The 57,671-nt window shown below is 45.7% G+C and carries 49 protein-coding genes (1 of these 49 only partly in view); 32 read left to right on the top strand and 17 right to left on the bottom strand.

The genetic code is table 11. The features are described 5' to 3' along the window. The 3 genes from C4S39_RS05280 to C4S39_RS05270 form a co-directional block, all read right to left on the bottom strand. A protein-coding gene (locus C4S39_RS05280; protein WP_103966000.1) for a beta strand repeat-containing protein crosses the window boundary here: on the bottom strand, window positions 1–4,661 show its 5' portion. It extends 1,366 nt beyond the left edge of the window; only the first 4,661 of its 6,027 coding nucleotides appear in the window; its start codon is at window positions 4,659–4,661; its stop codon lies beyond the left edge, outside the window. A 133-nt stretch (window positions 4,662–4,794) separates the two neighbouring features. After that, a complete protein-coding gene (locus C4S39_RS05275; RefSeq protein WP_103965999.1) occupies window positions 4,795–5,772 on the bottom strand; it encodes a tetratricopeptide repeat protein in 978 nt (325 codons plus the stop codon). A gap of 41 nt (window positions 5,773–5,813) precedes the next feature. After that, window positions 5,814–6,539 (bottom strand): phage tail protein, encoded by a 726-nt coding sequence (locus C4S39_RS05270; protein WP_103965998.1) that lies wholly within the window; start codon window positions 6,537–6,539, stop codon window positions 5,814–5,816. A 249-nt stretch (window positions 6,540–6,788) separates the two neighbouring features. Between C4S39_RS05270 and C4S39_RS05265 the strand changes: the two genes are divergently transcribed. From C4S39_RS05265 to rho, 9 genes are all read left to right on the top strand, one after another. Continuing rightward, window positions 6,789–8,018 (top strand): YcjF family protein, encoded by a 1,230-nt coding sequence (locus tag C4S39_RS05265; protein WP_103965997.1) that lies wholly within the window; start codon window positions 6,789–6,791, stop codon window positions 8,016–8,018. Then, entirely contained in the window at window positions 8,015–9,571 is a 1,557-nt protein-coding gene (locus tag C4S39_RS05260; protein WP_103965996.1) for a GTPase family protein, read from the top strand. The genes C4S39_RS05265 and C4S39_RS05260 overlap by 4 nt, the downstream gene beginning before the upstream one ends. Before the next feature lie 215 nt (window positions 9,572–9,786). Next, window positions 9,787–11,097 carry a hypothetical protein gene (locus tag C4S39_RS05255; protein ID WP_103965995.1) on the top strand — a complete coding sequence of 437 codons (1,311 nt, stop codon included), beginning with the start codon at window positions 9,787–9,789 and terminating at the stop codon, window positions 11,095–11,097. Between the two features lie 339 nt (window positions 11,098–11,436). After that, entirely contained in the window at window positions 11,437–12,216 is a 780-nt protein-coding gene (locus tag C4S39_RS05250) for a DUF3750 domain-containing protein (RefSeq protein WP_258039297.1), read from the top strand. A gap of 116 nt (window positions 12,217–12,332) precedes the next feature. After that, the gene (locus C4S39_RS05245) at window positions 12,333–13,346 is read left to right on the top strand and encodes a Fe(3+) ABC transporter substrate-binding protein (protein ID WP_181023757.1); all 1,014 of its coding nucleotides are present in this window, start codon (window positions 12,333–12,335) and stop codon (window positions 13,344–13,346) included. Window positions 13,347–13,446: 100 nt separating this feature from the next. Next, complete coding sequence (locus C4S39_RS05240; protein WP_103965994.1) at window positions 13,447–15,048, top strand: ABC transporter permease; 1,602 nt, start codon at window positions 13,447–13,449, stop codon at window positions 15,046–15,048. A 3-nt stretch (window positions 15,049–15,051) separates the two neighbouring features. Further along, a complete protein-coding gene (locus tag C4S39_RS05235) occupies window positions 15,052–16,101 on the top strand; it encodes an ABC transporter ATP-binding protein (protein WP_103965993.1) in 1,050 nt (349 codons plus the stop codon). 238 nt (window positions 16,102–16,339) lie between these two features. Next, window positions 16,340–16,666 (top strand): thioredoxin TrxA, encoded by a 327-nt coding sequence (gene trxA, locus C4S39_RS05230; protein WP_103965992.1) that lies wholly within the window; start codon window positions 16,340–16,342, stop codon window positions 16,664–16,666. A 145-nt stretch (window positions 16,667–16,811) separates the two neighbouring features. Next, window positions 16,812–18,071: a transcription termination factor Rho gene (gene rho, locus C4S39_RS05225; RefSeq protein WP_103965991.1), complete on the top strand. Its 1,260-nt coding sequence runs from the start codon at window positions 16,812–16,814 to the stop codon at window positions 18,069–18,071. Window positions 18,072–18,285: 214 nt separating this feature from the next. Here rho and C4S39_RS05220 read toward each other — a convergent pair whose 3' ends face one another. From C4S39_RS05220 to C4S39_RS05210, 3 genes are all read right to left on the bottom strand, one after another. After that, complete coding sequence (locus C4S39_RS05220) at window positions 18,286–18,594, bottom strand: (2Fe-2S) ferredoxin domain-containing protein (protein ID WP_103965990.1); 309 nt, start codon at window positions 18,592–18,594, stop codon at window positions 18,286–18,288. A gap of 156 nt (window positions 18,595–18,750) precedes the next feature. Next, window positions 18,751–20,265 carry a ubiquinone biosynthesis regulatory protein kinase UbiB gene (ubiB, locus tag C4S39_RS05215; RefSeq protein WP_103965989.1) on the bottom strand — a complete coding sequence of 505 codons (1,515 nt, stop codon included), beginning with the start codon at window positions 20,263–20,265 and terminating at the stop codon, window positions 18,751–18,753. 126 nt (window positions 20,266–20,391) lie between these two features. Then, a complete protein-coding gene (locus tag C4S39_RS05210; protein WP_103965988.1) occupies window positions 20,392–20,991 on the bottom strand; it encodes a ubiquinone biosynthesis accessory factor UbiJ in 600 nt (199 codons plus the stop codon). Between the two features lie 359 nt (window positions 20,992–21,350). On the opposite strand from C4S39_RS05210, the gene C4S39_RS05205 reads away from it, so the two are divergent. Together C4S39_RS05205 and ppa are read left to right on the top strand one after the other, a co-directional pair. Beyond that, entirely contained in the window at window positions 21,351–21,749 is a 399-nt protein-coding gene (locus tag C4S39_RS05205) for a lysophosphatidic acid receptor (RefSeq protein WP_103965987.1), read from the top strand. A gap of 200 nt (window positions 21,750–21,949) precedes the next feature. Further along, window positions 21,950–22,483 (top strand): inorganic diphosphatase, encoded by a 534-nt coding sequence (ppa, locus tag C4S39_RS05200; protein ID WP_013647590.1) that lies wholly within the window; start codon window positions 21,950–21,952, stop codon window positions 22,481–22,483. 144 nt (window positions 22,484–22,627) lie between these two features. On the opposite strand, the gene C4S39_RS05195 is transcribed toward ppa, so the two are convergent. Both C4S39_RS05195 and C4S39_RS05190 read right to left on the bottom strand, forming a co-directional pair. Beyond that, the gene (locus tag C4S39_RS05195; RefSeq protein ID WP_103965986.1) at window positions 22,628–23,425 is read right to left on the bottom strand and encodes a sulfite exporter TauE/SafE family protein; all 798 of its coding nucleotides are present in this window, start codon (window positions 23,423–23,425) and stop codon (window positions 22,628–22,630) included. A 31-nt stretch (window positions 23,426–23,456) separates the two neighbouring features. Beyond that, complete coding sequence (locus tag C4S39_RS05190; protein WP_103965985.1) at window positions 23,457–23,912, bottom strand: EVE domain-containing protein; 456 nt, start codon at window positions 23,910–23,912, stop codon at window positions 23,457–23,459. 103 nt (window positions 23,913–24,015) lie between these two features. Between C4S39_RS05190 and C4S39_RS05185 the strand changes: the two genes are divergently transcribed. The 10 genes from C4S39_RS05185 to C4S39_RS05140 all read left to right on the top strand — a co-directional run bounded on the left by C4S39_RS05185 (window position 24,016) and on the right by C4S39_RS05140 (window position 34,048). Further along, complete coding sequence (locus tag C4S39_RS05185) at window positions 24,016–24,669, top strand: thiol-disulfide isomerase (RefSeq protein WP_103965984.1); 654 nt, start codon at window positions 24,016–24,018, stop codon at window positions 24,667–24,669. Window positions 24,670–24,993: 324 nt separating this feature from the next. Continuing rightward, a complete protein-coding gene (locus C4S39_RS05180; RefSeq protein WP_103965983.1) occupies window positions 24,994–25,794 on the top strand; it encodes a GGDEF domain-containing protein in 801 nt (266 codons plus the stop codon). A 150-nt stretch (window positions 25,795–25,944) separates the two neighbouring features. Further along, window positions 25,945–27,183 carry an EAL and HDOD domain-containing protein gene (locus tag C4S39_RS05175; protein WP_103965982.1) on the top strand — a complete coding sequence of 413 codons (1,239 nt, stop codon included), beginning with the start codon at window positions 25,945–25,947 and terminating at the stop codon, window positions 27,181–27,183. A gap of 173 nt (window positions 27,184–27,356) precedes the next feature. Continuing rightward, complete coding sequence (locus C4S39_RS05170) at window positions 27,357–27,941, top strand: hypothetical protein (protein ID WP_103965981.1); 585 nt, start codon at window positions 27,357–27,359, stop codon at window positions 27,939–27,941. A 62-nt stretch (window positions 27,942–28,003) separates the two neighbouring features. Beyond that, the gene (locus tag C4S39_RS05165; RefSeq protein WP_103965980.1) at window positions 28,004–28,369 is read left to right on the top strand and encodes a response regulator; all 366 of its coding nucleotides are present in this window, start codon (window positions 28,004–28,006) and stop codon (window positions 28,367–28,369) included. 138 nt (window positions 28,370–28,507) lie between these two features. Then, window positions 28,508–30,694 carry a chemotaxis protein CheA gene (gene cheA, locus C4S39_RS05160; protein WP_103965979.1) on the top strand — a complete coding sequence of 729 codons (2,187 nt, stop codon included), beginning with the start codon at window positions 28,508–28,510 and terminating at the stop codon, window positions 30,692–30,694. A gap of 197 nt (window positions 30,695–30,891) precedes the next feature. Further along, a complete protein-coding gene (locus tag C4S39_RS05155) occupies window positions 30,892–31,758 on the top strand; it encodes a CheR family methyltransferase (RefSeq protein WP_103965978.1) in 867 nt (288 codons plus the stop codon). 4 nt (window positions 31,759–31,762) lie between these two features. Then, the gene (gene cheD / locus C4S39_RS05150) at window positions 31,763–32,374 is read left to right on the top strand and encodes a chemoreceptor glutamine deamidase CheD (RefSeq protein ID WP_103966057.1); all 612 of its coding nucleotides are present in this window, start codon (window positions 31,763–31,765) and stop codon (window positions 32,372–32,374) included. A gap of 36 nt (window positions 32,375–32,410) precedes the next feature. After that, window positions 32,411–33,490, top strand: coding sequence for a protein-glutamate methylesterase/protein-glutamine glutaminase (locus tag C4S39_RS05145; RefSeq protein WP_103965977.1), 1,080 nt, complete (start codon window positions 32,411–32,413; stop codon window positions 33,488–33,490). A 63-nt stretch (window positions 33,491–33,553) separates the two neighbouring features. Next, complete coding sequence (locus C4S39_RS05140; protein WP_103965976.1) at window positions 33,554–34,048, top strand: C40 family peptidase; 495 nt, start codon at window positions 33,554–33,556, stop codon at window positions 34,046–34,048. A gap of 130 nt (window positions 34,049–34,178) precedes the next feature. On the opposite strand, the gene C4S39_RS05135 is transcribed toward C4S39_RS05140, so the two are convergent. Beyond that, window positions 34,179–34,754: a sugar O-acetyltransferase gene (locus C4S39_RS05135; protein ID WP_103965975.1), complete on the bottom strand. Its 576-nt coding sequence runs from the start codon at window positions 34,752–34,754 to the stop codon at window positions 34,179–34,181. 863 nt (window positions 34,755–35,617) lie between these two features. Between C4S39_RS05135 and C4S39_RS05125 the strand changes: the two genes are divergently transcribed. Genes C4S39_RS05125 through mnhG form a run of 6 tightly spaced genes read left to right on the top strand, consistent with a single transcriptional unit; the run spans window position 35,618 to window position 41,711 of the window. Continuing rightward, window positions 35,618–38,533 carry a monovalent cation/H+ antiporter subunit A gene (locus C4S39_RS05125; RefSeq protein ID WP_103965973.1) on the top strand — a complete coding sequence of 972 codons (2,916 nt, stop codon included), beginning with the start codon at window positions 35,618–35,620 and terminating at the stop codon, window positions 38,531–38,533. Further along, window positions 38,533–38,877 (top strand): Na+/H+ antiporter subunit C, encoded by a 345-nt coding sequence (locus C4S39_RS05120; protein WP_103965972.1) that lies wholly within the window; start codon window positions 38,533–38,535, stop codon window positions 38,875–38,877. The genes C4S39_RS05125 and C4S39_RS05120 overlap by 1 nt, the downstream gene beginning before the upstream one ends. Beyond that, a complete protein-coding gene (locus C4S39_RS05115; protein ID WP_103965971.1) occupies window positions 38,874–40,511 on the top strand; it encodes a monovalent cation/H+ antiporter subunit D in 1,638 nt (545 codons plus the stop codon). Before C4S39_RS05120 ends, C4S39_RS05115 begins: the two co-directional genes overlap by 4 nt. Before the next feature lie 14 nt (window positions 40,512–40,525). Further along, the gene (locus tag C4S39_RS05110; RefSeq protein ID WP_103965970.1) at window positions 40,526–41,011 is read left to right on the top strand and encodes a Na+/H+ antiporter subunit E; all 486 of its coding nucleotides are present in this window, start codon (window positions 40,526–40,528) and stop codon (window positions 41,009–41,011) included. Next, the gene (locus tag C4S39_RS05105) at window positions 41,008–41,289 is read left to right on the top strand and encodes a K+/H+ antiporter subunit F (RefSeq protein ID WP_103965969.1); all 282 of its coding nucleotides are present in this window, start codon (window positions 41,008–41,010) and stop codon (window positions 41,287–41,289) included. Before C4S39_RS05110 ends, C4S39_RS05105 begins: the two co-directional genes overlap by 4 nt. Continuing rightward, the gene (mnhG, locus tag C4S39_RS05100; protein WP_103965968.1) at window positions 41,286–41,711 is read left to right on the top strand and encodes a monovalent cation/H(+) antiporter subunit G; all 426 of its coding nucleotides are present in this window, start codon (window positions 41,286–41,288) and stop codon (window positions 41,709–41,711) included. Before C4S39_RS05105 ends, mnhG begins: the two co-directional genes overlap by 4 nt. A 391-nt stretch (window positions 41,712–42,102) precedes the next feature. Here the strand turns inward: mnhG and C4S39_RS05095 are convergent, their stop codons facing one another. After that, window positions 42,103–43,065 (bottom strand): universal stress protein, encoded by a 963-nt coding sequence (locus tag C4S39_RS05095; RefSeq protein ID WP_103965967.1) that lies wholly within the window; start codon window positions 43,063–43,065, stop codon window positions 42,103–42,105. A 991-nt stretch (window positions 43,066–44,056) separates the two neighbouring features. On the opposite strand from C4S39_RS05095, the gene dksA reads away from it, so the two are divergent. Continuing rightward, window positions 44,057–44,482, top strand: coding sequence for an RNA polymerase-binding protein DksA (dksA, locus tag C4S39_RS05090; RefSeq protein ID WP_103966056.1), 426 nt, complete (start codon window positions 44,057–44,059; stop codon window positions 44,480–44,482). A 95-nt stretch (window positions 44,483–44,577) separates the two neighbouring features. On the opposite strand, the gene pnp is transcribed toward dksA, so the two are convergent. The 4 genes from pnp to ygfZ form a co-directional block, all read right to left on the bottom strand. Further along, on the bottom strand, window positions 44,578–46,707 hold the full coding sequence (gene pnp, locus C4S39_RS05085) for a polyribonucleotide nucleotidyltransferase (RefSeq protein ID WP_103965966.1): 2,130 nt from the start codon (window positions 46,705–46,707) through the stop codon (window positions 44,578–44,580). Between the two features lie 136 nt (window positions 46,708–46,843). After that, window positions 46,844–47,113, bottom strand: a complete 270-nt coding sequence (rpsO, locus tag C4S39_RS05080; RefSeq protein WP_103965965.1) for a 30S ribosomal protein S15 — start codon at window positions 47,111–47,113, stop codon at window positions 46,844–46,846. A 352-nt stretch (window positions 47,114–47,465) separates the two neighbouring features. After that, window positions 47,466–48,929 (bottom strand): dynamin family protein, encoded by a 1,464-nt coding sequence (locus tag C4S39_RS05075; protein WP_103965964.1) that lies wholly within the window; start codon window positions 48,927–48,929, stop codon window positions 47,466–47,468. 555 nt (window positions 48,930–49,484) lie between these two features. Beyond that, the gene (gene ygfZ / locus C4S39_RS05070; protein ID WP_103965963.1) at window positions 49,485–50,513 is read right to left on the bottom strand and encodes a CAF17-like 4Fe-4S cluster assembly/insertion protein YgfZ; all 1,029 of its coding nucleotides are present in this window, start codon (window positions 50,511–50,513) and stop codon (window positions 49,485–49,487) included. 73 nt (window positions 50,514–50,586) lie between these two features. Here ygfZ and C4S39_RS05065 point away from each other — a divergent pair, with 73 nt between their 5' ends. Next, window positions 50,587–51,069 carry a protein YgfX gene (locus tag C4S39_RS05065; RefSeq protein ID WP_258039296.1) on the top strand — a complete coding sequence of 161 codons (483 nt, stop codon included), beginning with the start codon at window positions 50,587–50,589 and terminating at the stop codon, window positions 51,067–51,069. A 292-nt stretch (window positions 51,070–51,361) separates the two neighbouring features. Next, window positions 51,362–51,781 carry a hypothetical protein gene (locus C4S39_RS05060; RefSeq protein WP_258039301.1) on the top strand — a complete coding sequence of 140 codons (420 nt, stop codon included), beginning with the start codon at window positions 51,362–51,364 and terminating at the stop codon, window positions 51,779–51,781. Window positions 51,782–51,991: 210 nt separating this feature from the next. On the opposite strand, the gene C4S39_RS05055 is transcribed toward C4S39_RS05060, so the two are convergent. Both C4S39_RS05055 and C4S39_RS05050 read right to left on the bottom strand, forming a co-directional pair. After that, window positions 51,992–52,354 (bottom strand): exosortase system-associated protein, TIGR04073 family, encoded by a 363-nt coding sequence (locus C4S39_RS05055; protein WP_103965960.1) that lies wholly within the window; start codon window positions 52,352–52,354, stop codon window positions 51,992–51,994. A 64-nt stretch (window positions 52,355–52,418) separates the two neighbouring features. Continuing rightward, window positions 52,419–52,943, bottom strand: coding sequence for a hypothetical protein (locus C4S39_RS05050; protein WP_103965959.1), 525 nt, complete (start codon window positions 52,941–52,943; stop codon window positions 52,419–52,421). Window positions 52,944–53,745: 802 nt separating this feature from the next. Here C4S39_RS05050 and C4S39_RS05045 point away from each other — a divergent pair. After that, window positions 53,746–54,615, top strand: a complete 870-nt coding sequence (locus tag C4S39_RS05045) for a phosphoribulokinase (protein ID WP_103965958.1) — start codon at window positions 53,746–53,748, stop codon at window positions 54,613–54,615. A gap of 148 nt (window positions 54,616–54,763) precedes the next feature. Further along, complete coding sequence (locus tag C4S39_RS05040) at window positions 54,764–56,977, top strand: UvrD-helicase domain-containing protein (RefSeq protein WP_103965957.1); 2,214 nt, start codon at window positions 54,764–54,766, stop codon at window positions 56,975–56,977. A gap of 100 nt (window positions 56,978–57,077) precedes the next feature. On the opposite strand, the gene C4S39_RS05035 is transcribed toward C4S39_RS05040, so the two are convergent. After that, window positions 57,078–57,671: WD40/YVTN/BNR-like repeat-containing protein (locus C4S39_RS05035; protein WP_374953013.1), on the bottom strand; the 594-nt coding region annotated here is incomplete at its 5' end.

The following is a 57,671-nucleotide window of genomic DNA, read 5'->3' as shown; positions in this document are numbered from 1 at the left end:
TTGCTGTTAATCGTGGGGGTTACGGCGCGAATACTAAGCGTGGCTCCAGAATTGAGCGTGGACAGGAAATTTTCAACCGGATTAACGATCCTTTCATCCGCGCTATCGATTCCGGTTTGTTGTGCAACGCGCTGGATCAGATCGCTTCGGGTATCAGTCAGATTCATTTCCTGAGGCAAACCCTGGGCATTCATTCCGACGCCGATGGGTAAGCTGATAGTCAGCAGGGTATTACCCGATGCTCCGGTAATCAGCGGAATATCCGCATGATCACGCAGCAGCGAAGATGGATCATCCTTCCGTGTTTCTGTGATGAGCAATAGGGTGGTTATTACAGTGCCATCCGGTTGCGTTGTGGTTGCAATTTCGACGCCATCGACCGTCGTGGTCGTTGAGTTGCCACTGCCGCCACCGCCGGAAGATGAAGTCACGACCGTTACGGTAATGCCATTACCCGCGAGATCTGCCACATTGGCGGCAGCATCGGCACCCGCCGCCCAATCCTCCGCGGCAGCCAGATTGTAGGTTGTCGCGTCGGTAGATGACGTACCCGTTTTATTCAAAAGAAGATTAGCTGCGGCTTTGTCGGTTGCGCTTAAAGTGAGGGTGAATGTTTCACCGGAAGTGATTTCAACATCGGTGGAATCAGTTAGTGTGTAGGTAGCGCCACCTTCACCGGTGAAAGTAAATCTGGAAGCATCGATATCGTTGGCTGCGCCACTGGCTTTGAAGAAGCCGCTGCCGGTGACCGCCAATATACCGCTGCCGGTATCGTAAGCGGCTGACGTAATCGCCGGTGCGGCCACGTTGGATACGGTAATGCCATTACCTGTCGTATCGGCGACGGTAACCGCAGCATCGGCACCCGCCGCCCAGTCTTCCGCGGCGGCCAGATTGTAAGTCGTGCCGCCGGTCGAAGACGTGCCGTTCTTGTTCACGATCTGGTTGATCACGGCTTTGTCGGTACTGCTCAGGGTGATGGTGAATGCCGTTCCGGAGGTAATTTCCACGTCGGCGGAATCGGTTAGCGCGTAGGTTTCACCATTTTCGCCGGTGAAAATGAATTTGGATGCATCGATGTCATTGGTTGCGCCGTTGGCTTTCAGGAAATCGGTGCCGGTTACTGCCAAGGCGCCAGTGCTGGCGTCATAAGTGGCGGACGTGATGGCTGGCGCGGCCACATTGGAAACGGCGATGCTGTTACCGGTGCCATCCGCGGTATCGCCGCCGGTGGCATTGGTGTTCCAGTTATCCGCGGCAGCCAGGTTATAGGTGGTGCTGCCGGTGGAAACGGTGCCGTTTTTATTGACGATCTGATTGACGGCGGCCTTGTCGGTAGCACTTAACGCAATGGTGAACGCGCTGATGGAAGTGATTTCGACATCGGCGGAATCGGTCAGCGTATAGGTTGCTCCGCCTTCGCCGGTGAACGTAAATAGAGATGCGTCGATGTCGGCACCGCCGCCATTGGCTTGCAGACTAGTGGCGGTGACAACCAAAGCGCCGGAGGATGCATCGTAGGCGGCAGACGTGATTCTTGGATTGACTGAAACGGTCACTGCATTGATTGCATCGCTGATATCAGCAGCACTATCGGCGCCAGCCAGCCAGTTGTCTGCGGCAGCCAGATTATAGGTGGAACCGCCGGAAGAGGTTGTTCCGGCCTGGTCCAGCAACGCGTCGACAGCAGCTTTATCCGCGCCGGATAGGGTAACGCTGAACGAAACCGCCGAGGTAATTTCCACATCCGACGGACTGGTGATCGTATAAGTAGCATCGCCAGTACCGCCGGTCAGGGTCAACGTGGAAATATCGATATCGTTACCGGCGCCGGTCTTGTTAAAAAGATTACTGCCGGTTATTACCAGTATGCCGGCATCGGAGTCGTAAGTAGCTGAAGTGATGGTGGGGGTTTGAACATTGCTTACCGTGATTCCGTTACCTGTCAAGTCGGCGACGGCGACGGACGCAGCTGTTCCGGCCATCCAGTCTTCGGCTGCAGCAATATTGTAAATCGTCGCGCCGGAAGAAGCGGTGCCATTCTTGTTCAGCAATCCATGCACAACCAATTGATCGGTTGCGTTCAGCGTGATGCTGAAAGCGGTTGCCGAAGAGACTTCAACATCCGCAGACGTTAATGTGTAACTGCCGTCCTCACCGGTTAATGTCAGCAAAGAAACCGCAACGTCGTTGTTCGCTCCACTGTTGGCGACAAAATTGGTTCCGGTTACCGTCAGTACATTAGTGCCGGCGTCAAAAGTGGCGGAGGTAATCGCCGGTGCAGCCACGTTGGAAACGGTGATGCCGTTGCCGGTCGTATCCGCAGTGACGATCGCAGCATCGGCGCCAGCTGCCCAGTCCTCCGCTGCGGCGAGGTTGTAAGTCGTGCCGCCGGTCGAAGACGCACCGTTCTTGTTGGCGATCAAATTCACGCCTGCTTTGTCGGTTGCGCTCAGCGTAAGGGTAAATGCGGTGCCGGAAGTGATCTCGACGTTGCTGGTGTCGGTCAGCGTATAGGCAGCACCGCCTTCGCCGGTGAAGGTGAATTTATTGGCGACGATGTCATTGCTGGCGCCATTCAGACCTGAAAAACCGCTGCCGGTCACCACCAGCGCGCCACTATTGGCATCGTAAGCGGCGGAAGTGATCGCCGGTACGGTAACGTTGGAAACGGTGATGCCGTTGCCGGTCGTATCCGCAGTGACGATCGCAGCATCGGCGCCAGCCGCCCAGTCCTCCGCTGCGGCCAGGTTGTAAGTCGTGCCGCCGGTCGAAGACGCGCCGTTCTTGTTGGCGATCAAATTCACGCCTGCTTTGTCGGTTGCGCTCAGCGTAAGGGTAAATGCGGTGCCGGAAGTGATCTCGACGTTGCTGGTGTCGGTCAGCGTATAGGCAGCACCGCCTTCGCCGGTGAAGGTGAATTTATTGGCGACGATGTCATTGCTGGCGCCATTCAGACCTGAAAAACCGCTGCCGGTCACCACCAGCGCGCCACTATTGGCATCGTAAACGGCTGACGTGATCGCCGGTACGGTAACGTTGGAAACGGTGATGCCGTTGCCGGTCGTATCCGCAGTGACGATCGCAGCATCGGCACCCGCCGCCCAGTCCTCCGCGGCAGCGAGGTTGTATGTCGTGCCGCCGGTCGAAGACGCGCCGTTCTTGTTGGCGATCAAATTGACGCCCGCTTTGTCGGTCGCGCTCAGCGTAAGGGTAAATGCGGTGCCGGAAGTGATCTCGACATTGGCGGTGTCGGTCAGCGTATAGGCAGCGCCGCCTTCGCCGGTGAAGGTGAATTTATTGGCGACGATGTCATTGCTGGCGCCATTCAGACCTGAAAAACCGCTGCCGGTCACCACCAGCGCGCCGCTATTGGCATCGTAAACGGCTGACGTGATCGCCGGTACGGTAACGTTGCTGACAGTGATTGCGTTGCCGGTGGTATCGGCAATATTGGTATTGCCGATCACGGTATTCCAGTCGTCCGTCGCTGCCAGATTGTACGTGGTGCCGCCGGTCGAAGACGTGCCGTTCTTGTTGACGATTTGATTGATACCCGCTTTGTCGGTTGCACTCAGCGTAAGGGTAAATGCGGTGCCGGAAGTGATTTCGACGTTGCTGGTGTCGGTCAGCGTGTAGGTCGAACCGCCTTCGCCGGTGAATGTGAACTTGCTGGCTGTGATGTCATTGGTTGCTCCGCTGGCTTTGACCAGGTTCGAGCCGGTAACGGTGAGTGTGCCGGTGTTCGCGTCATATGTGGCGGAAGTAATCGCCGGTGTTTGCACGTTGCTGACGGTAACGCCGTTACCCGTGGTGTCGGCATTCCCGCTTTGAGCAGGATTCCAGTCAGCCGCCGCGGTGATATTGTAAGTGGTGCCGCCGACCGAGGAGGTACCGTTCTTGTTCAGCAAGCCTTCGATACTGAGTTGATCGGCGGCATTCAGTACGACGGTGAATTGCGTGGCGGAATCGATCTCGACATTGGACGACGTGAGGGTATACGTTGCGCCGTCCTGTCCGGTCAATGTCAGTTTTGAAACATTGATATCATTCGATGCGCCGCCGGTAGCAACCATATTGATACCCGTGACTACCAGAGAATTGCTGCTGGCGTCGTAAGTGGCCGAGGTGATCGCGGGAAGGACAACCGCTGCCGAAATGTCGATATCATCGACGGTAAGTTCTACTGCACCGCCAAAAACAAAACGTATTTCATCGATATTGTTAAATGCGGAGTTGAACGCCAGTAGTCCGCTATAGCTTGGTCCGACATTATTTTGCTGCGTATAAGTGATATTTCCAGCCGCATCGCTGGTGGTTAAATTGACGGATTCCGCACTGACGATCAAAGCATTATCCCGATAACCGGCAATGGTCAAAGAACTTGAAGCGCCATTCGGGCCATTGTCAATTTTGAATGAATTGAGCTGAAAATCGGCGCCATCCGAAGATTTGAAATAGAAATCGGTTACGACGTTGCCGGTATAATTGAGAATAATGGATCGCCCGCCGGATTGATTCAAAAGCAACGTAAGATCTGCAGACTCGGGATTGGCGAAATCCACTGTGCTGCTGGCGCCAAATGTCCACCCGCTATACGTGGCCGAAGTAACGCCATCGTTAGTGACTAGCAAACCGCTGTCGAAATTGGTAGTGGTCATTGCGTGGCTCCTTTGAATGTTTTAAAACTGCGGATTAACGATGCTTCTGGAAAATACATCACTCAAATGTTGCTGTGGTTCGTGTGATCGATTTGATGCCGGTAAGGTTGAGTTTCATCAACAGGCTCCTTGCTTAATCTCGCTGTAAATGCTGTGCAACCTTCTGATCCAGCCCGGCCAGCCATGTGTTCGGCATGACGGCGAGGATCTGCTGCACCATCGATTTTGCAACCGATATTTCTTCCGGGTCCTGGGATTGTTGCAGTGCTGCTGAAAGCCATAGATAAGCTTTGGCCAGATGTTCGGCGGATAAGTGGCCGGTTTCGGGATCCGGTTCCGCATCGTGGAAATATTTGCCTGCAGGAAAATAAGCCGGGATATATTTGAGCGCGGCGGCTTGTTCAAACATTTGCCTGATTTCTTTCGGTGCATGTTTGCCCGATGAATGGCTCTGCATGATCAGACCCAGATAATAAAAGGCTTCAGGCGCTTGTTTCTGCGCGGCGGCTGCAAACCAGCGATAGGCTTCCTGTTGATTCCGAATGGCCGGGTCGCCATGCAGGTAAAACTTGCCCATCCAGAGTTGTGCGGGCGGGGAACCTTGCTGTGCCGCAGGGTGGCAGAGTTCCATCGCCTTTACGGGATCCTTGGGAAAACCTCTTCCGGTCATCAACAGATTGGCAAGATGGCAGTACGAATAGAGGTGCCCTGCCTGGGCTGCTTTCTGGAACCAGTGGGCCGCTGTGACCGGATTTTCCGGATGATGGATGCCCTGGTCAAAACACACGCCGGTCGAATGCTGGGCTACCGGAATCCCGCCCTGCGCAGCTTTCTCAAACCACCGGCAAGCAGTGGCCGGGTCGATTTCTCGCCCCCAGCCATTCTGATAGAAAAGACCCAATGAAAATTGCGCCAAAGCGTTGTTATCACGCGCAGCGGCATCATGATATCCGCTGAAAGCCTTGGCATAATCGCCGGACGCCAATGCGTCCTGGGCGTCTTGCAAGGTAGGGTGGCCGCTTGCTGGTGCATCTATGCCGTTTACTTTATCCGCCCAGGCTTCGGACAGAAAAGTCACGATGCACAGCAATACCCACAAGGCTTTCTTCATTTTCTGCCGGCAGGAATATCAAATAACCAGGTTGATCAAAACTAAGGACGCGAAGGATAAACGCCATTCCAGGCAATAATGCAATTCACAACGGTATACGGCTGCATCACCGAAAAAGGTTGAGAGCCGCCTGTAGCGCCAATATCGACGTTGGTGCTTGTCGTGGTGACGATATTGAGCCCATCGAGCGTGGTCTCGATCGAGGCGGAACTCATGCTGACATTCGGCGCAGATGCGGAGTAAGCGCTGTTCAAACCTTTGGCATTGGCCAGAGAATTTCCTGCCGCGGTTTTTATGTCCGCGTCGCTATTGACTGCTTTTAATGTCGATGTTGCGGTTCCGCCCGGTGCCAAGGCTGATGTGGAAGCCGAGGTCGCTGTAGCCGGATGATTATGGACGGGCATGTTGTTTATGGTCAGCGTTATGTTTTCCGCGCCGCTGGTTTGACCCAGCGTGAACATCGAACCGCCGGGATGTTGCCCCTGATGCACGGGGACTTTGCCACGCATGTCAGGCAGGGCGAAGGTGGTTGTCCCGTTGCCGCCGTAATTGGTGCCCAGTAAGGAGAAGAGCGCTTGATACTGGTTGATAGGGAGGATTTGCCCATCACATTGATACCAACCTTGCGGTGCAAAGTTGAATGCGACATAGCTTATCTCGCCGACAAAGGGTTCCATTCCGGCGTTCGCGCTGTCAGGCGCTGTGGTCATGAGCATTGCGGCAGCGGTCAAAGAAAAAAAGCCTTGCATTTTTTTACTTGGTTTCATTGGTCTTCCCCTTTTTAAGATTAAACTTCAAATTGCATAAGTAACCTAGTTGATACTAAAGATAAATTTTTTCTTTTGCGATTCAAATAATAAGCATTTTAACAGCCCGGCGATGCGGTAAAAACGATGTAATAACGCCTTTTATGCCTTCTTTTCCTGGAGAAGGTTAAAAGAATCGTATAAATTTGAACACTATTCGTGATGACTCAGACTTAACTCTGTCTTTACTGATGATAAGATGACAACGTGATGAAATTAAGCGATCTGAAAAACTGGACGGACTACTGGGAGCAATTGCGGACGGCTCTGCTGGAACCCAGAGTCGATGAAAATTTGCTGGAAGCCTCTTTACGCGAAGCGCGTATCAAGATGCCGGTACCGGTGCTATGGCTGTTGGGCAAAACACAGGCGGGCAAGACTTCGATTATCCGGGCATTGACCGGTAGCGCAGCGGCCGAGATCGGCAATGGTTTTCAACCGTGCACGCGCAATTCCCGTTTCTATGATTTTCCAGCCGATATTCCCATTGTCCGGTTTCTGGATACGCGCGGCTTGGGAGAAGTTGCCTATGATCCGGGTGACGATATTCAATATTGCGAATCCCAGGCGCATTTGCTGGTTGCCGTGATGAAAGTGGCTGATATCAATCAGGCTGCGGTGTTTGAAGTATTGCATGCCATCCGTCAGCGTCACCCTGAATGGCCTGTATTGATCGTGCAAACGGGCTTGCACGAGCTGTATCCCGACGGATATGGTCATGTGCACCCCTGGCCTTATGAGGATGATCCCTTGCCGGAAACGGTCCCGCTTGATTTGCGCCGCGCTTTGCAGGCACAACGCGATGCTTTGAAAAAATTACCTGGTTTTGCGCCCATGCGTTGGGTGGCTGTGGATTTAACCCTGCCTGAAGATGGATTTGAACCGCATGACTATGGGCTGGCAGCATTGTGGCAGGCGATCGAATCGCTGACATCGTTAGGATTGCAACATCAGTTGAGCGGCGATAAGGAAGTGCATGATCTGTATGCGCGTACCGCGCATCAGCATATTGTCGGTTATTCGCTAACGGCGGCCGGATTGGGCGCTTTGCCGGTGGTGGACCTGGTGGCCGTGTCCGCGGTGCAGGCTAAACTTTTGCACAGTCTTGCGTTGCTTTATGGGCAGTATTGGAATAGGAGCACGATCACCGAATTTCTGGGATTGGCAGGCGCGGGGATCGCGACCGGTTTTCTTACGCGCATGCTGAGCCGCACTGTGGTCAAGGTGATTCCCTTCTGGGGGCAAACCATAGGCGCGGTATGGAGCGCCAGTTCCAGCGGCGCGACCACTTACGCATTGGGAAAAGCGGCGATTTATTTTTTTGCCAGGCGCAAGGATGGCTTGAAGGTTGATCCAAAAGCATTACGCAGGATTTATGCGCAGGAACTGGAACAGGGCGCTTCCATACTCAAAGACCGGTTACGGAATCAATCCAAATGAAAAAATCGCTGCCAACCGTTGATCCGTTGCGCTTAGTGGTAGTCATTCTGTTGTTATTGCCCGTGCTGGCCTTGCTGGGTTTTGGCGTGCTGTGGTTATGGCAAAGCGGAAATCTGCTGTACTGGTTGATCGCGATGGTGGTGTGCGGCGTTCTGGGTTATGGCTTGCAGCAATTGCTCGTGCGGCAGGAGCGCCAAATATTGATGAATATGTCGACCGAGCCGAATCCGGAATGGCCGCCGCGTGCGGATGCGGTATGGCAGCAGGTTGAAGCGCTGGCCGCAACGTGTAACCCGGAGGATTGGCCGCTTGAAGATGGCCGATGGATTTGGGAGCTGGGACGGAAAGCGATGGAAACGGTGGCGCATTGTTATCATCCGGAGGTTGAGAAACCGCTCTATGAACTGACCTTGCCGCATACTTTATTGATTATCGAGCGGGCCAGCCGTGAGCTGCGCAGGGATATCGCAGAAAACATACCCTTCAGCAATCGCCTGACGATGGGCGATCTGTTTCGGATTCAGCGTTGGAAGGTCAAAGCGGAGAAAGCATTCAATGTTTACCGCGCGGGCAGCGTTATCATCAATCCGGTGAATGCCTTGCTGAGCGAAGCCTGGCGGCATTTGCGCGAGCGCAGCTTTGATCAGGCCAGAAATGAATTGCACCGCTGGTTTCTGCGTACTTATGTGTGCAAAGTCGGTTATTACGCCATCGATCTGTATAGCGGGCGCTTGCCGCTTGGCGATGAAAGCCAAACCGAGTCAACGACACCGGAATCCAGGGTAGATTTGGAACAAGCCGGTCAAACGGCGGCATCGGCGGCCGAGCCATTGCGGATACTTGTGCTGGGCCGATCCAATTCAGGTAAATCCAGCCTGATCAATGCCTTGTTTGGAGAGCTTAAAACCACTACCGATGTTTTGACGGGCACGACACAAGCGCTTGAACCCTTCGTGTTATCGCGCGAAGGGTTCACCCAGGCACTGATCTTCGACAGCCCGGGTTGCGATAGCGCATTTTTTGACAGCAAGCCAATGCTGACCGCAGCGGGGAATGCGGATTTGATCTTGTGGGTCAGCCCGGCCAATCGCCCGGATCGGCAAGTTGAACGGCAACTCCTCGATGCCTTGCGTACCTATCAAGCCGCGCGAATGGACCGGCGCCCTGCGCCGTTGCTGGTCGTTGTCAGTTTTATTGACCGGCTGCGTCCGGCGAATGAATGGCAGCCGCCCTATGATCTGACCGATACCGCGAACCCCAAGTCAGCAAATATAACCGCCGCAGTGCGCGCCGTTGCTGCCGATCTGGCTGTGCCAGCCGAGCAGGTTATTCCTGTCAGCTTGCAAGAAGGCAAAATTTACAATGTGGAGGATACGCTGTGGGCGGCTATCCTGAACCATCAGGATGAAGCGCTCAGAATCCGCTTGATGCGCTGCCTGGATGCGAAAAAAAGAGCGGAAGACTGGGTCATGCTGCGCCGCCAGATGGCGGGGGCAGGGCGTTTCTTGCGTGAATTGCCTGAGATGCTGGGTAAGCGTGGGAATAAGTACTGACTATATATTTCTTTATCTCGGTGTCGCATGCGGGAGGGTAAAATAAATTTGTACTTGGTGTATATATATTAGAGGGCTTATCTTGCAGAGCTACTTAAAAATAAAAACATACGGTGTAGTCAGTCAAGTTATATGACATTTCGTTCCAGGTTATGAGATATTTTTTGTCGTATATATTACGTTAGTTGCCTTCCATAGCCACAGTGGAGTCATAGATGAATGAAATTGATATATTAAAAAAGATTGCATCAAATCTTACGGAACGGAAAAGCACAGCTGCTTTAAGCAACTACGAAGTCCTATGCAACAACATCGCATTTTCCCATGACTTATTCGAGAAAGGCATAGTCTATCTCGAATTCATTATTGATCATTTAAAATCTATATTTAATGATAGGCTATCGCTGAAAGGCGACTTCAGAGAAAATGAATGCCTGCACCCATTTATTTCAGTTATACCCAGCCTGCTTTTAAATGATTTAGAAGTAATAAAAAAATTGTCTGCTTATACACCACCAGATAACAGGCACGGAATTACCATTGATAATGTCAGCCTTCTTCATAGAGGCTTCATGAATTACAATAATCTTGCAACAGCAACTCGGCAATTAATAGACAGTCTCGTTACCGACTCATATCAACTACAACTCCTTGATCCAAAGGAGTTTAATTATCACGTCCTCTTATCACTTAACAGTTTTGAGAAATATGCAACTAAATCAATTCGTCAAGGATTATTTAACCAAGAAATAGAAGATGCTCTACTTGAATTTAGAAAGCTAAACTTCAAAGACTGGAAAAATTCATCAATAACAAAATGTCAGCATATTACTTTTTCCAATAAAGTTGACCATCTATTTACAAACCTAAATTTGGTGGCTTCTGAAGACATAAAATTTAAAAATGAAATCAATAATCTGTTTAAATTTTCTTCTGAGTTCACACATATAGGCTACATTTCTACCTTTTTTACCTCGCAGGCTGGCTCCCAAGTGGTTTTCGGCAGTGAGAAAAGTCCGTACCTGCCAAGCACAGAAAATTTTAGTGAACTAAAATACCAGATTCTGGAAACATGCATTAATTTTATACACAAAGTATATTTGCCAAGCCTAAGCTCTTGCGTCTCTAAAATTTTTTCAAGTTCACAAGAACTCGTCATAGAGAAGCATATAAGCAATCTTGTTTCCCTTCTCAAAGAAGGTATAAAAACTAGAAACAATAGCTATTATTTCTTTGTTTGCTCTTCTTTAATTGGGTCACAAAGAATCATAGACTTACCATGCTTATGTGGGCACTTAAATAAATGGCGCCCGCCCCACAGTAACAGCGATCTATTCTGTACTGGTTGCGGTAGTTCCTACAATATATTAGCTATAGAAGGTGACCCCGGCTACATAATAACAGGCAATGGTCCAGTAAAAGTAATTGGCTCTGAGGCTCCTGATTTTCAGGATTTACCAAAAGAAAAGCAACAGGAAATGTTAATTAAAGTTGCTGAATTCAATGCAAATGGAAGCGGCAACTAACAAGTCGCTCAAGCTCGCACACTTGTGTGCTGGACAGTTTTTAAGCCGCAGTTTTGTGGTTTTGCTGCACAAAAGTAATCCACAAAACCACACTTAAAAACTGCCGGTGAGCTCCACGTTAGTCATCTAATTCCACGGTTAAGCGGCTTTCTTCCGTCGAAGTAGTCTCTAGGAAATTTTTTGCGCCGTATACATTAGCCGCTAGTGTTTCACCGATGCTGTAATGTCATAATTGAGATGGGTAGTATAAAAAATCTTAACGTTTTATGACAACGTTGATTAATCAAAATTTTTATTACTTTATTCGAAAAGTTATTGACTAAACCGGATTTTCTCAGGATGTTGGTATCTGTTATGCAGAGCGTGGGGCGTTCTATTTTGTTGAGTTGTTGGGTGATGATTTTGCTTTCCGTGCTGCTTCTTCCGCAGCATGTGGAGGCGCAGTACTGGTGGAATGCGAGCCGCGAGCCGGTGGGCATAGCGCCTGATCCCGTCACGAATCCTGAGGCGATCATTCAGGTTTATGGCGCGCGCGCTTTTGGCTGGCGTGGTTATTTCGGGATTCATACCTGGATTGCCGTGAAACCCACGAGAGCCAAGTCTTACACGATTTATGAGGTGATCGGGTGGTTGCGGCGTAGCCAGAGGTCGGTATTGGCGGTTTATGAGAATGCGCCTGACCGGCGCTGGTACGGCAATATGCCCGAGATTTTGGCGGATATGCGCGGTGACAGGGTGGATGCGTTGATCGAGAAAATTGATCAGGCGGCTAATAGCTATCCCTACATGAAAGATTACACCATGTGGCCGGGGCCGAATTCCAATACGTTTACCGCCTGGGTTTCACGCGCGGTGCCGGAGCTGCGGCTGGATTTGCCGCCGACAGCGATTGGCAAGGATTATCTGGGTTACCGGTTTATTTCACAGGCGCCGAGTGGCAGTGGCTTGCAGATTTCATTTTTTGGCCTGCTGGGCGTGCTGATCAGTGCGGTGGAAGGCATTGAATTCAATTTTCTGGGACTGTCTTTTGGCATGAACTGGAATCCGCTCGCCATTAAATTGCCTCTGGTGGGAAGCAAGGAATTGGGCTCATGGCCGCGGCCGGTAACCGAGAATTGATCGGGATCTTACTGTTCTGCACGATAGATATTTAATTGATAATTATTCTTATTCATACTATAGTATTCGTCATTGATTAATTCGATTGATAAAACTTTTTCCCCGGAATTTCTTTCATGGTAAGCCCAAATTTAAGCCGTTTTTTTATTACCGTTCCTTTCGTTTTTTCGTTATTGATCGCTCAGCCCGTGCATGCCAATGAAGTGGTTGTGTATTCCGCGCGGATTGAGCAGTTGATTAAACCGATGTTTGATGCTTTTACCAAGGAAACCGGGATTAAAGTCAAATACGCCACGGATAATGAGGGCGCGTTACTTGCCCGGCTGGAGGCTGAAGGGAAAAATACCCCGGCGGATATGCTGATAACCGCAGACGTCGGCAATCTCTGGGCAGCTGCGCAGAAAGGCTTGTTGAAACCTGTTGAATCCGGGGTGCTTGAGAGTAATATCCCGGCGCATTTGCGCGATCCGGGCAATGCGTGGTTCGGGCTGTCCATACGAGCCAGGACGCTGGTTTATAACACGAAAAAAGTGAATCCCGCGGAACTTTCAACGTATGAAAATCTGGCTGATCCCAAGTGGAGCAAACGGTTGTGTTTGCGTACTTCGAAGAAAGTGTACAACCAATCTCTCGTGGCGATGATGATTGCCGAGCATGGCGAAGCCGAGACGGAGAAGATCGTTAAGGGCTGGGTGGCTAATTTGGCCACTGATCCATTGTCCGATGATACCCGGGCATTGGAGTTTGTGGCGGCCGGCAAATGCGATGTGACATTGGTCAATACGTATTACTTTGGCCGTTTAATGAAAAATGACCCGAGTTTGCCGCTGGCGATTTTCTGGCCCAATCAGGATAGCAGTGGCGTGCATGTCAATATCTCGGGTGCGGGGGTCACGCGTCACGCCCGCAATGAACAAGCCGCGATTAAGCTGTTGGAATTCTTGTCGTCCGATAAAGCACAAAACCTTTTCGCCGATGTGAATATGGAATACCCGGTCAATCCTAAAATTGCCGCGGATCCATTTGTTGCGAAGTGGGGTAGCTTTAAGCAAAATCCAATGAATCTGGTCAAGGCCGGAGAATTGCAGACGACAGCTGTAAAGCTGATGGATCGTGCAGGGTATCAGTAAAAACCGCGTGAGTAAGGAGCCTGATGCAGGCTGAAATGGTGGAAGATCAATCTCCTGAAAATACCAATTTCTTTTTGTTCTGTCTTTTTTCAAATAATTGATGATTATCTGGCGTTGGGTACCTTTTGTCGCGGCTGCACTGGTACTGGCGCCCATTGGCGTGATTCTTTCATCCGTACTGGCGCCGGCGGATGAGATCTGGCAGCATCTATTTGAAACCACACTGATTCCTTTGCTGCTCAATACCTTTTGGCTGGTATTGGGCGTGATCGCCGGGACTGCGCTATTGGGTATCAGCCTGGCCTGGTTTACCGCGGTGTATGAATTTCCCGGACGGCGTTTTTTTTCCTGGGCGTTGTTGTTGCCGATGGCGACGCCCGCCTATGTAACGGCATTTGTTGCGCTGGGTTTGTTTGATTTTACCGGTCCGATACAGACTGCATTGCGTGCATGGCTGGATTCCGATCTGTCCTGGTTTCCGGATATACGTGGCAGGATGGGCGTTATTATCGTCATGACCCTGGCTTTTTATCCCTATGTCTATTTGCTGGCGCGGAATGCTTTCCTGAGCCAGGGCAAGCGTTCGTTAGAGGTTGCGCAATCGCTCGGCTTCAGCCGCAGGCAGGGTTTCTTCAAAGTAGTGTTGCCTATGGCGCGTCCCTGGATAGCAGGGGGCGTCATGCTCGTGTCAATGGAAACACTGGCGGATTTCGGAACGGTTGCGGTGTTTAACTACAATACGTTTACCACAGCCATTTACAAGGCATGGTTTAGCATGTTTTCATTGCATGCCGCTTCTCAGTTGGCTTCTTTATTGATTATTATAGTTTTTATTGCGATTGTGCTGGAACAGCAGTTCAGAGCCCGCATGCGTTATGCCGAAACTAAAAGAAGCGCGCAAGCTCAACGCATTCAATTGACTGGCTGGCATAACTGGATGGTCATCGGTTTCGTGGTGAGCGTATTGTTTTTTGCATTCTTTTTGCCCGTGGCGCAATTGTGTTATTGGGCCATGCAGTCGTTTACACAGGATTACGATGTAGGCCGTTACCTGGAATTTCTCTGGCATTCCCTGACATTATCCGGTCTGGCTTCTTTGCTGATCTGCCTGGTTGTGATTGCCATGGTTTATGCGGTGCGGCGTTATCCTGATCCCGTCACGCGCTATGCAGTGCGTACCGCAACCATTGGTTATGCATTACCGGGCGCAGTGTTGGCCATTGGCGTATACGTACCGCTGGTCTGGCTGGATGGGCAGCTTAGTGAATTGGCGTTACACTGGTTTCAAATAGAAACAGGTCAGTTGATTCAAGGCACGTTGGCCATCATGTTGATTGCTTATTTGATACGGTTCATGGCAGTGAGTCATTATCCCATCGACAGCGCAATGCAACGGATAACGCACAGCGTTGATGAGGCGGCGATGAGTTTGGGGGTGCATGGCTGGGCGATGATCAAGACAGTGCATATTCCGATATTGAAACCGGGCATTTTTACCGCTGCCACTTTGGTTTTTGTTGATGTCATGAAGGAGATGCCGATTACGCTGATGACCCGCCCATTCGGTTGGGATACGCTGGCGGTCAGAATCTATGAAATGACTTCCGAAGGCCAATGGGAACAGGCGGCTTTACCTGCGGTTACGCTGATACTGGCCGGGTTAATACCGATCTATTTATTTATGCGGCAAACTGAAATATAAATAATGAGCACTCCATTGTTGCAATTGAACAGCGTCCGGCAGGCTTACGGTAAGCAAGCTGTGATTGATGATTTAACTCTGGCTCTGCAGAAAGGGAAAATAGGTTGTTTGCTGGGGCCGAGTGGTTGCGGGAAAACCACGGCATTACGATGTATTGCAGGATTTGAGCCAGTGTTGGCCGGGGAAATTTTCCTGAACGGAGTTTGCGTCAGTAGCGCAGATGTTTTTGTGCCGCCGGAACGCAGGCGTATTGGCATGGTTTTTCAAGATTATGCGTTATTTCCACATTTGGACGTGGCCGCCAACATCGGCTTTGGTTTGCATCGTTTAACCGCGGCGGAACGTGCCCGGCGTGTCGATGAATTGTTGCATGTCGTGCATTTGACTGAGGCATCGGAAAAATATCCGCATGAATTATCGGGAGGGCAGCAGCAGCGCGTGGCATTGGCGAGAGCATTGGCGCCCAAGCCGGAATTGTTATTGTTGGACGAGCCTTTTTCCAATCTGGATATTAGCTTGCGTGAACGCTTGAGCCTGGAAGTTCGTGAAATTATTAAGAGCCAGGGAATCACGGCCATATTGGTTACCCATGATCAAGCCGAAGCGTTTGCGATAGCTGACGAAATTGGCGTCATGCATCGCGGTGAGATGCAACAACTGGATACTGCTTTTAATTTGTATCATCGGCCGGCGAATCGTTTTGTTGCCGACTTCATCGGGCAAGGTGTATTTCTTCCCGGGAAGGTGATTGGTGCTCAACAGATTGAGGTCGAACTTGGGATTTTAGAGAATGCGGTTCCTCATTCATATGAGATGGGTAGTACCGTGGATGTGTTGTTACGGCCGGATGATATCGTGCACGACGATACCAGTTCGCTGCAGGCGACAATAGTGTGCAAGGCATTTCGTGGCGCAGAAATTTTATATACGTTGCGTCTTGCTGGTGGCGCGCGGGTATTGGCGTTAGTATCCAGCCGTCATAATCATACCATTGGCGAGAAGATAGGGATCAAGCTTGAAATTGATCATATTGTGGCATTCCAACAATTGTGAGCGTAAGACTTGATTCTTGAATCAATTTTGTATGCAAGTTTACCGGATTGGATTTTAAAACACTTTTTTGGCGTGTTGCCACTTCCCTTTTAATAGTTTTTTCTATAGCATAATCAGGTTGGTATTTTATACCTCTCTTTTACGGCTTTATTCCCAACAATCACGTAAACCGGTCTCAGAGATAATATTGAGGCTACTATTCCAAGAATTGAACAATTTTAATGAGGGATTTTATTTTATGAGTCAGCATATTCATTACGTTACCGATGAAAATTTTGAAACGGAAGTTTTGCAATCGGCTGCCCCTGTACTCGTTGACTACTGGGCAGAGTGGTGTGGTCCTTGCAAAATGATAGCGCCCATACTTGACGAAATCGCCAGTGAATATGGCGAGCGCCTTAAAGTGGCAAAACTGAATATTGACGAGAATCAGTTAACACCTCCCAAATATGGCATTCGTGGTATTCCGACATTAATGCTTTTTAAGAATGGAAATATAGAAGCCACTAAAGTAGGCGCGCTATCAAAATCGCAATTGACAGCATTTATTGACAGCCATATTTAAACTCATTAGTCTAGAAGCAGATAGATTTGTGGATTATTTTTTGATAAAAACCACGTCACGGCTTTTTTTATTATCCCATCTGTAATATTTTCCTTTCCAGCACCTTTATCTTTTTCCCAAGTATTCTTTTTTTAAGAGCTTTCTCATGCGCTTATTTGATCTAAAAAATTTACATGTCACTGAACTAGTGAAAATGGCTATCGAAAACGAAATTGACGGCGCCAACCGAATGCGAAAGCAAGATTTGATTTTTGCCTTGCTTAAAAATCAGGCGCGTAAGGGCGAGAATATTTATGGTCATGGGACGCTGGAAGTGCTGCAGGATGGATTTGGTTTTTTACGCTCTCCGGATACCTCATATTTAGCCGGTCCGGATGATATTTATATTTCACCCAGTCAAATCCGGCGTTTTAATTTACACACGGGCGATTCAATCGATGGTGAGATTCGTCCGCCAAAAGATGGAGAACGTTATTTTGCACTGGTGAAAGTTGATAAAGTTAATAATGAGCCACCAGAAAATTCCAAGCAGAAAATTCTGTTTGAGAACCTGACACCGCTGTTTCCTGATGAGCGATTGATACTTGAACGGGATATCAAGGCTGAAGAAAACATTACAAGCCGCATTATTGATTTGATTGCCCCGATCGGCAAGGGGCAGCGCGGATTGCTGGTGGCCAGCCCTAAATCAGGTAAGACCGTCATGCTGCAACATATTGCACATGCCATTGCGGCTAATCATCCAGATGTGATTCTGATGGTGTTATTGATCGATGAACGTCCGGAAGAGGTTACGGAAATGATCCGTTCCGTCAAGGGAGAGGTGATTTCTTCCACCTTCGATGAATCCGCCGCTCGGCATGTCCAAGTGGCCGAAATGGTTATTGAAAAAGCCAAGCGTTTGGTCGAGCACAAGAAAGATGTCGTAATACTGCTTGACTCGATTACGCGGCTGGCTCGTGCTTATAATGCCGTGGTACCCGCATCAGGAAAGGTGTTGACAGGGGGCGTGGATGCAAGCGCGTTACAACGCCCTAAACGGTTCTTTGGCGCGGCACGGAATATCGAAGAAGGCGGATCGTTGACAATTATTGCGACCGCTCTGATTGATACCGGTTCACGAATGGACGACGTGATTTATGAAGAATTTAAAGGTACCGGCAATATGGAGATCCATCTTGACCGCCGCATGGCTGAGAAACGGATATATCCTGCAATTAACGTGAATCGATCAAGTACGCGCCGTGAAGAATTGTTGATTGCCGCCGAAGTTCTGCAGAAAATCTGGGTGTTGCGTAAGTTGTTGCACCCAATGGATGATATGGATGCAATGGCATTTCTGTTGGATAAAATCAAAGGAACCAAAAATAATTCTGATTTCTTTGACTCGATGAGACGAGTATAAAACTCGATTGAGTGGCGTAAAAACTTGTGTTGGGGCAGTTCTAGTGATGGTTTGGATAACGTTGTTATTCCGGGCGATACTGAATAGTAGATGAGAATGTACAATGATGACGCGTAGATTTTATTATTGTTACAGTAACCTCATACCTGGCGAGCGGATCCCGTACCAATAAAGCTTCCTGGATGGAAGCGCGCATTCATTGGGATGCAGTAGATCAGATTCTAAGACGCTCGACAATATTTCCCTTGAGCAAGTGCTCATCGATGATTTCATCAATATCTTCTTGATCGATATAGGTATACCAGGTTTCCTCCGGATAAATCACAATAACGGGACCTTCATTGCAGCGATCAAGGCAGCCCGCATTATTAATACGGATTCTTTTCTTACCATCGAGTTTTAACGATTTGATGCGCTGCTTGGCGTAGTCACGCAGTTCCTGGGCACAAAAATTATTGCAGCATTTTGCACCCCCTTCACGTTGGTTGGTGCAGAAAAAAACATGGTATTGATAATAGCTCATAAGAATAAATAATGAGGTTAGAAAAATAAGTTGTTAGTTTAACGTATTTCTTTTTGTTAAAACCAGATTGATGATGTGCAGGGTACTTATGCTGGCAAAGACTGTTTTAACGGAAAAAATGCTTTTCTCCGCGAAGAAATATTGAATTAAAGCGAATCAGTGAAATATTTGCCAGAACAGCAATCCAGCCAGCAAGATTGCAATTAGCAACAGCAACCGGTTTTGCCGTTTTTCTTCGATGACCAGGTCGGTCATTCTTTTTTCCAAAGCATGATTGCGGTTTTCTGCAAAAGCTTGATGTATCAGACGAGGAAATTCCGGCAGGATAATCGCCCAGTTCGGGGCTTCTTTTTGTATTCGACTGGCAAATCCACGTAAGCCGATTTGCTCAGCCATCCAATGCTCTAGAAATGGTTTAGCGGTTTTCCAGAGATCCAGATTCGGATCCAGATCACGGCCAAGGCCTTCAATATTGAGTAATGTTTTTTGCAACAGTACCAGTTGCGGCTGGATTTCGACATTGAATTGTCGTGAGGCTTGAAACAGCTGAAACAAAACCCGCCCAAAGGATATTTCTTTCAGCGGCTTGTCGAAGATGGGTTCGCAAACAGCCCGTATGGCGGATTCAAAATCGTCTACCCGGGTATTTTTAGGTGCCCAGCCGGCTTCTACATGAGCTTGTGCGACGCGCCCGTAATCCCGACGGAAGAAGGCCAGAAAGTTTTGTGCCAAATAATTTTTATCTTGATCGCTGAGTGTTCCCATGATGCCGAAATCAACCGCAATATACCGGCTATCTTCACCAACAAAGATATTTCCCGGATGCATATCGGCATGGAAATATCCATCGCGAAACACCTGAGTGAAAAATATTTCCACTCCAACGCGCGCCAATTGCGGGATATCGATTCCTTGGGCCTGCAATCTTTCAACATGACTGATAGGGGTGCCTTTGACACGCTCCATTACCATTACGCCATTGCGGCAATAATCCCAGTAGACCTCGGGTACCAGCAACAATGGAGAATTTAGAAAATTTCTGCGTAATTGGCTGCAGTTGGCTGCTTCGCGCATCAGATCAAGCTCATCATCCAAATGGCGGGCGAACTCTGAGACGACCTGCCGCAATTTTAGACGCTTGCCGTCCGACCAGAGTGTTTCTGCGAGCCAGGCGCCCGTATCCATCAACGCAACATCGTGCGCGATAATGGATTCCAGATTAGGGCGTAATATTTTTACCGCCACTTCGGTTCCATCGTGCAAGACCGCAAAATGAACTTGTGCAACAGATGCGCTGGCTATCGGTGTGTCACTAAATTCGAAAAATACTTCATTGATTTTCTGATCATATTCTTTTTCTAATGCGGCTAATACGAGCTGTAAGGAAAATGGGGGAACCTGATCTTGCAGTTTGGCCAATTCATCGGCGATATCGTGAGGCAAAAGATCGCGCCGGGTAGATAGCATTTGGCCAAATTTGACAAAAATAGGGCCTAATTTTTCTAAAGCCAGCCGCAATCTCTCCCCACGCGGTTTATCCAGTTTTCTCCAGAAGGTTAATGTTTTTACAATAATTCTTAACACCCGCAAGCGGCTATGATTTAAGACAAATTCATCCAATCCGAATTGGAAAGCGACGTATTGTATTTTTAGAAGTCGAAATAGGCGCATGAGTAAATCAATAATCGGTAGGGGTCAATTGTGCCAAAAAGGTTAGATAGAATACTTTCAGGTATTATTTACTCAAGTTCAATACCGACAGCAATTTGCTAGAAGGAATGCGCTTCATGGCATTCTTTATTCATTTGCAAAGATATTATGTTGCGTCAATTTATTTAACCGTCGTTCCAGTTGCTCAATATTAAGTTGCACGCTATTTATCTCTTCTGCAAATCGGCGGGCTGTGTTGGGTTTGATCAGAAAAACATTTTCTTCTGTTAAATATTCGATCAATGTCTGGGAAAAACGCTCGATATTTTTTGCTTGCCATTGCACCAGATGTTCACCCGCATGGGTGATCCGGTGTGCTGGTATGTCTCCGATCGCACTGCTAAGATCGTGCTCAACGATTCCTTTAAGGTCGATATGCTGGCCGATATTAATCAATTCCTCAACCAGGGCTGGATTGCCGGTCGTTTTTATCTGCGTAAATGCGTTCAGTTCGCGGGCCAATAATCCTGGTAGTATTAGTGGAGATAATGTCAATGTTGCATCTGCATTTATAGAATCATCAGATTTTTGTAACTCACCCTTGGAGTTGATGAGCATTTTGAGATTAATTAAGGGAAAAGTCCGGATGCAGACTGTTTTTCCGGTAAAAGATTGCAATCGCCTGGATGCCCAGCTTTCACTGCGTAAAACATGATTGATTGAAGCGATTACAGCGGTTGTCAGCATTCTATGTAATTTTGTAGATTGTAATAGCGGGAACAGAAGAAGCAGCTATGTATTTTGTCAAGTTTTCTCATACAGAATCTCACCATATTTTAGAAATTGATCCTCTTTCTTCTCAAGCTTACAATTGCTTTGCGAGTATAGCATTTTAATTTGAATTCATTATAGGTTCTCGATATACCTTAAAGCTTTGTCAAATTGCTGGATCAACTCGTTTATCAATGGTGTTGTTATTGTATGATTGATACTTGACATTATGCTTTCCAAGCAGGATTAACCTTAAACCTTAAGATTTCTATCGATGCTTAGGAAGCGCATACTGGATTATTTAACAGAGTGTTTGGAAATAATGAGTGGCTAATATGAAAGAAGGGCCTCATACCCGCAATTTTTGGCACAGTATATTCATTATTCTGTGTGCGCTTGTCAGTGGTTTTCTATTGTCATTTATTGGTTTTGGGCTACTTTGGAGTGGTATTTCCTGGCATACTCAACTAATTATGGCGCTACCATTTTTGCTGTTATCACGTGCGGTGTATCGATGGAGCAAAGGAGCGCTGGGAATTTGCGCTTTTATAGTGGTAGGGGCGGCACCACTGGGAGTATTGATCAGCCGGTTTCGCGATACGAACGATTCACATTTGATGCCTGTTCTTGTTGTTCTCAGTTGGATTTTAGGGGTGCTCGCGGGTTGCTATTCAGGCTATTTGTCGCGTAGTGCGCAAATGAAACCGGCTAAGCATGTTACCGTTTCCGAATAAAACAGTAAGGCTGGCCTCATGCAATACCTCAAATTCTCAATTGAACCGGCGCGCAGAAATTATCCGATTTATTTGTTCTTCTAAAGGCAAGGGCGAATGTTTGACAGCCGTTCCGGCCTTCAGTACACTAAAATTACAAAAGTAAAGATCTGCGTAGTATTTTTCTTCCTAATCCCAAAAAATCGAGAAAGGCATGTTTCATGGATATCAGAGCAATCCCCGTAGGCGCCAATGTGCCCAACAATGTCAATGTCATCATAGAAGTGCCAACAGGCGGTGAGCCCGTTAAATATGAGTTTGATAAACAATCCGGAGCATTATTCGTAGACCGCATCTTACATACACCGATGCGATATCCGGCTAATTACGGTTTTATTCCTCATACTTTATGCGATGATGGCGATCCGTTTGATGCGCTTGTTATCGCCCGTTCGCCATTCCTTGCCGGATGCGTAGTGCGCGCAAGACCGATTGCGTTGCTTCATCTCGAAGACGAGCATGGCGGCGATGAGAAGCTTATCTGCGTGCCGGATACCAAGACCTTCCCTTATTACGCACATGTGTCCGAGCGAAAGGATTTGCCTGATATCGTGTTTCAACAGATAGAGCATTTTTTCACGCATTATAAAGATCTTGAGCCGGAAAAATGGGTACGTGTCGGTCGCTGGGGTGATGCGGCCGAAGCGCGTGACATGGTAATGCGAGCGATCAAAATGGCGAAAGCTGCGGAGTAAAGGGCTTTGCTGCAGCTCGCCGCTAAGAAGTGAAAAGTTGAATTCGCAGAGATGAAATGACGGTTTTCTTGAGCAGGGCACCCATGAAAAGGGGTGGAGTCTTACAGTTGAGATACTGCGATAAGATAAATAAAAATCTCCCCTTCAAATTAAGTTGATTAACATTCTAATACCCAAACTATAAAGCAATACGACAAAGATTGTTCTTAAAATGGCGATTCGGGTCGAATGTGTTAGTCTTGCACCGAGCGGCGCTGTCAACATGCTGGCGGATACCAGCCAAATTAATGCGGGTAAATAGACATAACCTAAACTGTTGGCAGGAAGTGTATCCGATTGAATCAATCCATTGACGACATAGCCGATAGTTCCGGCCAGCGCGATGGGAAAACCGATGGCGGCGGCAGTGCCGATAGCGTGTTGAAGTTTGACTTTGCACAAAGTAAGAAATGGCACTGATAATAATCCACCGCCAATAGCAACCAGGCTGGAAAGTGCGCCAATAAATCCGCCGGCAAGTAACATACCGATTCTTCCAGGTAGCTGAAACATCGGGCCGGGACGAAATTGCAGCAGCATCTGCGTGGCGGCATAAAAGATAAAAATGACAAAAATAGAGCTCAGTAATTGGCCCGTCATCGATCCCGCCAAAGTTGCGCCGCCGAAAGTGCCGAGAAAAATACCGGGGGTAATATTTTTTACAATTTGCCAATTTACTGCGCCATGCTGATGATGAGTGCGCAAGCTGGTGATTGATGTGAAAATGATGGTGGCCATCGTGGTACCGAGTGCCATATGCATGATGCGATCGACGGGAAAATTCTGAGCAGTAAATACGGTAATCAGCACGGGCACCATGATCAGTCCGCCACCGATGCCGAGCAAGCCGGCGAAGAAACCTACAAATGCACCGGTCAGAAGATAAATCAGCCACCATTCCATGTTCGGTCTCGATAAAAAGAATCCAGTGCGATCATAACAGGTTCAGGATAAATTGCCATTCGGCCGGATCAACTGGGGTGATCGATAAGCGGTTACCGGTTTGCAGTATCCGCATGCGACACAGCGCTTCATACTGCCTGAGTTCTCTGATCGAGATCAGACGGATTCTTCTGGTTAAGGTAAGCTCAACATTAAACCAGCGCGGGTTATTTACTGATGCCTTGGGGTCAAAATACTTGCTGCCGGAATCGAATTGCGAAACATCCGGATATGCGGGGCTGCTGACAGTTGCAATGCCCATGATGCCGGGATTTTTGCAGCAGGAATGATAGAAGAAGGCTTGGTCACCGGTATTCATTTGATTGCGCATAAAATTGCGTGATTGATAATTGCGTACGCCTTCCCAAGCTATGGTCTGTTTGGGTAATGCTGCAAAGTCCTCAATGCTGAACTCATCAGGATCGGATTTCATTAACCAGTAACGCATTTTTGGCGGATTCTAATTTGTTTTTATCAAAAATACTGCATGATAGTGTCCAGCTTCTGTAATATGCCAGAGTTTCTAATTATTTATTTTAACTATTTTAACCATGAATAATCATTCGCTTTCTGATGTTTCGGTTGCCGCTTGGGTGCAAGGGGGACCGATTGTGTTAAATAATTTAGTGGGTTCGGTGGTGTTGATCGAGGTTTTTCAGGTGAATTGTCCGGGCTGTTTTATTTATTCGTTACCTACAGCTATCGATCTGCACGAACGCTACCATCAACATGGATTGGTTGTCATCGGTTTGGCCACTGCGTTTGAGGATTATGACAAAAATACGCTCGAGAACTTGCAGAAATTAATTACTACTGGCGAAGTGGTCGGTGAAACATTCAAGGCTCTGAATCAATATGGCATATTATCAGAGGGTAAGTTGCCATGGAAAATTCCTTTTGCAGTGGGCATGGATCGCGTTGTGGCGGAAACTGAGCAAGTTACTGATGAACGCGTGCTGCGCTATGCTGGTGAATTTCTTCCGAATTTTGAGAACCTGGACGATGAGCAGAAAAGATCGGTGTTGCATCAAGTCAGGCATTATCTGGAGCAGAAATCGATGAAAGCTGAGACTTTCGAGAACTTTGCACTGCAAGGAACACCTTCGTGTATTTTATTTGATCGCAAAGGTCAATTAAAAGATGTTTCATTTGGCCGTATTGATTACAAGCAAGCAATGGTGGAGCATTGTATTGCAGAAAAATAATTGTTTCAGATTTTGTCTGTTGTTGAGGTGCACAATTGGCAGAGCTTTTCATTTAAGACGTTACCCGCACAGTTTCTAACGTGGCTTATCCATACAACTATGGCTCGACACTTTTCAGAGAGACTGCTAAGTCAGTATAGAAGCCATTCTTATCGGTAAATAGCGCCCGATTTCCCTTTTTATTCTTTACATCCGTTCTAACCACGTTCTGTTAACTTACAGACGTGGCAGTTTATATCAGGACGGATTCTCCTTCGCAATCCAACGAGTTATCCCCTGCTGGTTTGTTCTGCATCTAATATCGTCAATTGAGGAGGATAGCAAATGCAAGAGGCTATTAATCATAAGCAAAAAAGAATATTGAGATTGGTGAAATCGACTAATGCTATTAGCAGTGAGCAGAAATCCATGATTGGTTCTGAAGATTATTATAAGCAAGTAGAACATTACGCCGAACAAATTCGTAAAACACATAATGCTGATGAAATCATTCGGATTCTGGATGTCGTGTTAGCCGAGACGCGAGGATTGAAATTTAGCGATGAGGTTTTTGTTGCTCAGGAGCAGGTAAAACGAGCGGAGCAGAAGATTGAATTATTGAAAGATGAGTTGGAGCAACTGCGAGGACTTGTGCAGACAGATCAAATGACGGGTGCATTCAATCGCCGTGGTCTTGATGATATTTTTAAGCGTGAAGCAGCGCGTGCCGACAGAAATGCGCAATCATTGGGGGTGGTTCTGATTGATCTGGATAATTTTAAGAATATTAATGACAATTTTGGCCATCAATACGGGGATAGTGTACTCATTAACTTAGTTACTGTCGCTAAGGAAACATTGCGGCCTTCCGATATAGTCGCACGTTTTGGTGGCGAGGAATTTGTGATTTTATTGCCCGAGGTTGAGCTGGAAAATGCATTAACTATAATCCAGCGGTTACAAAATAACTTGGAAAGAAGTTTCTCTTTACAAATCGATAACGAATCAATGCCAATAACTTTTAGTGCTGGCGTTGCATTGCGCTCATTTGGAGAGCACCAGAATTCAGTTATAAGCCGTGCCGATAAAGCGCTTTATCAAGCAAAGCGAACAGGGAAAAACAGAGCAATTCCTGCCTTCGTTTAACCTGGCGCAAGATTGGGATGAAAGATCATTTTTTCCATTATATGAATCTTAGAAAAATATGTTTGTGAATAATGAAGAAAGTCAGAGAAATAGACAGAGCCGGTGTGCTTAAGCGTTTCTTTATATTGCTTGGTTAGTGTGGGGGAGTAAATGGAAGGTTTCTTTCTTGGGCGGCAGCCTATTCTTGATCGTAATCAAAATTTGGTGGCCTTTGAATTGCTCTTCAGGCAAGAAGAAGCTGATGAGGAGATTAGTATTAGTAACGACTTATCCGCATCCGCAAATGTCATCATCAATGCTTATTGTCAGTTGGGTATTCAGAATGTGCTGGGCAAACAGCGAGGTTTTATCAATGCGGATCCAGCGCTAGTGATGAGCGATATCATTAGCTTGCTACCCAGTAAACATGTAGTACTCGAAATAAAGGAAACAACGACGCTGACAGCCGATTTTATGCAGCGATGTAGTGAATTGAAGCAAAAAGGATATCAATTCGCGCTGGATAATGCGGTTGCCATAAATGAAAAGGTCGAGCAATTGCTGCCATTGGTCAGTGTGGTTAAAGTGAATGTGCTTGAACTGGAGAAAAATGAACTTTCTAAATTGGTAACTGAGTTGAATCGTTGGCCAGTATTGCTTTTGGCTTTAAAAGTGGAAACTCGTGAACAAGAAAGCAACTGTATGCAGCTTGGATTCCAGATGTTTCAGGGATTTTATTTTGCAAAACCTGAAGTGTTGTCTGTAAAGCGAGCTGACCCAGGAAAGTTGTCGCTATTGAAATTACTGACACTAGTGATGGGGGATAGCGATATTGAAGAAATAGAGAAGGAATTTAAGCATCAGCCCGGACTAAGTTACAACTTGATGCGAATGGTGAATTCTGTAGCAAGTGGATTGCCACAAAAAATCAACTCGATCAAGCATGCGATTATGATAATGGGACGAAAGCAGTTGCAAAGGTGGGTGCAATTGCTGCTCTATACAGCTGATCAGTCTAATGAAAATATGTCCAATGCATTAATGCAGACAGCTGCAGCACGAGGCAAATTAATGGAATTAATTGCAACAGCGGAACGGCCTCATGATAAGAATCATCAAGAAAGAGCTTTTATGGTCGGTATATTATCTCTGCTTAATGTGCTGCTGGGCATTGAGATGCAGAAAATTGTCGATAAATTGGAAATTCCTGATGATATGAGTCAAGCGCTATTGAACCGGGAAGGGCGTTTAGGTCAAGAACTGAAGTTAATAGAAGCTAATGAGAAAGGAGATGTTGCTGTGATTCAATTGATATTGACTGAACTTGGTTTTCTAAGTCTGAGTGAATTGGCAGATATCGAGATACAAGCAATTGGTTGGGCAAATCGAATCAGTGAAGTTGCCAACTGAAAGATTGGTCATGTTATCGGATTATTTTTAAGTTTTTGAGTATTGATATATAACTAATCGGAATTGATGAATGTCATTGGTTCACAAAGAATTTTCCCAACTAATAGTAATAGGTTTCTGTATCAAACGATTGCGATAATGACTTCGAATAAAACAAGTGCCGAGGAAAAATTATGACTGAGCTGCAATCAGTTAGCGACAAGCTTGATAATAAATCTGAAGGCAAATCGGTGCTGGAAGATAAGGATAAAGTTATATGCAATAACGCTGCCGATGAGTATTTCATGGGTATCAAAGAGGATTTGAATCAGGCTGAAAGATTGGTTAGTGACGCAGTTAATAATTTAGTTATTAACTTCAGGTATATAAGTAAATTAACTGAGTCTCATCATGAAATGGTTCTAGCGATTGAAAGAATGGCCGCTCCTGAAGGAAATAGCTGCATTAATGAGTTATTGGAGAAACAAATGGTTATTGCTAATCAAATCGAGCAAGAGTTGGAAATGGCAATTACCTCCTTGCAGTTTGGTGATTTAGTTGCGCAATTGCTTGCCCACACTACGCGTCAAGTGGAAATGTTAAATGTTGAATTGCAACGTATTGATCGGCAAGGTGGTTGGCAGGGAAAAACTGAAAGTGAAGCTTTGGATTCAATACATTCAGGAATCTCTAAAGCAGTTGATGTAGTGAAGAATAAAAGCAAAAAAAAGCCCGTTGTGCAGCAAGGAATGCAGATGGGCGATGTTGAGGTTTTTTAAAAAATGCTTAACGGGTATTTTCTGTCGGGCAACTTAATATTATCAGCAAAGGAGTAAAGTAAATGGCTAAAACGATACTTGCAGTGGATGATTCTGCGTCAATCCGGCAGATGGTAACTTTTACACTTAAAGGTGCAGGTTATGAAGTCATTGAAGCAGTTGATGGTCAAGATGCTTTCGATAAGGCAAGTCATCATCAAATTAATCTAATACTAACCGACATCAATATGCCTCGCATGGATGGATTAAAGTTACTTGAGTTGCTGCGGAAATTAGCCCAATACAAAAATATTCCTATCTTGATATTGACCACTGAATCCAGTGATGAAATAAAAGCAAAAGGTAGAGCGGCGGGAGCGACGGGATGGCTAGTGAAACCATTTGATCCCAAAAGATTATTGGAAGTAATCGGTAAAGTTATTGGTTAGAAAATAATATTTCTAAGCGGAATAATAGGTTTAAATAACCTTCTACTCTCAAAGAGTAAATGTTTTGTTGTTTCTCTAATATTGAGTTTCTTTCTTTAAAGCGTTAATCAAACAATTCAACTTGAAATAGGGGTTCTCATGAGTACAGATCTTGAACAGTTTTATGAGATATTTTTTGAAGAATCCTCAGAGTTACTTGCGGATATGGAGGCGTGTTTACTCAGACTGGATGTGAATTCGCCCGATTTGGAGGATTTAAACGCTATATTTCGTGCTGCTCATTCTATTAAGGGTGGAGCAGGAACATTTGGTTTTACAGATATGACGGAGATGACGCATATGTTGGAGACACTACTTGATAGATTACGTAAGGGTGAGCTTGAGGTACGTAGTGAGATGGTCGATGCTTTTTTAAAGGCCGGGGACGTTATCAAAGCCCAATTGGATGGGCATCGTGGAGAAGGGCAAGCTGATCCCACTGTTGCTGAAGCCATTTGTGAAGAACTTAAAAGATTAAGTGAGGATACGCAGGAAGCTGCATCGATAGTAGATACCAAAACAGTTTTTTCTGATACTAAGGCTAAGCCAGTGTCGCAAGAGATTGATGTTGGTTCCGGTGTAGATAAAGTTTCTCATGAGAATATTGCCGCAGGGCTTAGTTTTATTATCGAGTTTTCCAGTACGGATTTGAGTAGTACAGCACTTGAGAATTTATTCTCTAATTTAAAGGGGTTGGGTAATCTGGAGAATCTTACGCCGGTAAATGTGGAGGGGCGCTATAAATTAGCACTGACCACAAGTAGTAGTGAAGAAGATGTTTGGGAAACTTTGGCATTCGTGGTCGATCCCGCGAGTCTTAAAATTGAAGCGACTACGATTGATAATACTCCAGCCAAGGTAGCAGAAATTGAGATCCTGAGTGAATCAATCCATGATACAGGGGCTTTAGCGGAAGTAGACGAATTGACGTGTGAGGCGTCTTCGGTATCAGGTTACGGTTTTTTTCCTGGAGCACCCGCTGTACCAAAGAATATAGAAGATTCAGAAACTGGCCTGGACCAAGCACAGTTGCCGAATACGTGCAGCAATAAAAATGAATCCCAAGTTACCAATAAATCTTTTGGAAAAACTAATGCAGCAGCCTCTGCTAGCGAAACGTCATCTATCCGGGTCAGTATAGAGAAAGTTGATCAAATGATTAATTTAGTTGGGGAATTGGTAATTACTCAAGCAATGCTTGCGCAAACAGCTTCTCAGTATGATCCGGTATTGTTCGAAAAATTGTATAGCGGAATGAGTCAATTGGAACGGAACACACGAGATTTGCAAGAATCTGTGATGTCAATTCGTATGATGCCAATCAGTTTTGTATTTAGCCGATATCCACGAGTTGTACGTGATTTGGCAGCGAAATTGAATAAGCGCGTGGAGTTGAGAACTGTTGGCGAAAATACAGAGCTTGATAAAGGGTTAATCGAGAAAATTGCTGATCCTTTGACACACTTAGTTAGAAACAGTCTGGATCACGGTGTCGAAGTAGCTGAAAAGCGTATGGCTGCTGGTAAACCGGCGCAAGGCACGATCACTCTTAGAGCCTTTCATCAGGGAGGAAGTATCGTTATCGAGGTTAGCGATGATGGCGCAGGGCTAAATAGAGGGAAAATTCTTGCCAAAGCAAAAGAACGTGGTTTTCCTGTACATGATGCAATGACTGATCAGGAAGTCTGGTTATTGATATTTGAAGCTGGCTTCTCAACAGCGGATCAAGTTACAGACGTGTCTGGCCGTGGTGTTGGTATGGATGTGGTGAAACGCAATATACAGAGTATGGGAGGGCGTATCGATATTGAATCGACATTTGGATCCGGTACACGCATATCCATCCGCTTACCACTAACGCTCGCCATACTTGATGGATTATCTGTGGTTGTGGGAGATCAAATGTTTATTGTCCCGTTAAATTATATAACCGAGTCATTGCAGCCGGCGGCCACCGATATTAAAACAGTGAGCGGACAAGGGCGTGTAGTGCAAGTAAGAGGTGAGTATCTCCCAGTGATCGCATTGCATGAGTTCTTTAATTTGCGCCCGAGCGTAACAGAGATTCATAAAGGAATTCTTGTCATTCTTGAGGCTGAAGGACATAAAGCAGCTTTATTTGTGGATGATCTGGTTGGACAACATCAGGTTGTTATCAAGAGTCTGGAGAGTAATTACCGTAGAGTTCAGGGAGCTTCGGGTGCGACTATTATGGGTGATGGCAAAGTTGCGCTTATTCTTGATGCTGCGGCTCTGGTGATGGCATCACAGCAAGAGCTTGTGTAGATCTCATTACTTAACCCTTTATGAAAAAAGAGAAGGCAAATAAAAATAGCCTGAACTCTGCCGCAATATCAACATGTTGCGTCGTGTCATTTTAGCCGATTATGAAGCTGTCGCTGTCAAAGAAGTAACCTGGATTTTGGTTTGATGTTGAATAATTATCGCGAAATAGCATTTTATCTTATTTGTGGATGGAAATTATGGGGTTAATAACAGATATCGAAGATAACTCTGATAGTAAAGTGCGCGAATATAATTTTACTCAGACTGATTTTGAACGTGTTAGAAAGCTGATATACAAGCATGCGGGTATTTCACTTTCAACTGGTAAGCAGAACATGGTGTATAGCCGGCTTGCCAGACGGTTACGTGCGACGGGTTTTGATAGTTTTGATGAATACCTGGACTATTTAGAACGCGGTAATCCGGAAGAGTGGGAAGCATTTACTAATGCCTTGACAACGAATCTTACCGCCTTTTTTCGTGAACAGCATCATTTCCCCATTCTCGAGCGGCATGTGGAAAAGCGCAAGAATCGCGACAAAATTCAACTCTGGTGTAGCGCCTCATCGACTGGTGAAGAACCATACTCAATGGCAATGGCAATGGTGCAAGCATTCAAGTCATATACCCCGCCCGTACATATTCTGGCTACGGATTTGGATACAAATGTGTTGGCAAAAGCTCAAATGGGCATTTATCCGTTGGATAAATTGGAAAAATTACCTAAGGAAAAACTTAAGCAGTTTTTTTTGAAAGGTAAAGGTTCTCATGATGGTTCGGCAAGAGTTCGTCCCGAGTTACGGAATATGATTACCTTCCGGAAATTGAATTTGCTTGATGATAATTGGCCAATTCGAGGTCCATTTGATGCGATATTTTGCCGCAACGTAATGATTTATTTTGATAAAAAAACGCAATACAAAATTTTGGAAAAATTTGTGCCATTGTTAGCCTCTGATGGATTGTTGTTTGCTGGGCATTCTGAAAGTTTTCAACACGCTATTGATTTATTTAAGTTGCGTGAGAAAACAGTTTATGAATTATCTAATCGGAAAAGGCAATAATCGTATGACTGAGATCCTTGATGATCAAATTGCGAGCAATTTATATTTTGACAAAAGCTTTAATCATCAAGCTGTCAAATTGTTGCCAGGCGAATACTATGCTACTGATAAAGACATGCTTTTGGTAACTGTGCTGGGTTCATGTGTTGCAGCTTGCATACGTGACTGTTATAGCGGTATCGGTGGCATGAATCATTTTATGCTTCCAGATGGTGGTGCGGATGCGGGCAATCCCTTGAATGCTTCAGCCCGCTATGGCACGTATGCGATGGAAATATTGATTAACCAGTTGCTCAAACTGGGTGCTCGCAGATGTAATCTTGAGGCTAAAGTATTTGGTGGCGGAAATGTTCTGGATGGATTGACGGTTGCAAATGTTGGCCAGAGGAATGCAGATTTTGTTTTGAAGTTTCTGCAAACTGAAAAAATAAAAGTGGTGGCACAAGATTTAGTTGATATATTTCCGCGCAAAGTCTATTTCTTTCCAAGAAATAATAAGGTAATGGTAAAGAAATTACGGAATACTCGTAACATAACTATTTCCGAGCGTGAAAAAGATTATAGTCAACGTTTACGCAAAGTCGAAAATGGTGGGGAAATAGAATTGTTTTCTTGATTGAATCTACTTCTTGCATTTCATTGAGTTCATAATATGAAAAAAATTTCAGTTTTGGTCGTTGATGATTCAGCACTTATTCGTAAGTTATTGAGTGAAATTATTAATAGCCAACCAGATATGGAGGTTATTGGAGCCGCAGCTGATCCTTTGGCGGCACGCGAAATGATACGAGCTATGAATCCTGATGTGCTGACATTGGATGTTGAAATGCCTAAAATGGATGGCATTGATTTTCTGGAAAAATTAATGCGGTTGAGGCCTATGCCCGTTGTCATGGTTTCAACGCTGACCGAGAAAGGCTCGGATGTAACTTTTCGTGCGCTTGAATTAGGTGCAGTTGATTTTGTGTCTAAGCCTAAAATTGATATTGTGTCGGGGTTGAAAGAATATGGCAATGAAATTGCGGATAAAATTCGTATAGCCAAGTCGGCCAGGCTTAAGCGGCATATGTCTATACCAGTTAAAAAAAGCGCTACTGCGGATGCCGTTTTACCGGTTGTGTCAAATCGCATTTCATCAACCGAAAAGTTAATTATAGTAGGTGCCTCTACTGGTGGAACGGAAGCGATTAAAGAATTTCTGATTCGCATGCCACCTGATTCTCCGGGCATACTCGTGACGCAGCATATGCCGGAAGGATTTACCCAATCATTTGCTAACCGCATGAATAGTATATGTAAGATATCAGTTACTGAAGCTCAGGGAGGGGAGAGGATATTGCCGGGGCATGCTTTTATTGCGCCAGGTCATTCGCATTTGTTACTCAAACGTAGTGGTGCGAATTATATAACTGAATTAAATCATGGAGAACCAGTGAGTCGACATAGGCCCTCAGTTGATGTACTATTTCGTTCAGCAGCAAATTGCGCAGGAAAAAATGCTATTGGCGTGATTCTAACGGGTATGGGAAAAGATGGTGCTGCAGGAATGCTGGAAATGCACAGGGCGGGAGCCTATAATTTTGCTCAAGATGAAGCGAGCTGTGTTGTTTTTGGAATGCCCAAAGAAGCCATTGCAGCAGGGGGAGTTAATGAGATTATTTCATTAAAAGATATGGCCAAATGTGTTCTATCAAAATTATCCAGCATGGGGTCGCATGGTAACCGTATTTAGCTTCTTTATTTCTTGGTTTTTGATTTAAGGTAAAGGACGAATTCAAGGAGAAAGTACATCTCAATGAAAAGGTCTGTTTCTCGATTTATAATTTTTGTTGGCGTAAGTTTCTTGGTTGGTTGCGAATCAATTCAGGAACGGTCTGCTTACAAACATAATTCTAGCTCTTCTGTAAATAAGTCATTAGGTTACAATAACATGAGAAAAGCGCTCTATTCTCATTATAATGAATGGCAGGGTGTGCGTTATCAATATGGTGGATTGAGCCGGCAGGGAATTGATTGCTCGGGTTTTGTGCATTTGACGTTTAAATCTAAACTTGGTGTGAATTTACCAAGAACAACGTGGATGCAAGCAAAAATTGGGCAAGAAATTAGAAAGAATGATTTAAGAGCTGGAGACCTGGTGTTCTTCAGAACCGGTAAAGCATCAAATCACGTAGGAATTTATCTGGAGAAAAATAAATTCTTGCATGCATCTCAAAAGAAAGGCGTCACAATATCAAGGCTTGATCATGTCTATTGGAAATCCAATTACTGGAAGTCCATTCGCATCTAAATTTGAAATTAAATTAAATTACATTAATTTCTACTCAGCTCCTGAGAAAGACAAGAGACATCCTATACCTAGGGTCGTTATTACTGTGAAGGGTGTCTTATTTGGCGCAGAATAGAACAAAAATTGCAGATTATGTCCCCTCCGATGCTTCGAGGGGAAGTGTGCGAATAACGCGGGCTGGATTTCCTGCCGCAATTACATCGGAAGGAATATCACGGGTGACCACACTTCCCGCACCGATGACTGATCGATCGCCGATGGCCACTCCAAGGCAGATTATCGCGCCGCCACCCACCCAAACATCAGAGCCAATGGTGATCGGCTTTGCCGATTCGAGCCACTTGCGGCGCTCAGCGGCACTTATTGGATGGGTTGCCGTGTAAATCTGCACTGAAGGGCCAAAGAGCACATTACTGCTGATAGTCACCGGCGTGACATCAAGCACAACGCAGTTGAAGTTGAAAAAAACCTTTGTACCCAGAGAGATGTTCGTGCCGTAGTCGCAGAAAAAGGGTGGCTGGATCCAGGCATCCGTTTCCTTTCCAAAGAGCTCAGCAAGCAAACGCTGTCTCTCCTCCTTTTGATTCTCGCGCGTAGCATTGAACAACAAGCAAAGATCACGGGAACGGTCACGTTCCCAACAAAGTTGTGGGTCGAGCGGGTTGTAAAGCTCACCTGCGAGCATTTTCTCTTTTTCACTTTTCATAAACATTCCATTTATTTTCTACCAGCCTGTGCAGTTATGTCCGTTCCCTATCAAATGCTGCGTCTGAACCAGATTATTTTTCCAATGATGTTAAGGGATCTGATGGCTGATTCATGTACTTCCTCGAGTCACAGTTACGATTATCACCTTAGCATAACGTTTCCATTGATTCTATTTTGAATCCGTTCAACCCACTACAACGAAGATGGTTCGCCAAAATCCTGACGTAGTGAACGTGGATTGGGATGTTTCAGAGCGAAACACAAGTTTAACGCCCCTGACAAAAATAGCGATGCCAATTGTGTTAACATTCGGAAGATCGCATGAAATCAGAAAGTGCAAATAAAGCATTTTCAGTCGCCATGTCACTGTATGCGAATGCCTTCAATTTAGTAAGGAAATTCGTGAAATAGTAAATCGTGGCCTGAAAGCAAGATCTTCATTTGAAGAAATGGAAAAACAAGTATTACTGTTAAGCCATGAAAAAGGATGCGGCACGCATACAGCAGTACTATGCCGATCTGCTTGTTGTTCAGACCGATAAATTCCATTTTTGACAGTACATATCGCCCAAAGCCGGTGCGCTGGCTTGCGCAGAATCATTTCCCATGATATCACGTAAACTGATTCGGCTTGTCAGCTGTGCCATTGCAAGTGTGACGAACTATGGCCATCTGAATGCAGTGCGGAAAGAGCGGCTTGGATAATGTTGCTTTACAAGCATCTCAGATTCATATTCCGGCACAAGTTTTAGTATTTTGCAAAATATCAGTTTTCCGGAATGATATGATATCCCCCGCCATTTTTATACTGCCAGATCGTATGGACAGCGACGAATCGAAATCGAATTATTTACCTGACGAATGAATGACGAAAATCTCCTTTTACTCCTGATTCTGATTCCCTTCATAGGAAGTGCATTAGCCGCGATAGTGCCAGTGAATGCACGCAATGCAGAGGCATGGCTATCAGGTAGCGTTGCAATCGTAGCATTTGCAATCGCTGCTTATCTTTATCTCTCCGTCGCAGATGGGGGAGTCGTGCGTTATACGCTCGAGTGGTTGCCTGAGCACGGTCTAAATTTCATGCTTAGATTAGATGGTTTTGCATGGATGTTCTCAATGCTGATTACAGGCATCGGTTTCCTCGTCGTGCTTTATGCGCGTTATTACATGTCTCCGAAGGATCCGGTACCACGCTTTTTCTCTTTCCTGCTCGCCTTCATGGGTGCAATGCAGGGTATGGTAATCTCAGGCAACCTCATTCTGCTGGTGATCTTCTGGGAACTCACCAGTATCTTCTCGTTTCTCCTGATTGGCTACTGGCATCACAACGCCGCTGCACGCGACGGTGCACGCATGGCATTGATTATTACCGGTATCGGTGGACTTTGCCTGTTGGTCGGTCTGCTTATCATTGGTCATATCGTCGGCAGCTACGATCTCGATGTGGTGCTGGCAGCGGGCGATAAGATTCGTGAGGATGACCTCTACGTTCCCGCGTTGTTGCTTATCCTGATGGGTGCGCTAACCAAGAGCGCGCAATTTCCGTTCCATTTTTGGCTGCCCAACGCGATGGCGGCACCGACACCCGTATCCGCTTATCTACATTCAGCGACGATGGTCAAAGCCGGCGTATTTCTTCTCGCAAGGTTGTGGCCGGTCCTATCTGGCACCGAGGAATGGTTTTTCATCGTCGGGCTCGCCGGTATGAGCACATTATTGCTGGGTGCCTATTTCGCTATCTTTCAACAAGACTTGAAGGGCTTACTCGCTTATTCGACTATCAGTCACCTTGGCCTGATCACTACACTGCTCAGCCTTGGCAGTCCACTGGCGGCAGTGGCGGCTATTTTTCATATGATGAACCATGCAACCTTCAAGGCGTCGCTGTTTATGGCTGCCGGTATCATCGATCATGAAGCGGGCACGCGTGACATGCGTAAGCTCAGCGGTTTGTTCAGCTTTATGCCGATCACCGCCACACTTGCAATGGTAGCCAGCGCGGCTATGGCCGGCGTGCCGCTTCTCAACGGTTTTTTGTCAAAAGAAATGTTTTTCTCTGAAGCACTTGAAGAACACTCCGACTCTATACTTGATGGTGTCCTGCCTTATGTCGCCACAATCGCGAGCGCATTTGCGGTCACCTATTCCGTACGTTTCATTCACACCGTCTTTTTCGGTCCCAAACCAACCGGTCTCTCCCGTGAGCCGCACGAGCCGCCGCACTGGATGCGATTGCCGATCGAGTTCCTGGTACTCGCCTGTCTCATCGTCGGAACCATTCCCAGCCTGACTATCGGTCCCTATCTGCATACCGCGGTGATATCGGTGCTGGGTGAGCGCACACCGGAATATAGCCTCGCCGTGTGGCACGGCATCAACACGCCTTTGATCATGAGTGTAACGGCGCTTGCTGGTGGTGTGCTTCTCTATCTGGTGCTGCGGAATTACCTTACCCGCTGCGAGGATGGTCCGCCCGGCGTACGCAACTTCAAGGGGCAGCGTATCTTCGAACGGCTTCTTGTTACCATCTCCTGGCGTTGGCCGCTCTGGATGGAGGAATGTTTCGGTACATACCGCCTGCAGCCACAATTGTGGCTCGTAGTTTTTATTGCTTTCATTGCCGGTCTCTGGCCGTTTCTCACTACGGATCTCAACCTTGGCTTACCAACGCTTGACGGAATTGATCCTGCCTTCGCGACGATTTGGGCTATTGGCATCGTCTGTGCGACCGGCGCCGCCTATCAAGCGAAGTATCACCGGCTGGCCGCACTGATCCTGATGGGTGGTGTGGGGCTCGTTACCTGCATTACCTTCGTCTGGTTCTCTGCTCCCGACCTGGCAGTCACGCAACTGCTGGTCGAGATCGTGACCACGGTTCTCATCCTGCTTGGCCTGCGCTGGCTGCCGAAGAGACTGGAGGAAACTGATGATTCCACCACGCTGATAGCGCACATGCGTCGATATCGCGATTTCTCACTCGCAGTCGTCTGCGGAGGTGGTATGGCGATAATCGCCTATGTGATGATGACCAGTCCGTTACCTGAGACTATTGCCGATTTCTTTTTGCAGAGAGCTTACGCCGAAGGTGGCGGCACCAATGTTGTCAACGTCATCCTGGTCGACTTCCGCGGCTTCGACACATTCGGTGAAATTACTGTGCTGGGTATTGTGGCGCTTACTGTCTTCGCCCTCCTGCGGCGTTTTCGCCCTGCATCTGACAGCGTCGAAACACCGGAACAACAACGCATACAGAACGCCTTCGATGACGACCATCCAGACCGTAAAGTTGGCGAAACGGTATACAATTATCTGATGGTACCCTCGGTGATCATGCAATGGATGTTTCCATTCATCGTTCTGTTGGCCGCCTATCTCTTTCTCCGCGGCCATGATCTGCCGGGTGGCGGATTTGCGGCCGGCATCGCCATGGCGATCGGCTTCCTGCTGCAATATCTCGCGGGTGGAACACAGTGGGTGGAAGACCGTCTGCGTATCTTGCCGCTACGTTGGATCGCCCTCGGTCTGATACTGGCGGCATTCACCGGAATGGGATCCTGGCTGTTCGGATTTCCCTTTCTCACCAGCCATTTCCAATATCTGGATGTACCACTGATCGGAAAGGTTCCCATCGCTAGTGCGCTATTCTTCGATCTTGGTGTATTCTCACTGGTCGTCGGAGCAACTGCCCTGATTTTGATTGCACTGGCCCACCAATCGATTCGCAGCCACCGGGTGCGTACCACCGAGGCCGTGAAAGCAGAGGAGGACGCTTGATGGAACTGGTTCTGTCTATTGGCATCGGCGTGCTGGCCGGATCGGGTATATGGTTGCTCCTTCGTCCACGTACCTATCAGGTTATCATTGGATTGTCGCTGCTTTCCTACGCCGTCAACCTGTTCATTTTCAGCATGGGACGACTCACAATAAATGCGCCGCCCGTGATCAAGGCCGGTACCGAAATCGATCCTGCCACCTTCGCCGATCCGGTACCGCAGGCGTTGGTGCTGACGGCAATTGTCATTGGTTTCGCCACGACTGCACTCTTTCTCGTTGTTCTGCTGGCGTCGCGCGGCCTGACGGGAACCGATCACGTGGACGGAAAGGAATCTGAACGATGAGACTGGACCCGGAACACCTCGTTATCGCGCCAATTTTGATTCCGTTTGTCGCCGGTGCATTACTGCTTTTTTTTGACGATCGCGAACGGCGACTGAAAGCGATCGTATCGATCCTGTCAGTTATTGCATTGTTTGTGATATCAGTTGCACTCCTGCGCATTTCTCATACTGACGGTACTGCTAATGAAGGACGGGTCGCAGTCTACCTGCTTGGTAACTGGCCCTCGCCCTTTGCTATCAATCTGGTACTTGACCGCCTGTCGGCAATGATGCTCATGCTTACTTCGGTACTTGCCATTTCCACACTGATCTTCTCGTTTGGACGCTGGCACAGGGCCGGTCCACATTTCCACACTTTGTTCCTGTTGCTTCTCATGGGGCTTAATGGTGCATTCCTTACCGGCGATCTGTTCAATCTCTTTGTCTTCTTCGAGGTAATGCTCGCTGCATCCTACGGCCTGGTGTTGCACGGATCAGGCTTGCTTCGGGTGAGAGCAGGCCTGCACTATATCGCTATTAATCTCGCTGCCTCGTTGTTGTTTCTGATCGGAGTTGCCTTGATCTACGGCGTCACCGGTACACTCAACATGGCCGACCTTGCTATGCGCATTCCAAAGATCGATGAAGAAAACCGCATGATGCTGGAGTCCGGCGCAGCCATTCTCGGTGTGGCTTTCTTCATAAAAGCGGGAATGTGGCCGCTGAGTTTCTGGCTGCCAACGACTTATGCCGCAGCACCGGCACCAGTGGCAGCTATCTTCGCCATCATGAGCAAAGTCGGTATCTATGTGCTGCTGCGCCTGTCGCTGCTTTTCTTCGAAGAAACACCAGATATGCCGGGCGGCTTTGGATCTCAAGTATTCTTTTTTGGTGGCATGGCAACCATTGCCTTTGGTGCCATCGGTATTTTGGCCTCACAAGGATTGGGCCGCCTTGCCGGTTTTTCGGTACTGGTTTCCTCTGGAACGCTGCTGGCAAGCATAGGACTTGTACAGGTCGATGTTACCGCAGGCGCCTTGTTTTATCTTGTAAGCTCTACCCTGGCGATCAGCGCATTCTTCATGCTGGTCGAACTGGTGGAAAGAGGACAGAACGCGGTTGCGAATGTCTTGGCTATTACCATGGAGGCTTTTGGCAAGAGTGACGAAGAAGAGGAAGAAGAAGAGGAAGAAGAAATAGTCGGTGTTGCCATTCCGAGAACAATTGCCGTACTAGGCATCAGCTTTGTCGCCTGCAGCATCCTGCTGGCAGGTTTGCCGCCGCTTTCGGGTTTCATCGCCAAGTTCGTTATACTCACAGCCATGCTCAACCCCGAAGGATTAGGGCAGGGCAGTGCAATCCCGGCAGCATCATGGTGGCTCGTGGCGCTGCTCATCCTGTCCGGCCTCTCTGCCTTGATCGCCATGGGCCGAGCCGGTATTCGTGCCTTCTGGGCGCCGCCGGTGGAAACCTCGGCACCGCGTGTGCTTCTCATCGAGATCGTGCCGGTAGCTATGTTGCTGTTTATGACGCTGATACTTACTGTTCAAGCGGGACCGGTGATGCGCTTTATGGAAGCCACGGCAATCAGCTTACATGCACCACTATCCTACATTGAAGGCGTGATGGAGATACCTCATACTGTACCGCAGTAATTGGAGATGAAAAAATGAGCAAAATACTTCCTTATCCACTACTGACTATTTTTTTGATCATTATGTGGCTGCTGCTGACCAATTTCTCACTGGGCCAGTTCCTGGTTGGTACCATCTTAGCGTTTATCGCTGTGCAGGGTCTGGCCGCGCTTCACCCCGCCAAGCCGCGGCTCAGGCGCTGGGATTTGCTATCCAAGCTGATTGCTATCGTACTCTACGATATCGTGCGTTCCAATATTGCAGTAGCGAAGATCATCCTGCAGGGGAGTAAACGAGAGCGGATATCCGGTTTCATGACCATACCGCTCGATTTGCGCGATTCGTCCGGTCTTGCCTTGCTTTCGGTCATCATAACAAGCACGCCCGGTACAGCCTGGATAGACTATAATTCCACGCAGGACACGCTGCTGTTGCACATTTTCGATCTGGTAGACGAAACTGCCTGGCGTAATCTGATCAAAAACCGCTATGAACAGCTTTTGCTGGAGATATTTGAATGAGTGTCACTATCCTATTTTGGGCTGTTACCATTGCACAAATAGCACTGGCAATCGCCATGGTGCTGGCATCAGTGCGAATGATTAAGGGGCCACGCGCACAGGATCGCGTGCTGGGGCTTGATACGCTCTATGTCAACTCGATGCTGCAGCTGCTCGTCTTCGGCATACGTACCGGCAATACGCTTTATTTCGAGATTTCGCTGATTATTGGCGTACTGGGTTTCGTGGCCACTGTAGCGCTCGCTAAATTCCTGATGCGTGGTGAGGTAATCGAATGAACCATGCCGCTCACCTTCCTCTCTGGGCGGCGCTGCTCGTCGCTATTTTTCTGCTCATCGGCGCGGGACTGGCATTGATCGGTTCCTTCGGATTCTATCGTCTGCGCAATTTTTATGATCGCATTCACGCTCCGACACTGGGTACGAGTTGGGGAACAGCGGCCATCGTGATGGCATCTATGATCTGCTTTAGCGTACTGCAATCACGGCTCGTTCTGCACGAGCTTCTGATCGGTGTCTTTGTCACGGTTACGACACCAGTCACACTGATGCTGCTGGGTCGTGCCGCACTCTATCGCGATCGCTCTGAGGGTAATCCGGAAGTGCCAGCCATAAGCACACCCAAAGGCAGGCTTGACAAGCCGCAGCTGACAAAAGAATCGGAATCCGTACCTCACAATTCAAAGAACATGAATGACTGATCATTTCTGAATAAAGCGGGTACTTCTGATTGTTAAAATATCGAGAAATCAGGAGAGAAAATGAGTCGTAAAACATCCCAAAAAACTTATGCCACTGAATGATGTATGCTGATTTTCAGGGAATCCGAAGTTTCATGAAATGAAGAGAAGAAATGGAGGATGGAGATGGAGAAATACGATCCAGGCCTCATAGGGGAAATTTGTCTTATTGAAAGACAATTCGATATTTATGCCACATAATCAAACGCATCAGAGGCTTACTCTGGCTCATCCTGTTTTTGTAGCAGAATCCATAGGATTATGACGTCAATCGATATTGAAAAATTCCGGATATTGGCACCGGAAGGATTTCACTTAGGCTAGTTGCGTAAATGCAATCGCTGTTAATCGTTCAAAGTTGAACGGGCGAAACAAAGCCGGGAGGTTTAATTGCAAGCACGGAACATTGTATCTGTTCGAGAACAGCTTCAGCGGTATTTCCAATGAGCAAACCCGCGATACCTGTCCGGGCGACCGTGCCCATGACCACCAAATCAGCATGCAACTGTTTTGCTATCTCGGGTATGACGGTAGCGGCAACCCCCCGGCGCATATGAAATTCAGGAGAAAGATAGTCGCTGTTGTCTTTGCCGATGCGCTCTATCAATTGTTGCCGTAGGCGGTTATAGGCCCTCTCATGGCTTGAACGTACGCCTTCGACATAGGTGGCGCTCGCTTCCCGCGAGTCGTTAGCCCAGGTACGTAACATCGCCTCAGCGGGAGCATCCCAGACATGAATTGCATGCAGCGAGGCAAAGTCGGAAAGTGCGAGAGAACCAGATAGTCCAAGTATTTGTTGATTAAGATCCTGCTCTATTGTATCTGGCATATCCGGATTGAAATCGACAGCGGCGAGTATATGTTCGTACTTGGATTTTTCCTCTTCGCGTGTTAACCATACCGGGCACGGGCAGTTGCGCAGCAACTGTATGTCGTCGCTGCCAAACAGTCGCTCGATAAAACCCGGATTCTCAGCAGGCTTGATCAGCAAATCGTGGCCGTTGCGTAAAACAGCTCGAATAACTTCGAGAAAAGTTGTTCCCACCAGTACATCAAGCCGGATGTCGAGATGTTTCTTGTAAGGTTCGATTAGTGCTTCGAGCATTTTGCGACGCTCGCTTACTATAGCGGACTGCACTTCATTAGATATCGGCCTGCCATACGGCAGATCGATATCGGCTGCGATGACTGGAGCTACATCCATGACGGTCAAGTTTCCCTGGTTGTTTTCCGCCAGCGACACGGCTCGCATGATTGAGGTTTCCTGATTCACAGCATTTTCGGACACGTAAAGAATATTTCCGAATAAATTCATCCTGATTGACTCCTCTTTTCTAAACAACTAATGTTGTGCCCCTTTGAATAGAACAGACACTGCCTTTCACATAAGCTTATCCTGTTTAAGCATAAATTGCATTAACGCCTAGGCAGGGGAGATATTTCCTAAACTAAACTTAAACTACGTATGATTATAGAATATTTTTATTACTGGAGATTGTTCAAAAATGCACAGTAACTTTACCTGCTATTTGCCCCGGCTAATCTCTATAGCCTATGTCACATAAAATGATTCAATTTTAAAGAGTTGCTCAACAGTTTGTTTTTGTTGTTTTCTGATTGCTTTGGCTTGTGTGATTGCATTTTGAATATCCCGCCTTTTGTGAAAGATTGCGTTATCCATGATCACGACTGATACTGGCGGGAGCTTTTACAACAGATTGTGCACCATCCAGCCGAAAAAAGTATCTGCATCAATTGTGGACACATCAGGATATGATCCAAGGCCAACCATATTACGCCGCCCATCAGATCGCCTGTAACGTAGAATCCAGCTCATTGCCATTAGCAATCTACAATCAGCTCTAAACCTTTGCCGTCATACTTCGTTTCCTCCGGCTTTGCAGTCCATATGGTTCCTCCAAAATTCCTGTACAAAAAATCTGATGAACTGAGTGGTCTGTAACCTGTAAATCTTCGAGGGTAAATTATTTTGTTCTATTTTTCTTCATTGGTTTCTATCTTTCTGGGCTTCTCCAGGTAAACTAACTCTTGGCTATCTTAGATCTTTGCATCATCTGCCATATATCCGCGATTAATTAACCAATAAATGTAAAACTGTTTGATAATCAATGTCTTTGTGGACATATATGACGGCATTGATTTCCGGTCATATGTGTACGGGGTTTCTCACGAATGAAATGTGATTGGCAAAGAACAGAGATAAATGACTTGTTATATAATGTGTTTTCTGATATTAGTACAAAATTTTTATACTACCAACGAAGCGATAGGAGCCTTAAAAGATGATGTCAAAAGAGCTACAAAGTAAACAAGTGACTCCCTATGAACCAAAATCGGGTGAGGAATATATGAATCCTGACCAGTTGCTGCATTTTCGCAAGATACTGGAAGGTATGAAAATTGAGCTTAGCCAAGAAATTGATCGTGCTGTTCATACGATGCAGGATGAGGCAACGGTTTTTGCTGATCCTAATGATCGTGCAAGCCAGGAATCTGACATGACGCTTGAGCTACGCAATCGCGATCGTGAACGTAAGCTCATAAAAAAGATTGATGAAATCATTGGTAAGATTGATTCTGAGGAGTATGGCTATTGCGAGAGCTGCGGGGTGGAGATCGGATTAAAAAGACTTGAAGCTAGGCCAACCGCAACGCTTTGTATCGATTGCAAGACATTAGATGAAATGCGCGAGAAACAGATAGCGAAATAACGTGATAATATAAAATCAAGCCATTCTAAGATAATGAAAAACCCTGTAAAAATACAGGGTTTCCGGTTATATCACTTTGAGTGAGAGATTTTATCTCACAATTCTTCTGTTGTCATAGAATCAGAATCAGGTGTATTTTCATCAGAAGCTACAGCTTTCATACTTAACCTTAGCCTTCCTTTATCGTCAGCTTCAAGAACTTTGACGCGTATCTGTTGACCTTCATTAAGGTGATCAGAAACATTATTGACTCGCTCATTGGCAATTTGGGAAATATGAAGCAATCCATCCTTACCAGGAAGGACACTTACTATCGCTCCGAAGTCAAGCAGTTTCAAAACTATACCATCATAGATTTTTCCGACCTCAACTTCTGCAGTAATATCTTCAATACGTTTTTTAGCAAGCTCGCCACCTTCGGCATTAACACATGCGATTGTTACCTGACCATCATCGGTGATATCAATCGTAGTGCCTGTTTCTTCCGTAAGCGCACGAATCACAGCGCCGCCTTTACCGATTACGTCACGAATCTTTTCCGGATTAATCTTGAGTTTAATAATACGTGGGGCATGCACCGAGATATCTTCGCGAGTTGATGGTAGGGCCTGTTTCATAATTTGCAGAATATGCATCCGTCCTTCATGAGCTTGTATCAATGCTGCATGCATGATTTCTTTGGTAATGCCCTGTATCTTGATATCCATTTGTAGTGCGGTAATGCCTTTTTCCGTACCGGCGACTTTAAAATCCATATCACCTAGATGATCTTCGTCGCCAAGAATATCCGTAAGGACTGCAAAGCGTTTTCCATCCTTGATTAATCCCATGGCGATACCCGCAACATGAGCTTTTAATGGCACTCCGGCATCCATTAGTGCAAGACAGCCGCTGCAAACTGATGCCATTGAGCTAGAGCCATTGGATTCAGTAATTTCAGATACGACCCGCAAAGAATAGCCGAACTCTTCAGGTAGTGGAAGAACGGCAACCAGCGCTCGCTTTGCCAAACGCCCATGTCCGATTTCACGGCGTTTGGGAGTGCCAACACGACCTATTTCTCCTGTGGCATAAGGAGGCATATTATAGTGCAGTATAAATCGTTCACTATAGTCGCCTTGCAATGAATCAATTTTTTGCTCGTCACGAGCTGTACCTAACGTGGCAACTGCAAGTGCTTGCGTTTCGCCGCGAGTAAAGAGTGCTGAGCCATGTGTTCGAGGTAATACACCATTACGGATTGTTATAGCTCTGACTGTGCGAGTGCCGCGCCCATCAATGCGCGGTTCTCCATCCAATATTTGGTTGCGGACGATTTTTGATTCCAGCGAAAAGAATGCCTCCATAAAAACTTGTAATTCCGGCCCGTTCTCTGTGCCGACTCCAAGTTCATCTGATATACGTTCTCTAGTTGTTTTAATTGCTTCAGAGCGCGTTTGTTTTTGTTTTATCTTGTAGGCTTGTCGTAAATCAGCTTCTGCCATGCCAGCAATTTTTTCTTCAAATGCGCTATCTTTTGCAGGTGGCGTCCAATCCCATGCTGTTACACCTGCTTCATCAGCAAATTCATTGATTGCATTAATAACAATCTGCATTTGCTCATGGCCATACGTTACGGCACCAAGCATGATTTCTTCTGATAACTCTATTGCCTCGGATTCGACCATCAAAACTGCATGTTGTGTTCCTGCGACGACCAGATTTAATTGTGTATCCTTAAGTTCTGAGGTGGTTGGATTTAAGACATACTCATTATTGATGTAGCCAACGCGAGCTGCACCGAGGGGGCCATCAAAAGGAATTCCAGAGAGAGTCAGTGCAGCAGATGTGCCAATAATTGAAGGAATGTCAGGGTCTACTTCGTTGTCAGCCGACATCACAGTAGCTACTATTTGAACCTCGTTATAGAAACCTTCAGGGAAAAGTGGGCGAATCGGGCGATCGATCAATCGCGAAGTTAATGTTTCTTTTTCGGATGGACGGCCTTCGCGCTTAAAGAAACTGCCTGGTATTCTACCGGCTGCATAGGATCTTTCCTGGTAGTCGACAGTAAGTGGAAAAAAGTCCTGACCAGGTTTTATGTTTTTTGCGCCCACTACGGTAACAAGTACTACCGTATCATCCATTGTAACCACTACGGCACCATGCGCCTGCCTTGCTATTTCACCTGTTTCCAGTGTAAGTTGATGTCGTCCGTAGGTAATACTTTTCTTTATAGATTTCAATTAATAACCCTTTTTCTTCTGAGTAAATTTTTCCAAATTTTGGATTACCTGCAAGCCAACGCATTGATTGCATGACAACTTGAGTGGGGAATGATTTGTGTGATTAGCTGCCAATTCAGTAAGAGAAACACATTTATTATTTACGCAAGCCAAGGCGTTCGATCAATGTCTGATAAGTGTCTACGTTACGTTGTTTTAAATAATCAAGTAGCTTGCGGCGGCGACCAACCATGCGCAGTAAACCGCGACGGGAATGATGATCTTTAACATGAATCTTGAAGTGTCCTATCAAGTCATTGATTCTGGCTGTTAAAAGTGCAACTTGAACTTCAGGAGAACCAGTATCTCCTTCTGCTCTTTGATAGTCGCGTACTACCTGTGCTTTTTGGTCGATTGTGACTGACATAAGTTTCTCCGATTAAATTACCCTATTATTATAAAAGCCCGGAATTTTACTCTTTAATATTGCGCTTGTCCAAACTGGATCAAGGCATGTCGCCTAAATTCCGAGGCGATAATCGACGGTTGCGATTGCAAAAGCGAATACAGACATGAGAAGCGACAAATTGTGATAGTCCTTAATCAACTTTAGTTAGCATGCGATGTATCTTAAATAAATTATAATTCAGAATAGTTAATGGTATTTAATACTTGTATACGTGAATAACACTTTTTGTTTGTTAACCGGATAAATCAAGCAAGAACATTTGCATATCGACAAGTTGCCGTTGAGTTTTCCGTGAGCCTGAATCAAATCTTTATACTTGCGAGTTTTTGCCCCCATTACCTGAAGGATTGGTGAATTGATCATTCAATGCTTGGATGTAATCGTTGGCTTCGTTAATAATTTCATCAATCGTCTGTTGCGTAGTTTCATTCCAGCCTGCGGGATCTTTTAGCAACATCGGACGATATGCCGCTGTACTCTTGTTAAAGGCATGCAGGTACTGTTTGAATGTTTCATGATCATTTCCCAGCTCTCTGCCTAGTTTTCTCAGCAATCCATTGGACACACTACGGCGGATAGAAAAATGTGCATAAATGATGCCAATCAAAGCAAATGCCGCAATAACAACCGACGAGGTTTCGCCTTGCATGAGCTGAGTCGTAAATGTTTTTAGAAGATCCCAGGATTCGGTCATAGTAAAAGCGGTGCCGGCTAATATTGCCAGAGTGAAAAATACCAATCCATCAATAAGGATGACTTTATTTTTCCATTTTTTTAACATTTCAGAAAGCTTATTAGCCTTTTTATTTTTAATATCTTTTGCAGTTTGTTCAAGTTTTCCGACGATTCGATATGAGCGCTCCACTTCGATTTGGTGCATCCGTGCATTGATATCCGCCATATCTTCTTCACGCTTTTTCTCAAAGCGTTCTCGAACATGGGGATTAGCAATTGGAACAGCCGCACTTGGGTTGTAAATACGATAAAATCGCCCGCTGATTAACCCTACTTCTGCAAGAGAGCGTTGCCAGGCTGAGACGACCTCTTCAGGATTGTCTTCTTGTGCGGTAACGTCAATTTGGTTGAGAATATATAAAAATTTATTAGCATCGGCCCGGTTCACACTGGCCGATACCAGATAAGCCAATGTATCCTGCATGGCTTTGGGTTCCGGATGGCGCGCATCAAAGAATACCAATACAAGATCTGATAAATTGATGATGTGTTGAGTTAGGCGCAATGTAGATGCACGCTGATTGTCAGCATCAAAACCCGGGGAATCAATCATAATTTTTCCGCGAATGTTTTCGGATGGACAGGTTTTTAATTGTAAATAAGCATCGATACGTTCTTGCCCAGCTTCAGAGATCTCATCGATACTGCGGCTGATTTGGAAAAATGGAAATCGTGGATCAGCATCAAGCGCGATACCAGGAAGAGTTTTTGCCTCATTGTGGCGGCTGAAGCAGATCACTGTGAATTTATCATCAACAGCCTGATTGCCAGTGCGTTGCAGCGGCATATTCAAATAAGAATTAATATAGGTTGATTTGCCAGCAGAAAATGTACCCAGTACTGCAATCATGGGCCACCACGTTACACATGTCGCATAAGATTCATCTTTATTGATCAGCCCCATGCTTTGACCCACGTAATCCATTTTTCTGAAACTTTTGACAGCATTGGCCAAAGTTGGATTGTCCGGATGTTCATCTACAAGATGTTTCTGTAAACTTTTTAAATACTTATTAATTTGAGTCGAGTTGTGTGACATAACAATCCCTTTTCATTCTTATAAAAAGTGTATTCCGTGTATGAAATGAACGATGCATTTTAATAAATTCATTTCACTTTTCTATAGCCAATATTTTTCTAATAAGTTACTCGATCTTCGGCAAGAGGAATCTAAGTTCATCGGATTTTCTGTGTGCATACAGCAAAGAGATATCGCATTACAATGGATTATAACGCATTAATACAGGCTTCATATTAATCGGGAACGGCTGATTTGGGATTCTATCAAGAACAATGATAGCTTGTCAGCAAATCATATTCCTAATATTTATGCTTAATTTCTAAAAATTGACATTATCTCTTGGCTCAATATGTGGTTCTGATTGAGTTTGATTGTCTATAGTGCATCCCATAATGAAAGACTAAGAGGAGTTTATCCTTCATCGGTGGATGATTTTAAAGTATGACAACTTTGAGGTCTAGGGGAAGGAAAAAGATACCTTAAGGTCGGAAGAATTCATAGTTATATCAAATAATCATTGAGATAATGATAATAGGCCGCATTAAACCGTACGCATATTAAGGTACGTTGTTTTTATACTGGCAATGTATAAGGTAGTGATTTTATTTCTAACGTTGGACCTTGCAACGATTGCCAATGAATGTTGCAGGTATTTACGCTACTTTGCTGGATGACTGCCAGTGCATCATATCCTCCGCAGGGCGATGGTGCGATATTGACAATATTGCCACAGGATTGGTCAACCATATCTGCACTATAAAGCGCATCGCCAGCCTTAATTGTTTCCGTAGTGGCTAAGTGCACTAAAAACATGCGACGTTTAAGCTTACCGAGGTACTGTGTTCGTGCCACAATTTCTTGCCCGGGATAACAACCCTTTTTGAAACTAACTCCATCGATTGCATCCAGATTGATCATTTGCGGCAGGAAAGTTTCTTGGGTTTCCGGCAAAATAACCGGAATACCGGATTGAATATCTAGCCAATCCCAGCAAGCTGTACCCACAGGGCTAGCATTTTGCTTAAGACGCTCCCAGACAGCGGGCGCATTTTCAATCGATGTGATCAATTCCATACGGTTATTTGCAACATGAAGCATGCTAATGTCTGTATCAATTACGTGATCCGAATTATTTGCGGATTTGCAAAAATCAGCTGTTAATACAGAAATATCGGGGCCTGCAACGCCAATTCTAATCCAGGCATTGCTGATGTCGGTCAGTTGGACTTTGGAGCGCAATACATAAAGTGATAAACGTTTTATCGTGGAAGCGACCAAGCTGGCAGGTAACTGCATAATCACGTCCTGATTCTTTTGCCAAAGTAAGAAGCTTGCCAAAATCCGGCCTTTGGAAGTGCAATAACCTCCATATTGCGCTATTTCTGGATTAATTTTACGAATATCGCAACTAAGCTGGCTTTGTAAAAAATTTTTTGCATCATCTCCGGAGAATCGAATTAATCCGCGATGTGAGAGATCTGTCATAATGGTTTTGTTTTGCGTATTGCTAAGTTCTGCAGAAATATCACCAAAATGCAATACGCAATTATTCAGGATGACAGCATGTTGATTACGTAAATAGGTTTGCCAATCAGAATTCATACTAATATAGTTTTAGAGTCGATATGGGCGTGATTATACGATATCGGGCCCGGATGAAATCAAGAAGTGGTGAGTGGAAATTGTCATTACTCGTCAATTATTGAGGGTTACGTATTTATTTATGGCGGTTTTATCTATTCACCGTAAACCTTCATTTTGGCTCGCAGTGATATTGAGTTCAGCGCATATTGCAACGGCAATGCTATTGTGGCCGCTGTCACTTCCTTTGGAAGTCAAAATGTTAATCGCTATCCTGCTAGTAATTAGCCTGGTTTATTATTTGGGTCGTGATGCTTTGCTTTATGCAAATAAAGCTGTGATTTCTTTTACGCTCTCGGAAAAGATGCAATGTACGGCGATCACTCAATCCAGTAAAACGATTACTTGTAAGGTATTGGGAAGTACGTTCGTTTCGCCTTATTTAGTGGTATTAAACCTTAAGCCCGAAGGTGAATTTTTTCCTTGCAGTATTGTAATATTATCCGACGGTGTTGATATTGATATGCATCGACAATTAAGAGTTTGGCTTCGCTGGAAATGGCGATACTATAAATAAGGTAATGATATGCATATAATTCTGTGCGCTAAACAGCGGGGGGCAATTCATCGAAAACGGTATTCAAAGTAATTGTGTTGTGAGTTTCGTTATACTCAATAAAATGAGTTATTGATAGTTTCGCCAATTTAATTTACACCAATAAATCCCTTTAGTATTCTACATAAAAAAACAATAGGAAGCTTTCTATACTGGACAGATGATTACAAAAATTGCTAACAATGTTACGTAATTAATTATTTAATTTAAGATTTATGCATTAATGAGACGATTCTTTTTAATATTTTTAGTGATGAGTTTACTTGGGTGTAGCGCTATCACGGCAGTAAATCAGCGTTCATTTATCGATGTCAAATTGATCGGGGTATGGGAAGGTGAGTACGTGGAAGAAAGTGGAACTGTAAAGAGATGGACACAAACACGAAATGCTGATGGTACATATACGATCGATTTCAGTTTTACCGGGCTGGATGATACCGTCAAGAGTTTTACTGAATCAGGCAAGTGGTGGATAAGGGGAAGTCTTTTTTATGAAGTTGCTTTACCACAAGAGGGACGTCCGGATAAGTATCAGTATTCTTTCAAAAAGAAAGAATGTGTAAGTTTCGTTCTGGTTGAGAGCGATGAGTTAGCTGAAGGAGCGGGTGGCTATGCGTTCAGTGAATGTCTTGTTACAGATTCGCCCCCTGCAACCATTGGCGGATCGATTTGAATTTCTGCGCGCTTTTGAAATTATTGATAACGCAACGCAGCATGGATTTGCAATTTTATTGCAGCTTATATGCAAGATTCAGTAATCATAATTGTTAATCAAATCTGAATTTAGCTGTAATAAAACTGCTTTGGCTGTTGAGTAACAAGTACTCTATCATGGCCTTGTCTCTGCGTTAATTGGCCATGAATAGATAAACAAAAAGCTTGATTAACGCATTTGTGCTTCAACGAAAGTCGTTTTCCGGCTAAAGTCATCCCAAATATATGCTGGCTTAACAAAAGGTGTAGTAGGGATCAGGAATGTTGCAATATCAAACGCGCCACTCAAAGAGCGCCCAACCGCATTGACAATACCCGTAATAAACCCGACCGTCATACCGTGGATGACACCATCTTGATTGCCAACAATGCTAATAGTTTTAGGTATTTCGGCTACGCCTGTTACAGCATTCGCAAGACCCGTCCCCAATTTCTCAACTACTTTGTCCGGATATTGCTCAGCAAATGCAGGATTAACAGCAACCAGGAATATTGCCAATGTGATTATCAGCATCTGAATTGTTTTTTTCATAATCGGGATTCCTTAAATGGATGGTTTTAATATGTAATAGTTGTTGTACAGAAATGAAAACTTTTTATTTGAGGTTTTCTGTTTTGGTTGACTGTCTCAGAACATTTGTGATTTTCTCAACTTCGCGTTCGATTTGTTGTTCCGGATAATCGCGGTTCTGTAGTTCGGTTCTGATTCTATAAGCTATTTCCAGAATCAGAAGATCCATCGTACTTTTATCATTTCGCTGTGATGCCGCCTGATATTCTGTCTGAAAGCGGGTAATGGCTTTCAGTATGGCATCTTCATTAAGATTCAGGCTGAATAAAATGGATTCCAATTCAAATTTCAAATTACCGGATAATGCAGGCTGCATTGATTTCTGGTCTTGCGCCGGTTCGTAGGTTATGTATCTAGGCAGCATTACCGATAACATAATCAAGGCCACACCGGAGCCCACTGTAGCAGCGACAAAATGCCAGCGTCGATACTCTTTTCCGCGAAGCTTTATACGATTGATGCGTCGAAAACCAAGCCAGGTTTGAGCCACTATTCCTACTAAAAACAGAATGACACCAAGTGCCATGGTAATAGGTACGATCGGGTGCACAGTTAAACTCCTATGTTCTTATCTTAATGCGTTTATTTAATGTATATCGTTGAAAAAAATAATTCTAATTGTCTTGCGCAAATTGTTAATGAAAGACGATTCGATGATTCTGTTCGATCGCATATTCTAGCTCAAAATGATGCTGAGTTATTATTCGTTTGATGATTCTGCTAATTGTCGATGTGATTTCTCCATGTCAGAAAGTGTATATAAATACTATCATTATATATTCTTGTTTTATAATATTTTAATTTAATTAGGTATTGGTAAAGATAAGCCCAAGAGGGTGATGGCGGGTTTTCAGTCGACCGAGGTGCAGGAACAGAATCAGAAGTCTGGGATGATATTTGTATCACTTGCCAATACTTGTAGCAGCCAGGGTGGGCTTGTAGTAACTACTCGGGTCGATTGGTCGTGATTATGATCAGGTATCGTGATGATCATATTCTTGTTAGCTTTTATTGTTATTTTCTTTATTTTTTAGTCGATCGAAATTATTGACTATTCATCCCTGGAATAAAATTATAATTAATGAACGCCTTATACTTTGCATATTTTTCTGACATAAACATCTGTAGATAACGATTAAAGTGTACTCTTGATATACAATATACTTGTTGTTAAGGCAGTTAATTTAACATGATAAAAGTTCCAGCAGCTCAGGGAAGTTACTTTGAATTGAGAGTGCCGTGAAATAATTCCCTGCTGCCAGGTCAGATGAGAAAGAAGTATCATATAGTGTAAATAGGATGCCTTGTACCTTATACGGGGTACGATGAATATATTTTTTAGGAGAATTCGAATGTCGCAAAAATACCCGGTTATCGCCGTTACCGGATCTTCAGGTGCAGGTACCTCAACGGTAAAGAGCAGTTTTGAACATATATTTCGTCGTGAAAAACTAAAAGCGGTTATTGTAGAAGGTGATAGTTTTCATCGCTATGATCGCGAAGCGATGAAGCAGGCCGTGGCAGAATCGGAAAAAAACAATGGACGCCCGATCAGTCATTTTGGTCCGGAAGCGAATGAGTTTGAGAAATTGGAAACGTTATTCAAGGAATATAGCAGTAACGGCAGCGGACAGACACGTCTATATTTGCATAACGATGAGGAAGCCAGTCCATGGCAGCAGAAAGCCGGCACATTTACTCCATGGGCACCGATTCCGGCTGGCTCTGATTTATTGTTTTACGAAGGTTTGCACGGCGGTGCTAAAAGTGAAACGGCCGATGTTGCCAGGTATGTGGATTTGCTGGTTGGCGTGGTTCCGATCGTTAATCTGGAATGGATTCAGAAAATATTTCGTGATACCAGTGCTCGGGGTTACTCAACAGAAGCGGTAACACACACTATCCTGCGCCGTATGCATGATTACGTGCATTACATCACGCCGCAGTTTTCCCGTACGCATATCAACTTCCAGCGCGTGCCTACGGTCGATACATCCAATCCATTTATTGCGCGTGAAATTCCAACGCTGGATGAGAGTCTTGTTGTCATTCGCTTTAGAAACCCTGAAATAGCGGATTTTCCTTTCTTGTTAAGAATGATTCATGATTCATTCATGTCGCGCCCCAATACCATTGTCGTCCCAGGCGGAAAAATGGGTATGGCGATTGAGCTCATACTGACGCCAGTGATTCTGGATATTGTCGCTAAAAGTAGAGTCTAGCAATTTTTTGATCGGCTTCGATTAATTCACGGATTGCGATAATATGTAAATACTTATTTATCGGATTCTGGATTAATCAAAGTGCCACAAATCCAATTTATGCAGTTGGTCTCAAATATGTCCAGACTGCATTAGACTTTATTCGCTCATGACTTCTTTATTATCCGATCTGAATCCGCAGCAACTGGAGGCGATTACGTTGCCACACCAGTCTGTATTGGTTTTAGCCGGCGCCGGTAGCGGTAAAACACGTGTATTGACGACGCGCATCGCATATTTGATCCAATCAGGGCAAGTAAGTCCGCACGGCATTCTGGCTGTGACATTTACCAATAAAGCAGCTAAGGAAATGCTGGCGCGGATTACCGCCATGCTGCCGATCAATCCGCGCGGAATGTGGATTGGGACATTTCATGGATTGTGCCACCGCATGTTGCGCACGCATTATCAAGATGCGGGTTTGCCGCAAGCGTTTCAGATCCTGGATTCTGCCGATCAGCTGGCTTTAATTAAGCGCATTCTGAAAGATTTATCCGCTGACGACAAGAAATTTCCGCCGCGTCAAGTTCAGTGGTTTATCAACAATGCCAAGGAATCTGGATTACGTGCCGCCTATGTTACGACCGATGATGTTTTCTCACGACATATGCTTGAATTTTATCAAGCATATGAGCAGCAATGTCATAAAGAGGGTGCGGTAGATTTCGCCGAATTGTTGTTACGCAGTTATGAGCTGCTGAGCCGCAATGAAATCTTATGCCGGCATTACCGAGAGCGTTTTAAGCATATTTTGGTGGATGAATTTCAGGATACCAATCCATTGCAATACAAATGGCTCAAATTGCTGGCGGGTACAGGAGAGAAGGAAGCGGCAGCGGTTTTTGCGGTCGGCGATGACGATCAAAGCATTTATGCATTTCGTGGCGCATACAGCGGCAACATGAAAGACTTTGAGCATGATTTCGGCATCACAAGAATTATCAAGCTGGAGCAGAATTACCGATCGCATGGCAATATTCTGGATGCAGCTAATGCATTAATTGAAAATAATAGTGAGCGTTTGGGAAAAAATCTTTGGACTGCTGAGGGAAGAGGCGAACCCTTACGTGTTTACAACGCGCCAAATGATTTCGATGAAGCTGCATTTATTGTTGAGGAAGTTAAAACCTTGCATGCGGAGGGTGTCGCCTTATCAGAAATAGCGTTGCTATATCGCTCCAATGCACAATCACGAGTGCTTGAACACAGCTTGTTCAATGCTGCAATACCTTATCGTGTTTATGGAGGTATGCGGTTCTTTGATCGTCAGGAAATCAAGCACGCATTGGCCTATTTGCGCTTAATTGCCAATCCTGATGATGATGGTGCTTTACTGCGTGTCATTAACTTTCCGGTGCGTGGCATAGGTGCTCGTAGCTTGGAGCAATTACAAGATGATGCCAAAGCTCAAGGTGGCAGCCTATGGGCGGCGGCATTGCAAAAATGTGGCGGTGAAGTGTCATTGCTGCAAGAGTCACACAAATCCTTAAAAGGCGTGGCCAAGTTTGTGTTTCTGATCATGACGATGCGTCAAAGCTGTGGTGAGTTACTGTTGCCTCAAATTGTGGAGCATATGCTGACTCATAGTGAGCTATTGGCGCATTATGCCAAAGAGCGCGAAAGTTCGGAAAGGCTCGAAAATTTGAATGAGCTAATTAACGCTGCGACCAGTTTTGTGCATGAAGCCGGAAATGACAGTCTGGCCGAGTTTCTTGCGCACGCTTCGCTGGAAGCTGGCGAGCATCAGGCCGGCAGCGGTCGGGATGCGCTGCAATTGATGACAGTTCATGCAGCTAAAGGATTGGAGTTTCACACCGTGTTTCTGAGTGGACTGGAGGAGGGGCTTTTCCCGCATGAGAATAGTCTGAATGAAAGCAATGGCATCGCTGAGGAAAGACGCTTGATGTACGTGGCCATGACACGCGCTCGTCGCCGGTTATATCTTAGCTTTACGCAGAGTCGTATGCTACATGGTCAAACTCGATATAACATTGTGTCACGCTTTCTCGATGAAATTCCACAAGCCTGCCTAAAATGGTTGCAGGCTGCGCCGAGGAATCTGGACACCTCCTTTTATCGCTCGAATTCGATTAATCAGATCTCTAAGAACGCATCAAGAAATTCGTCAAATATCCACTCTAGATCTTCTAATAATGGTAGCGGTGGATGGAAAATCGGACAGAGCGTGATGCATGCCAAATTCGGTGTCGGTGTCATTGTCAATTGTGAAGGTTGCGGCAGTGATGCGAGGGTTCAGGTAAATTTTGATCACACCGGAATGAAATGGCTGTCGCTTGAATATGCAAAATTGACGACTGTTTAGGCAGAGGACTCGTTGTACAGGTATAGTTTAAGTTGATTCAGTTGCGGGAAATCCCATCCGGGCAAGCCGGATGGGATATATTTTATGATTTTGAATCTAACTAATTATCGGGAAATTCTGCCACTGCCCAGGTTGAGCCGCCGTTTGTGGATTTATAGATATTTTTTCTTGCAGCGCCAACAATCGTAGAATCTATCGCGTAAGTAGGTGATACCTGGAACTCGGTGAATTGAATATTCTCATTCTGAAGCAGCGATAAGGTTATATTCTGAGAAGCAGTGACTGCGCCAGCGCCATTCAGACTTGCACGGAACAATCCTTTGCCGCGAACATTGACAAAGATATTCCGGTCGGTGCCGAAGTTCGGTGAAAATTCCACTTGCTGAACAACGGCATTTGATCCTACTGAAGCATGAGTTTCTTTTGTCCAATTAGTGCCCCCATCGGTCGAGCGGTAAAGGCCATTGTTTGTGCCAACGATCACAAGATTATCGATAGCAAATCGAGGAGATACCGCAATCCACGAATATCTTTGACCAACCCATCCAATCGATACGATCGAGCTGGCGCCTACGCGTAAGAACGTATCTCCGCCATTCTGAGTACGCCATACCTGTCCTGCGCGAGTAGCGGCAAATGCAGTGCGGTCGTTGGCATAGTTAGGCGAGACTGCGATGCTTGTAACCGGATGATC

It is taken from the genome of Nitrosomonas ureae (genome assembly GCF_900108305.1).
Lineage (GTDB): Bacteria > Pseudomonadota > Gammaproteobacteria > Burkholderiales > Nitrosomonadaceae > Nitrosomonas > Nitrosomonas ureae_B.
Note: the sequence above shows the minus strand (reverse complement) of the source record. Positions and strands in the feature narration are given on the sequence as shown.

What these genes read in the sequence shown, in the direction of transcription:
- C4S39_RS05275 (WP_103965999.1), bottom strand. Translation starts at nt 5,772, where the DNA reads ATGAAGAAAGCCTTGTGGGTATTGCTGTGCATCGTGACTTTTCTGTCC.
- C4S39_RS05270 (WP_103965998.1), bottom strand. Translation starts at nt 6,539, where the DNA reads ATGAAACCAAGTAAAAAAATGCAAGGCTTTTTTTCTTTGACCGCTGCC.
- C4S39_RS05265 (WP_103965997.1), top strand. Translation starts at nt 6,789, where the DNA reads ATGAAATTAAGCGATCTGAAAAACTGGACGGACTACTGGGAGCAATTG.
- C4S39_RS05260 (WP_103965996.1), top strand. Translation starts at nt 8,015, where the DNA reads ATGAAAAAATCGCTGCCAACCGTTGATCCGTTGCGCTTAGTGGTAGTC.
- C4S39_RS05255 (WP_103965995.1), top strand. Translation starts at nt 9,787, where the DNA reads ATGAATGAAATTGATATATTAAAAAAGATTGCATCAAATCTTACGGAA.
- C4S39_RS05250 (WP_258039297.1), top strand. Translation starts at nt 11,437, where the DNA reads ATGTTGGTATCTGTTATGCAGAGCGTGGGGCGTTCTATTTTGTTGAGT.
- C4S39_RS05245 (WP_181023757.1), top strand. Translation starts at nt 12,333, where the DNA reads ATGGTAAGCCCAAATTTAAGCCGTTTTTTTATTACCGTTCCTTTCGTT.
- C4S39_RS05240 (WP_103965994.1), top strand. Translation starts at nt 13,447, where the DNA reads ATGATTATCTGGCGTTGGGTACCTTTTGTCGCGGCTGCACTGGTACTG.
- C4S39_RS05235 (WP_103965993.1), top strand. Translation starts at nt 15,052, where the DNA reads ATGAGCACTCCATTGTTGCAATTGAACAGCGTCCGGCAGGCTTACGGT.
- trxA (WP_103965992.1), top strand. Translation starts at nt 16,340, where the DNA reads ATGAGTCAGCATATTCATTACGTTACCGATGAAAATTTTGAAACGGAA.
- rho (WP_103965991.1), top strand. Translation starts at nt 16,812, where the DNA reads ATGCGCTTATTTGATCTAAAAAATTTACATGTCACTGAACTAGTGAAA.
- C4S39_RS05220 (WP_103965990.1), bottom strand. Translation starts at nt 18,594, where the DNA reads ATGAGCTATTATCAATACCATGTTTTTTTCTGCACCAACCAACGTGAA.
- ubiB (WP_103965989.1), bottom strand. Translation starts at nt 20,265, where the DNA reads ATGCGCCTATTTCGACTTCTAAAAATACAATACGTCGCTTTCCAATTC.
- C4S39_RS05210 (WP_103965988.1), bottom strand. Translation starts at nt 20,991, where the DNA reads ATGCTGACAACCGCTGTAATCGCTTCAATCAATCATGTTTTACGCAGT.
- C4S39_RS05205 (WP_103965987.1), top strand. Translation starts at nt 21,351, where the DNA reads ATGAAAGAAGGGCCTCATACCCGCAATTTTTGGCACAGTATATTCATT.
- ppa (WP_013647590.1), top strand. Translation starts at nt 21,950, where the DNA reads ATGGATATCAGAGCAATCCCCGTAGGCGCCAATGTGCCCAACAATGTC.
- C4S39_RS05195 (WP_103965986.1), bottom strand. Translation starts at nt 23,425, where the DNA reads ATGGAATGGTGGCTGATTTATCTTCTGACCGGTGCATTTGTAGGTTTC.
- C4S39_RS05190 (WP_103965985.1), bottom strand. Translation starts at nt 23,912, where the DNA reads ATGCGTTACTGGTTAATGAAATCCGATCCTGATGAGTTCAGCATTGAG.
- C4S39_RS05185 (WP_103965984.1), top strand. Translation starts at nt 24,016, where the DNA reads ATGAATAATCATTCGCTTTCTGATGTTTCGGTTGCCGCTTGGGTGCAA.
- C4S39_RS05180 (WP_103965983.1), top strand. Translation starts at nt 24,994, where the DNA reads ATGCAAGAGGCTATTAATCATAAGCAAAAAAGAATATTGAGATTGGTG.
- C4S39_RS05175 (WP_103965982.1), top strand. Translation starts at nt 25,945, where the DNA reads ATGGAAGGTTTCTTTCTTGGGCGGCAGCCTATTCTTGATCGTAATCAA.
- C4S39_RS05170 (WP_103965981.1), top strand. Translation starts at nt 27,357, where the DNA reads ATGACTGAGCTGCAATCAGTTAGCGACAAGCTTGATAATAAATCTGAA.
- C4S39_RS05165 (WP_103965980.1), top strand. Translation starts at nt 28,004, where the DNA reads ATGGCTAAAACGATACTTGCAGTGGATGATTCTGCGTCAATCCGGCAG.
- cheA (WP_103965979.1), top strand. Translation starts at nt 28,508, where the DNA reads ATGAGTACAGATCTTGAACAGTTTTATGAGATATTTTTTGAAGAATCC.
- C4S39_RS05155 (WP_103965978.1), top strand. Translation starts at nt 30,892, where the DNA reads ATGGGGTTAATAACAGATATCGAAGATAACTCTGATAGTAAAGTGCGC.
- cheD (WP_103966057.1), top strand. Translation starts at nt 31,763, where the DNA reads ATGACTGAGATCCTTGATGATCAAATTGCGAGCAATTTATATTTTGAC.
- C4S39_RS05145 (WP_103965977.1), top strand. Translation starts at nt 32,411, where the DNA reads ATGAAAAAAATTTCAGTTTTGGTCGTTGATGATTCAGCACTTATTCGT.
- C4S39_RS05140 (WP_103965976.1), top strand. Translation starts at nt 33,554, where the DNA reads ATGAAAAGGTCTGTTTCTCGATTTATAATTTTTGTTGGCGTAAGTTTC.
- C4S39_RS05135 (WP_103965975.1), bottom strand. Translation starts at nt 34,754, where the DNA reads ATGAAAAGTGAAAAAGAGAAAATGCTCGCAGGTGAGCTTTACAACCCG.
- C4S39_RS05125 (WP_103965973.1), top strand. Translation starts at nt 35,618, where the DNA reads ATGAATGACGAAAATCTCCTTTTACTCCTGATTCTGATTCCCTTCATA.
- C4S39_RS05120 (WP_103965972.1), top strand. Translation starts at nt 38,533, where the DNA reads ATGGAACTGGTTCTGTCTATTGGCATCGGCGTGCTGGCCGGATCGGGT.
- C4S39_RS05115 (WP_103965971.1), top strand. Translation starts at nt 38,874, where the DNA reads ATGAGACTGGACCCGGAACACCTCGTTATCGCGCCAATTTTGATTCCG.
- C4S39_RS05110 (WP_103965970.1), top strand. Translation starts at nt 40,526, where the DNA reads ATGAGCAAAATACTTCCTTATCCACTACTGACTATTTTTTTGATCATT.
- C4S39_RS05105 (WP_103965969.1), top strand. Translation starts at nt 41,008, where the DNA reads ATGAGTGTCACTATCCTATTTTGGGCTGTTACCATTGCACAAATAGCA.
- mnhG (WP_103965968.1), top strand. Translation starts at nt 41,286, where the DNA reads ATGAACCATGCCGCTCACCTTCCTCTCTGGGCGGCGCTGCTCGTCGCT.
- C4S39_RS05095 (WP_103965967.1), bottom strand. Translation starts at nt 43,065, where the DNA reads ATGAATTTATTCGGAAATATTCTTTACGTGTCCGAAAATGCTGTGAAT.
- dksA (WP_103966056.1), top strand. Translation starts at nt 44,057, where the DNA reads ATGTCAAAAGAGCTACAAAGTAAACAAGTGACTCCCTATGAACCAAAA.
- rpsO (WP_103965965.1), bottom strand. Translation starts at nt 47,113, where the DNA reads ATGTCAGTCACAATCGACCAAAAAGCACAGGTAGTACGCGACTATCAA.
- C4S39_RS05075 (WP_103965964.1), bottom strand. Translation starts at nt 48,929, where the DNA reads ATGTCACACAACTCGACTCAAATTAATAAGTATTTAAAAAGTTTACAG.
- ygfZ (WP_103965963.1), bottom strand. Translation starts at nt 50,513, where the DNA reads ATGAATTCTGATTGGCAAACCTATTTACGTAATCAACATGCTGTCATC.
- C4S39_RS05060 (WP_258039301.1), top strand. Translation starts at nt 51,362, where the DNA reads ATGAGTTTACTTGGGTGTAGCGCTATCACGGCAGTAAATCAGCGTTCA.
- C4S39_RS05055 (WP_103965960.1), bottom strand. Translation starts at nt 52,354, where the DNA reads ATGAAAAAAACAATTCAGATGCTGATAATCACATTGGCAATATTCCTG.
- C4S39_RS05045 (WP_103965958.1), top strand. Translation starts at nt 53,746, where the DNA reads ATGTCGCAAAAATACCCGGTTATCGCCGTTACCGGATCTTCAGGTGCA.
- C4S39_RS05040 (WP_103965957.1), top strand. Translation starts at nt 54,764, where the DNA reads ATGACTTCTTTATTATCCGATCTGAATCCGCAGCAACTGGAGGCGATT.